Here is a 57,328-nt window from a genome sequence, read left to right as displayed (position 1 = left end):
CCGCCGGGTTGAACAACGCGCCCGCGAAGCCGGTCGCGGCCGAGGCCACCAGCAGCGCGGGCAGCGTGTCCGCGACCGCGAGCAGCGCGAAACCGCCAGTGCGCAGCAGGCATCCGGTCACGATGAGCGGCTTGTAGCCGAGTCGATCGGCCAGCGTGCCGCCGACGAGGAACATGCCCTGCTGGGAGAAGTTGCGGATACCGAGGACGAGCCCGACCGCCCACGCGGCCAGCCCGAGCGGACCGGCCAGGTAACCGGCCAGGTAGGGCATCAGCATGTAGAAGCCGGTGTTGATGGCGAACTGATTGACCATCAGCATCCGGCTGGGACGGTTGAAGCCGCGGTAGGTGGCGATCAGATCGGTCATCGCGTCCGCTCCTTCCCGGCGGCGTCGCGGGGATCGACGACCGTCGTGCACCGGGTCCACGAGAGCGCGACGGCGTCGGACGGATGCGCGATGTGCAGCGGTGCGGTGGGTGGTGCGACGTCGAGCAAGCCGTGCTCGCGGCAGTAGTCGTCGTTGTACACCGTGTCGAAGTAGCGCAGCGGTCCGTCGGGAAAGACCGCGGCGATCCGCGTGGCCGGATCGCCGGTGCGGGCGAGCCAGCCCGCGACCAGGGCGACCGCGCCGACGCTCCAGCCGCCGCTGGCGTGGTGTGTCGCGGCGAGTCTGCGGCAGGCCCAGACCGCCTCCGCGGGCGCGACCCAGTGCACCTCGTCGAACGCCGAATAGTCGACGTTGTCCGGGTGGATACTCGAACCCAGCCCGCGCATCAGCCGTGGCCCCGCGGGCTGTCCGAAGATCGTGGACGCCACCGTGTCGACGCCGACCAAGCGCAGGTGCGGAAAGTATCGGCGCAGCGTGCGGGTGATCCCCGCGGAATGGCCGCCGGTGCCGACCGAGCAGACCAGGACGTCGATCCTGCCCAGCTGGGCGACCAACTCGAGCGCCAGGGTCTCGTAGGCGTCCTGGTTGTCGGGGTTGCGGTACTGGTCCGGGCACCAAGCCCGCGGATCGCGCGCCAGCAGTTCGGCGACGCGGTCGCGCCGCGCCTGCTGCCAGCCGCCGGTGGGGTGCGGCTCGGTGACCAGTTCCACCCCCGCGCCGTAGGCCGCGAGCATCCGGTGCATGAGCGGTTCCAAGCCGGGGTCGGTGACCAGCGTGACCGGGTGGCGATACACCATTCCCGCCAGCGCCAGGCCCAGACCGAGCGTGCCGCTGGTGGATTCGATGATCGGAGCGCCAGGTGCGAGCGCACCGCGCGCGATGGCGCGCTCGACCATGTGCAGCGCGGGCCGGTCCTTCATGCCGCCGGGGTTGGCGCCCTCCAGCTTGGCCCAGAAGCCGAGGCCGTCCGGTCGCGTTGTGCCGCCGAGCGGTTCGGTGATCCAGAGCACGGGCGTGTTGCCCACCATGGTCGCCGGACGCGGACAGCGCTGGGCCGCCGTCAGGAGACTCGCCGGGCTCGCGAGCGGGGTCGTCTCCGGTTCGCGCGGAGCGGGATCGGGCACAGCCGGGTTCTGCAGCGCAGAAGTCATAGGGAATCGTCGATTCTGTGCGGTCGCTGTCGCAGCGACGGTGTGAGTGCGGACTTCGCACGAACACCGGCCGGGCCCCGGCAGGCTCCGGCCTGACGCTGACCGATCAGTTCCGATCGATGCCGAATCGAGTGAGTCTGTCTCTGCCCGGATATACCGGGAGGGTCGCGACCGGGGGTGCGCGCACGCCGCCCCCGAGCGCGGACCCAGGGGCCGCGAGCAGCACCGACACGGACGCGATCAACAGCAACAGCAGCAGCGAGACAGCGCGCGGCAGGGCGGCGAGCACACCATCGGCGGGCACATGCCGGTCCGGTTCGGCGGCGTGCTGATGCCGGTCGACGAGGATCGCCGGGGAGACGATAGAGGCCACGACGGGCCCGGACGCTTCGATGTGGGCGTGTGACGCGACAGCGTGGCCGAAGACGTGGCATTGGGGCACCGCCATGGCGACCACCCAGACGGTGTACGTGAGAGCCACGATCATCCGGATCACCGGTAGCCGCAGCGCGCCGAACGTCACGCTGTCCGATGGTACAAGTTCGCCCGCGCGACGATCCGCGGGCGGGAACGACGATGCGGTCGCGGTGCGGGTGATATCGGCTGCGGCACAACGCCGGTCGTTTGCCGAAGACCGAATGCACCCCGATTCGTTGGCATGTCGGTATCAGATGGTGCCGTTCGCCGGCGGCCGAATACGCGACAATCAGGACACCTACTGGTTGTGGCATGGATCACAGCAACCGTAAGGAGCGTTGCTCATGGAACTCGAGAAGCCCGTCACGCCGCCCAGCCCGATTCGTGTTCGAGGCGATCTGGACTCCGCGCTGTCGCGGTGGCTGTGGCTGGTCAAGTGGCTACTGGCGATTCCGCACTACGTCGTGCTGTTCTTCCTACACATCGCGTACGCCGTGCTCACGGTGGTGGCCTTCTTCGCCATCCTGATCACCGGCAAGTATCCGCGGGGACTGTTCGACTTCAACGTGGGCGTCATGCGCTGGGGATGGCGGGTGACTTTCTACGCGCTCTCGGTACTGGGCACCGACAAGTACCCGCCGTTCAGCCTGCAACCGAACGCGGACTACCCGGCCGACCTGGAGATCGACTATCCGGAGACCTTGCACCGCGGCCTGGTGCTGGTGAAGTGGTGGCTGCTCGCCATTCCGCACTACCTCATCGTCGGCGCGGTGCTCAGCGGCGGCATCGCGATCGCGGGGAGCGACGGTGACGACTGGGGCGGCGGCTCGATCTCGTTGCTGAGCATCCTGCTGATCGTCGCGTTGATCGGGTTGCTGTTCACGGCGCGCTACCCGCAGGGCATCTACGACTTCGTGATGGGCGTCAATCGCTGGATCATCCGCGTGCAGGCCTATGCCGGTTTGATGCGGGACGAGTACCCGCCCTTCCGGCTCGACCAGGGCGCTCGCGAGCCCGACTGAACCGGTACCGAATCCGCCCGCCTGTTCAGCGGGCGGATTCGTATATCCGCCGGACGACGTCCTCGATCTCGGGCTCCTCGATCGACAGGTCCCGCACTTCGGCGCGCTCCGACACCGCGGCCAGCAATTGCGCGGCCGTGATCTGCTCGGGATCGAAGGCCAGCCGCTGCCGCATACCGTCGCCTTCGGTGCCGAGCAGCTGGGCGCAGCGTAGATCGTCGAGGTCGGGCGCCGGTTCGGCCAGGTCGACCACCAGTACCCGGCGCGCGCCGACGGTGGCCGCCAGGCCGGTCAGCGACCCGTCGTACACCAAGTGTCCGTGATCCACGACGAGCACACGCTCGCAAAGCCTTTCGATATCGCCCATATCGTGGGTGGTGAGCAGCAGGGTCGTACCGCGCTCGGCCCGCTCCGTGCGCAGGAACTCGCGCAGCCGTTGTTTGGACAGCACATCGAGGCCGATCGTGGGCTCGTCCAGGATGACCAACTCGGGCGAATGCAGCAGTGCCGCGGCGACTTCCGCGCGCATGCGCTGGCCCAGCGAGAGCTGGCGCACCGGTGTGTCGAGTGTGTCGGCCATTTCCAGCTGCTCGATCAGTTCGTGCGCGCGCTTGCGCGCGGCGCCCGGCTCCAACCGGTGGATCGCGGCGAGGATCGAGAACGACTCGCGCAGGGGCAGATCCCACCACAGTTGCGAGCGCTGGCCGAACACCACGCCGATCCGCCCGGCCAGTTCACGTCGCTGCCGCACGGGATCCAGCCCGCAGGTGCGCACGGTGCCCGCGGTGGGGACCAGGATGCCGGTGAGCATTTTGATCGTGGTGGACTTGCCCGCGCCGTTGGCGCCGATGTAGCCGACGGCGGCGCCCCGCTCGATCCGGACGGTCATCCCGTCGACGGCGGTGAGCGTCTCGCGGCGCCTGCGCCAGCGGCGGCCGTTTTTGCGATACAGGATGAACTGCCTGGTGAGGCTCTCCATGTCGATGATCGCCTCCGGGCTGCCCGTGCTCATCCGCCGCCTCCCTGGTAGTGCCGAGTGCCCGATCGCCACAAACCCAGCGCCAGCAGCCAGACCCACAGCGCCGCCGCCGGGGTGAGCCAGGCCAGCCAGGCGGGCAGCAGCGGAGGGCCGGGCAAGCCGAGCAGCGCGAGGGTGGGCAGATAGGCCGTGAACGAGACCGGAATCGCGAACCCGAACAGCAGCCGCATGGGGGTGGGGAACACCGACGCCGGTTGCGTCGCCGCGAACGAGCCGCCGTAAGTGAAACTGTTGGTGAGCTCGGAGCCGTCGATCAGATAGAACTGCAATCCGGCGGCGCAGACGAACACCCCGCCGAACAGTGCGATACCGCCGACCAGCGTGAGTGCGAGCAGCGCGGCCGTGGTCGAACTCCAGGCGATGTCGTTGCGTGCCGCACCGGTCACCAGCGCGACGACCGAGACCGAGGCGCGAGCGAACCGGCGCAGGGAGATGTCGCTGGTGATCAATTGCAGCAGCAGTGGTTGCGGCCGCAGGTGGTAGGCGTCGAGCTGGCCCATCCGGATCAGCACCGGCAGCGTGTCGAGGTGGCCGAAAAGCACCTGGGACAGCGCGAAACTCGTGTTGCTCAACCCGAACAGAAGCAGTGCGCCGTCCAGGTCGAGGCCGCCGAGGACGCGTGCGGTGCGGAAGATGAGCCACACCTCGGCCAATTCGACCAGGCCCACCAGAAATGCGCTCAGAAGCTCACTGGCGAACGACAACCGGTAGCTGCGCTGCGCCCGGATCCTGGAGCGCAAGACGGCCACGTAGGGCGTCGACCACGACTCGGTGCGCGGGGCAACGATGTCACCCACCCTGCACCTCCAGCCTGCGCCGGCCCGCGACGAGCAGCACGCGTCCGGCGATCGCGGTGACCACCACCCAGAACACTTGGATCCCGACGACCGAGAGTGCTTCCGCGCCGGTGATCCGTCCCGAGAGCACGTCGATCGGAGATTGCAGAATCGACGGGAAAGGCGTGGCCGCCGCGATGGCGCCCAGCCACGATGGGAACATGTGCACCGGCACGAACAGTCCGGCCAGAAACGTGCCCGCGGCGTAGTACAGCACCCGGATGCCGCGGGTTTCCACGACCCAGAATCCGATCAGCACCACGAGGAACCGGCACAGGAACGAGATGACCACCGCCAGCAGGACACTCACCGCTCCGAGCAGGTAGGGACCGGGCGTGACCGGCATCGCCAGCCCGAAGGTGAGCGTGCCTACCAGCACGCTCGGCACTCCGCGCGGCAGGAAGGTGCACGCCGCGCGCCCGAGATCATCGGCGAGATAGCCGCATTGGATGTCGACCGGGCGCAGGAAATCGATGGCGATGTCGCCGTTCTTGACCCGATCGTCCAGCGGTCCCAGCGGTCCCATGAACTGCACCGCGCCGAGCAGCCCCTGGGAGAGCCACACGTAGGCGCCGACGCTGCCCCGGTCGTACCCGCCGAAGTCGCCCGCGGCATCCACCGCCGCGGCGAGGACGGCCGCGCGGACGAACCCGAACACGCAGTTGGTGAACAGCCCCGCGAACATGGCCATTTTGTATTGCCACTGTCTGCGGAATCCGGCGCCCACGAGGGATGTGTAGAGGGCGACGGCGCTGCGAAATCGTTCCCTGACGGCACGCTGTCCGCCCCCCTCCGGTCTGCCGCGCACAAGGAGTTGACTCTACTGGCCGCGGCGCGGAGCGGGAAAGGCTTCGGCGCGTTTTGAAGAAAAGGCCACATCCGGGCTGCGTCGATGTTAGAAACACTCTCACTTCAGATTGTGGAGCGCTCGCGCACGACGAGTAAGGAACGCCGATGACCGTCGCCGAGATGACTGTTTTCGAGGCACTCGAATCGAACGTGCGCGGGTACTGTCGCTGCTGGCCCGCCGTCTTCGACACCGCCAGCGGAGCGTGGTTGCGCGACGAGAACGGCAAGGAGTACTTGGATTTCTTCGCGGGCGCGGGCTCGCTCAACTACGGCCACAACAACCCCGTACTCAAGCGGGCGCTGCTCGACTACATCGCCGGGGACGGCATCACCCACGGGCTGGACATGTCCACCGTCGCCAAGCGGCGGTTGCTGGAAGTGTTGCGCGACAACGTCCTCGCCCCGCGCGGGCTGGATTGGAAAGTCCAGTTCCCCGGGCCGACCGGAGCCAACGCGGTCGAGGCCGCGTTGAAGCTCGCGCGCAAGGTGACCGGGCGGCAGACCGTGCTGAGCTTCACCAACGCTTTCCACGGGATGTCGCTGGGCGCGCTGGCGGTGACCGGGAACGCCGCGAAGCGGTCGGGTGCAGGGGTGTCGCTCGGGCACGCGATGCCGATGCCATACGACGGGTATCTCGGTGTCGCCGACGATCTGCTGTGGATGCGTAAGGCGCTGGATGATCCGTCATCGGGGTTGGACAAGCCTGCGGCGGTGATCGTGGAGACGGTGCAGGGCGAAGGCGGCATCAATGTGGCCCGGACGGAGTGGTTGCGCGGACTGGCCGAATTGTGTTCGGCCCGCGGCATTCTGTTGATCGTCGACGACGTGCAGATGGGTTGCGGCCGTACCGGGCCGTTCTTCTCTTTCGAGGTCGCCGGGATCACGCCCGATATCGTGACGTTGTCGAAGTCGATCGGCGGCTACGGTCTGCCGATGGCGTTGGTGTTGTTTCGGCCGGAGCTCGATCAGTGGGCGCCCGGTGAGCACAATGGCACCTTCCGGGGCAACAACGCGGCGTTCGTGACGGGGCGTGTCGCGCTCGAGCACTATTGGTCGGATTCCGCACTGGAACTCGCGACCGTCGCCAAGGGGGAGCGGATCGCGCGAGCCCTGGGCGAATTCGTCTCGACCTTCCCCGGAGTCTCGACGCGGGGGCGGGGCCTGGTGCACGGCGTCGCGTTCGAGGACACGTCTCTCGCGGAAAAGGTCGGCCGGGCCGCTTTCGATCGTGGCTTGCTCGTGGAGACGTCCGGTTCGATGGACGAGGTGATCAAATTGATGCCGCCCCTGACGATCGCCGACGACGAGATCGACCACGGCATCCGGCTATTGGCGGCAGCGATGGAAGCGATGTGCGGATGAAGGCTTTCCGTACGTGTTGCGAAACTATCTCAGCGATGCCCGCGTGGCGGTGAGGAGCGAGTAATCGCGTTGCGACGAAGGCAAAAGAGTCGCGACACTGTACTAATCCGGACGCAACAGTCCGGTGGTGTCCTGGTAGCCATGCGAATGCCCTCCTGGCTCGGGAAGAGCAAGACAACCAGCAGCATCTACGACCAGATCGGCGGTCACGCGGCACTCGAGGTCGTCGTGGAAGATTTCTATACCCGCGTGCTCGCCGACGGTGAACTGGCCGGATTCTTCACCGGCACGAACATGTCGCGCTTGAAGGGAAAACAGGTCGAGTTCTTCGCCGCGGCCCTCGGCGGTCCCATCCCGTACACCGGTGCTCCGATGAAGCAGGTACACCAGGGCCGGGGTATCACCATGCAGCACTTCGGCTTGGTAGCGGGGCATCTGGAGGCGTCGCTCACCGCGGCGGGCGTGCCCGCCGATCTGGTCGCCCAGATCCTGGGCGCCATCGCCCCGCTGGCCGACGACATCGCCTCGTCGACCGCGACGATCTAGCCGCCGGGTCCGGTGGCGTGCCCGCTTCCGGTGGCGGGCAGGCGGGCTCGGCGACTGCGGTCCGCGCCCTACGCCGTAGTCGCCGCACTTTTCGGGTCCTGGCGGTTGCGCACCACGGTGTGATTCACGCGCGTTCGAAGGCGTCGACTATGTGGCCGACGAGGCCGGGGAATCGGGCCTCGATATCGTTGCGGCGCAGTGATGTCCAGCGCTTGGTGCCTTCGTCTCGCTGGTGGATCAGGCCGGCTTCGCGTAGGACACGGAAGTGATGGCTGAGCGTCGAGGGCGCGACATCCACGGGAAAGGTGCCGCAAACCCGCTCCGGCCCGGTCCACAGCGTCCGCACGATCGTCATTCTGGTCCGGTCGGACAGCGCGTGCAGGATGTCGAGGAGGTCCAGCTCGGCGACGTCGGGGTGCCGCGGTGGGGCCGTGTTCCGTTGCGATCGGGCCATGTGCGCACTCCCTCCTCCTTGGTGAAACCAGGCTACCGTGCTTATTCTATGTTCGACGAACATCGAACATCGAATAAGGGGTCCTCATGCGGGCAGTGCAGCTGACCGGTCCGGCGCCGGATGCCACCACGACGCGGGTCGTCTCGACCGACGAGCCGCGCCCGGGTCCGGGCGAGCTGGCGATCGAGGTCGCCTACGCAGGTATCAACTTCATGGATGTCATGGCGCGACGCGGCGACGCGGGATATGCCTCCGGCTGGCCGTACACGCCCGGGCTGGAGGTGGCGGGCCGGGTGCGCGCGCTCGGCGCGGGGGTCGACCGTTTCGCCGTCGGAGACCGCGTCGCCGCGTTGACCCGCGCGGGCGGGCTGGCCGAGGTCGCACTCGCTTCCGCCGACGTGGTCACCGCGGTACCCGCCGCCGTACCGCTACCGGTCGCGGCCGCCGCGCCGCTCGTGCTGTCGACCGCCACGTTGTTGCTGCGCGATGCCGCCCGGCTGCGGCCCGGCGACTCGGTGCTCATGCACTCGGCCAGCGGGGGAGTCGGCCACGCGGTCGCGCGACTGGCGGCCGCCGAGGGCGCGGGCCCGCGGTTGGGCACGGTGGGCAGGCCGGACAAGATCGCGGACGGGCTCGCGGCGGGGTGGGATGTCGTCACCGCGCGCGGCGAGGATGTCGTCGCCGCGGTGCGGGCCGCGGCCCCGGGCGGGGTGGACGTCATCCTCGATCCGACCGGTACCGCGAATCTCGAGCTCGACCTGGAACTGGCCGCGCCCGGTGCGCGAATCGTGCTGTTCGGCAACGCGACCGGTGGCACGCCCACGCCGTTGCCGCCGTTGGCCCGGCTCATCGGCGGCAACGTCGCCCTGATCGGGTTCAGCATCAGCCGGCTGCGGGACACGGTGCCGCACAGAGTCGCCGCGGCCCTCGCCGACGGTCTGGCCAAGGTCGGTGACGGCGGACTGGAACTGCCGGTGACGGTGGTCGACTCGCTGGACCGGGTCGCTGAAATACACGATCTGCTTGCCACTGGACGAGGTTCCGGCAAGTACGTCGTCGCGATCGGCGGCGAGTGAGGCTTCGGTGATCTCGGCTCGAGACACGGACCTAGACGAAGTGCTCGATGTGCGGGAACCCGGCCCAGCCGGGATCACCGGTGTGCACGAACGCAGCGCAGGCCTGCTGCACCTTCATGGTCAGTCGCCGCAGGTCGGCCGGGTCCGCGCCGGCCAGCATCGGCGCCGTGCGCCAGGCCTCGAGACGGCCGAACACGAAGGGTAGGTCGATGCAGTGGCAGGCTCGGAACAGGCTGTCCGGCGGAGACCAGTCGAACCGGAAAGCGAAGGCCGATCGGGTCGGCAGGCCGTCGAGGCCGAAGAACCGTTCGGTCAGCTCCGCAGGCCCGTCGGGGAAGAACGCGCGGGCTTCGTCGCGGGTCGTGCCGACCAGCATCGGCAGGTCACGGGGCAGTCCGCCCACCAGGTCGGCGGACACCCCGCCCGCGGCGACCAGTTGGAACGGCGGTGTCACGTCCAGCGGTACGGCCCGCCGCCGGGCCAGCTCTCCCTGTGCGGACAGCAATCGGCCGATCGACACGGCCCGTAGCCGATCCGCCTTCTCGGGGTGCAGGCCGAGTACCTCGAGGAATTGCCGCCCGATCCCGGCGGCCGCGGCCGGGGCGTACGGCCGCGTCCCTGTCGGCGTGCTCTGCAGGATGACCTGCCGGAACAGCCCTACACCGGCCGGGTGGCGGAGCAGTGCGAGCGCCGACAGCGCCCCGGCCGACTGACCTGCCAGCGTGACGCGTCTCGGGTCGCCGCCGAACGCCGCGATGTTCTCCCGCACCCAGCGCAACGCCGCGACCTGGTCCAGCAAGCCCACATTGGGCGGGCCGTATTCCGGCGCCAAGTACAGGTACCCCAATACGCCGAGTCGGTAGTTGACCGTGACGACCACCATCCGCCCACGCTCGGCCAACAGGGAGCCGTCGTACCAGGCTTCGGCGCCCGAACCGCTGGAGAACCCGCCGCCGTGCAGCCAGACCAGCACCGGCAGCCCGGTGCCGCCCGGTGTCCATACGTTCAGCGACAGGCAGTCCTCGCTTCTGTCGAGTGCACTGCCCGGCCCCATCACCCGTTCCAGCCGCGAGCGTGGCTGTGGAGACGCCGGACCCGGCCGCCGAGCATCGCGTATCCCGGTCCAGGCGGCAGCGGGCCCCGGCGCGGCGAACCGCGCGGCCCGGCCGAACGGGATGCCGCGAAACGCGGTCACCGACCCGCTGCTGACACCGCGCAATGCCCCGGCGGGCGCGTGTACCAGTTCGTTCATCGCTCATGCCGCCAGGAAGGCGACCGCCCCGCCGCGGGCCTCGGCAGCCCCGACAAAGAATCCCCCGGGCAGCTCGCGCACGGTGAAACCGTTGCCAACCACCAGTTTCCGCGCGGCGTCGAGATCGGCGACGGCGACGGCCTGGCCCGCGAGGTAGGGCAGTGCGGGCACCGGCTCCCCGGGCAGGACCGCCTCGAAGTCGGAGACCGCGACGATCTCCATCCGGCCCACTGTCAGCGGCAGGACCGTCAGCGGCGGCTCGGTCAGCGGCCGGACGTCGAGGATGCGGGCGTAGCGGTCGACGGTCGCCGCCAGTTCCGTGTCGTCCACGACGAGCAGCACACTGTGCAAGTGGGTGGCGCCGTTGGCGTGGTCCAGGTAGCGGGACTGATGGATCAGTTCGGGCGTCAGATGCCGGGCGATGTGGATCAGCCCCTCGGGGGTCAGCGCGCGGTCGAGGTGCACCGCCTCGAACCGCGCGGTCGCCGGGCCGTCGGGGGTGTCCACGTCGCGTTGCAGCGGCAGCACCCCGGACGACGACAGATCGGCCGCGCGCAGCCGGCGCTCGACCGCTTCGGCGTCCGCGCAGCCGAACGAGCAGCCGTGCAGACCCTCGTATTGTGCGATCAGGGGCCGGATCTGCCACGGATCGACCGAACCGTCCCCGAACAGCCCGAGCAGTTCCAGGTAGGTCGAGCCGAACAGCGCGCACCGGTTGCCCGCACCCATCGGTTTGCGCTCACCACCGGGCCGATCCGAGCCCATGTGCATGGACAGCGGCGTGAGGGTGAAGCCGAGCGCCTCGTATGTTCCGGCGGTGGCATCCATGTCGGTGGTGTAGAGGACGGAGTGGTCGATGCGATCGATGTCGGTCATGCCCAAAAGGCTGGGCCGCCGTGGGGCACCTGTTCCAGTCACCGCCCGTTGATTGCGGGATTTCGACATATTGCCGTCTGTAATGGTGGAATCGCTCACCCGGCCACGCAACGGCTCCCGCCCGGTCTGTGCACCGAATAGGGCGGAAGTATGTGTCGCGCTCAGCGGCGTGTTCGGGTGAGGGCTGCGCCGACTCGCTTGCTGTTACGGATGACCGGAGCGCTCTCCACGCCGCGGATGCCCGGTAGGTTGCCGATGCCCTGTTCGAGAAAGTCGTAGAGGGCGTCCACATCGCGGCAGGCCGCGAACAGCAGCAGGTTGGTGGGGCCGGTGGTGGCGGCGGCGAAGGCGACGTCGGGATGCGCGGCGATCGCCTCGGCGGCCTGCCGCACCCGTGCCGGGTCGACGGTCAGCCACAGGATCGCCAGCGTCTCGAATCCCAGCAGTACCGGATCGATATCCACGTCGAAGAACAACGCACCGCACTCGCGTAACTGGGCCAGGCGGCGTTTGGCCGTCATCTCGGACCACCCGGTCGCCCGGGCGATGTCGGAGTAACCGACGCGACCGTCCTGCGCGAGGATGGCGAACAATTCCTCGTCGCCCTCCGCAGGCGCTGTCGACGCCTGTTGAGACGGGGCCAGCGCGGCGATCTGCTCGGCGGTGAGCGAGTCGGCCCGGCCGTGCCAGCCGGCCGGACCGCCCGCGAAGACGCGCAGCAGGCAGTGCGCGGTGACGCCGGTGACCCGCGGCGTCTTCGGCAACTGCCCGAGCAGCAGGGCATCGCTCTCTCGGGAACTGCGGGTGCGGGTGACGCAGACGATCTGCGTGCCGCCCGAGGTGAGGCAGACCCACGAGGTATCCGGCCGCCGGGCCAGCGCATCGGCGACAGCCACCGCCGCGTCGGGGGTCACCTGGACCCGGACGAACCACTCCACCCACCCCAGTCGCCGGGAGTTCGGCAGGCCGACCACCCGCAGTTGCCCGGTGGCGCGCAGCCTGCGATACCGCCGTGCGACCGTCTGATCGGACACGCCGAGCACCGCTGCGATGCGGCTGAACGGTGCGCGCCCGTCGATGTGCAGCGCGTGCACGATCGCGCGATCGATGTGGTCCAGGACCGGAGAACTCACCGGCGACAGCGTACTGCGGCCCTCCGCGACCGAATCCTCATCATGGGCGTGCTCACCCACGGCGATCTTCCGGGCCACCTTCGGCGTGCCGCCGTACTTCCTGGCCGGCTGCTCCGAAGCGGTGCCGCAACTCGGTCGCGAAGTCGTCGGCGAACTCGGCCGGATCGTCGAAATTACGCTCCGGATAGGGAAGCCGACCGGGCAATGTTCTTTGGTGTTTGAGCGTCGCGCTCGGTGGGTACTACCCCTGTGACCCGTTGTATGTACAGGTCACAGGGGTTGTTGCGCCCCCGGCAGGAATCGAACCTGCGACCTAGGGATTAGAAGGCCCTTGCTCTATCCAACTGAGCTACGGAGGCAGCGGGTTCTACGATGGCCGACATTGGCCGTGCTGTCCAGCGAGTCGATTATAGCGAGCGTCCAGGTGGCCGGATTCTTAGCGTTAGCAACGTTTCAGCCATCCCGAACAGTAGGTGACGCGCCGTGGTGATCGGGGCCAAGGATATCGGTACAAACCCGACCGGGCCACGGAATACTCGCCGAACTACGCTCAGTCGTATGTCCTCCGCCCCCACCTCGTCCGCCGCTCCCCGAGTCGAGGCCGCTCGGTCGGGGGCGACGTTCGGCACGATCACCGCGCTGGCCGGCGCCACCGCCGCCGTGGTCGCGGCGCTGGTGGTGGGGTTGTCGGCGGCGCAGGCACTGAGCCTGCTCGGCATCCCCGACCCGGGTGCGGCGACCACCTACGGACTGCCCGCGGTCCGGGCGCTCGCCGACCTGTCGGCCGCGCTGACAGTCGGCTCGCTGTTGTTCGCGGCCTTCCTGGTGCCGCCGCAGTCGAACGGGCTGCTGGACGTCGGCGGGTATCGCGCGGTGCGCAGGGCGTCGAATTTCGCGGTGGTCTGGGCGTGTTGCGCGGCGCTGCTGGTGCCGCTGACGGTTTCGGACACCACCGGACGGCCGGTGGGGGATGTTCTGCGCCCGCAGGAACTGTGGCAGGCGATCGATCGAATCGAGTTGGCCGGAGCTTGGCGGACGACCGTCGTTTTCGCCCTGATCGTCGCCGTGGGCTGCCGCCTCGCATTGCGCTGGGGCTGGACTCCGGTCCTGCTCGGGGCCGCGATCGCCACCATGATGCCGCTGGCGTTGACCGGCCATTCCTCCTCGGGCGGGTCGCACGACGTGGCGACCAACAGCCTGATCCTGCATCTGATCTCGTCCGCCGTCTGGGTCGGCGGCCTGTTCGCGGTGCTCGCGCACGCCCTGCGCGGCGGTGCGTACACCGACGTCGCGGCCCGGCGTTTCTCGTCGACCGCCACGGTCGCCTTCGCCGTGATCGCGGTCAGCGGCGTGATCAACTCCTGGGTCCGCGTGCCGCTGGACGAACTGCTCTCCAGCACCTACGGCAGGCTGGTGCTGGCCAAGGCCGCCGCGCTGGCGGTGCTCGGTGTGTTCGGTTACGTGCAGCGCCGCGCCTCGTTGCCCGCCTTGGCGGCCGATCCCGGCGACCGGTTGGCCCTGGTGCGGTACGCGGGCGTCGAAGTATTGATCTTCGCCGCGACCATCGGCCTCGCGGTCGGGCTCGGCCGTACGCCGCCGCCACCGCCGGATTCCGTTCCGACGCCGGTCGAAGTGGAGCTGGGCTACAACCTGGCCGGGCCGCCCAGCTTCGCCCGCCTGGCGTTCGACTGGCGGTTCGATCTGATCTTCGGAACGCTGTCCATCGTGCTCGCGGTGCTGTACCTGCTCGGCGTGCGGCGGCTGCGAGCGCGGGGTGACGCGTGGCCGGCCGGGCGGACGTTCGCCTGGCTGTCCGGTTGTGTGGTGCTGCTCGTCGCCACCTCTGCCGGCGTCGGCCGGTACTCACCCGCGATGTTCAGCGTGCATATGGGAGCCCATATGGCGCTGTCCATGCTCGCGCCGATCCTGTTGGCGCTCGGTGGCGCGGTGACGCTGGCGCTGCGCGCGCTGCCGCCGGCCGGCCGCGGTGGCGTGCCGGGTCCGCGGGAATGGCTACTGGCCGCGGTACACAACCCGGTCTCGCGTTTCCTGACCCACCCGATCGTGGCGTCGGCGATCTTCGTCGGCGGCTTCTACGCGCTGTACCTGGGCGGCATCTTCGACGCCTACGCCGACTCGCACGCGGCGCACCTGCTGATGAACGTGCACTTCCTGCTCAGCGGTTACCTGTTCTACTGGGTGGTGATCGGCATCGATCCCAAGCCGAGGCAGGTGGAGTCGTTGACCAAGCTCGCCATGGTGTTCGGCTCGCTGCCGTTCCACGCGTTCTTCGGCATCGCGCTGATGAGCATGACCACGGTGCTCGGCGGCTGGTTCTACCACGGCCTCGGTCTCGGCTGGAACGGCGATCTGCTCGGCGACCAGCGCACCGGCGGCAGCCTCGCGTGGGCGAGCGGTGAGGTCCCCCTGGTGGTGGTGATGCTGGCGTTGCTGATCCAATGGTCGCGCAGCGATCAGCGACTCGCGCAGCGCACCGATCGAGCCGCCGAACGCGACAACGACGCCGCACTCGCCGCACACAACGCGATGTTCGCCGAACTGGCCAAGCGAGATGGAGAAGTGCGTAAGTGAGTGAACGCGCCACCACGGTCTCCCCACACAGACCGGCCGGGCGGGTGGAACGGTCGGACGTGCGATCCGCACGCAAGCGGCTGGCGGGGCAGATCCGTAAGACGCCGGTCTTCCACACCTCCATCGCGAGCCCGTCCGGTCCCGTCCCGGTGACGATCAAGCTCGAGCACCTCCAGCACGGCGGGACGTTCAAAGTACGCGGCAGCCTCAACGCGCTGCTCGAGTCGGGCGCCGGGGTCGATCAGGTGGTGATCGCCTCCGGCGGCAACGCGGGTATCGCGGCTGCGCTGGCCGCGGCGCGGCTCGGAAAATCCTGCACCGTCGTCGTCCCGGAGACGGCGCCGCACACCAAGGTCGCCGCGATGTGGTCGCACGGCGCGGAGGTGCTCTGGCACGGCACCTGCTACGCCGAGGCCTTGCAGCACGCGACCGAGCTGGCCACCGAACGGGGCGCGCTGCTGCTGCACGGCTACGACCTGCCCGCGGTGGTCGCGGGCATCGGTGTGGTGGGGCTGGAACTCGAGGAGCAGGTACGTGGTCGGCCACCGGTGCTGGCCGCGGTGGGCGGTGGCGGACTGGTCGCGGGCATCGCGGCCGCGGTCGGGCGGCGTCAGCGGGTGATCGGGGTGGAACCCGACGGCGCCGCGATCCTGCGCGCGGCGTTGGCGGCCGAGCGTCCGGTGGACATTGTCGGGTCCGGGATCACCGTCGACTCGCTGGGGCCGACCCGGATCGGTGACATCGCACTCGACGTCGCCCGCCGCCACGGCGTGCGCTCGGTGCTGGTCAGCGACGACGCGATCAGCGCGGCGCGGGAATATCTGTGGCGTGAATTCCGCATCCTGGTGGAAGTGTCCGGCGCCACGGCGCTGGCCGCAGTGCACAGCGGCGTCTACGTTCCCGCGCCGGACGAGCGACCGGTCGTGGTCCTCTGCGGCGCCAATACCGACGTGGCGGTGTTCTGACCACGCGGGCGTGAAAGCTCGGTCTTCACATTTCGGGAAGTTGTGCACATTCCCGGATCGGATCGCTCGGGTCCGCGAAATCGGCGCACGCTGGAAGTGCCTCCTGGAGGGGGAGGACATTCCGGGCGGTTCCGGATCCGAATGTGAAGGGGCGTAGCTATGTACGAGGCGAATGCGACCGTGATCGGAACGATCGCCACCCATCCGGTCAAGCGTGATCTGACCAATGGCGAGCAGGTGGTCACCTTCCGGTTGGCCAGCAATTCCCGCCGATTGGACCAGACGTCGGGGCAATGGGTGGACAACGGCACCCTCTATCTCACCGTCAGCTGCTGGCGCAGGCTGGTGGCAGGTGTCGACGCGTCACTGCGGCGCGGCGATCCGATCATCGCCTACGGCCAGCTGCGCTCCCACGAGTACCGGAGCAAGGACGGTGTGGAGCGACGGGATCTGGAGATGCGCGCCACCGCGGTCGGACCGGACCTGTCCCGCTGTGTCGCGCACTTGACGCGGCTGTCCGACCTGCCGCCACGGAATACTTCCGCTCTCGCGAGCGCTGAAGGTCAGGTGCCGGTGGGCGACGCGCCGGGGGAGAATATCGTTGCCGCCGATTCGGCACCGCCGCGCGGCAACGCGCCCGAGCCGGTCGACGCTTGATCGCATGGCCGGTTTTCGTCCCGGCGGCAGGGTAGCTCTGCTTCGTCCCCCCATCTCTCGCACCGATAGGCTTCACACTTATGGCTGAGTTCATCTACCAAATGAAGAAGGTTCGCAAGGCGCACGGCGACAAAGTCGTGCTCGACGATGTCACCTTGAACTTCCTTCCTGGCGCCAAGATCGGCGTCGTCGGCCCGAACGGCGCGGGTAAATCCAGCGTGCTGAAGATCATGGCCGGACTGGACCAGCCGAACAACGGTGACGCGTTCCTCGCCGCCGGCGCCACCGTCGGGATCCTCCAGCAGGAGCCGCCGCTCAACGAGGAGAAGACCGTCCGCGGCAACGTCGAGGAGGGCATGGGCGAGATCAAGGTGAAGCTGGATCGCTTCAACGAGATCGCCGAGCTGATGGCCACCGACTACTCCGACGAGCTCATGGAGGAGATGGGCAAGCTGCAGGAGGACCTGGATCACGCCGACGCGTGGGACCTGGACTCCCAGCTCGAGCAGGCAATGGACGCGCTGCGCTGCCCGCCGCCGGACGAGCCGGTCACCAACCTCTCCGGTGGTGAGCGCCGCCGCGTGGCGCTGTGCAAGTTGCTGCTGAGCAAGCCCGACCTGCTGCTGCTCGACGAGCCGACCAACCACCTGGACGCCGAGAGCGTGAACTGGCTCGAACAGCACCTGGCGCAGTACCAGGGCGCCGTGCTCGCGGTCACCCACGACCGGTACTTCCTGGACAACGTCGCCCAGTGGATTCTGGAGCTGGACCGCGGCCGCGCCTACCCGTACGAGGGCAACTACTCCACCTACCTCGAGAAGAAGGCCGAGCGGCTCGAGGTCCAGGGCAAGAAGGACCAGAAGCTGCAGAAGCGGCTCAAGGAAGAGCTCGCCTGGGTCCGTTCCGGCGCCAAGGCCAGGCAGGCCAAGAACAAGGCTCGCCTCGGCCGGTACGAGGAGATGGCGGCCGAGGCCGAGAAGATGCGGAAGCTCGACTTCGAGGAGATCCAGATTCCCGCGGGCCCGCGCTTGGGCAACGTGGTGGTCGAGGTCGAGCACTTGGACAAGGGCTTCGGCGACCGTCAGCTGATCAAGGACCTGTCGTTCACCCTGCCGCGTAACGGCATCGTCGGCGTGATCGGGCCCAACGGCGTCGGTAAGACCACGCTCTTCAAGACCATCGTCGGGCTCGAGTCGCCGGACAGCGGCGAGGTGAAGGTCGGCGAGACGGTCAAGCTGAGCTACGTCGACCAGAATCGCGCGGGCATCGACCCCAAGAAGACGGTTTGGCAGGTGGTCTCCGACGGCCTCGACTACATCGAGGTCGGCCAGCAGGAGATGCCGTCGCGCGCCTACGTGAGCGCGTTCGGCTTCAAGGGCCCCGACCAGCAGAAGCCCGCGGGCGTTCTGTCCGGCGGTGAACGCAACCGGCTGAACCTGGCGATGACGCTCAAACAGGGCGGCAACCTGATCCTGCTGGACGAGCCGACCAACGACCTCGACGTCGAGACCCTCGGCTCGCTGGAGAACGCGCTGGAGAAGTTCCCCGGCTGCGCCGTGGTCATCTCGCACGACCGCTGGTTCCTGGACCGCACCTGCACCCACATCCTCGCGTGGGAGGGCGACTCCGACAACGAGGCCAAGTGGTTCTGGTTCGAGGGCAACTTCGAAGCGTACGAAGCCAACAAGGTCGAGCGGCTCGGCCCGGAAGCGGCCCGCCCGCACCGGGTTACGCACCGCAAACTCACCCGCGGCTGAGTTCGTCGGCGTAGGCGGGTGCACGGTGCGGCCGCACCCGCCCTACGTGTCGCACTGCCTGGATGCTGTGGCCGGGCGAGGTCGACAACGCCGCGAAAGCCCGGATTTCGGCGGATCCCACGGTTCGACTTCGGGCGGCGCAGGACCTCGCCTGTGGAGGGCCCCGGTCGGCGGTGGTTGCTGGGGGCCATAGGGGGCAAGACAGGGACGTCGGACGCATATGTTCCCGGGGTGGGTCACTCGGATACAGTTCGCCCCGCGCAGCGTAAACCTTGTTGGGCCTGGTCGGTGAGCGGGGAAGGGCTCCGACTGTTCGATATACGTCCGGGGCACCTTCACCGCCGCTGGATCTGGTGTCGGCGAGGTTTCTCCTTGCCAGGGTGCCCGCCTGCCTGCCATGAGCGAGTGCGCGCTGCCTGGCGTTTGCTGGTGTGCCATGCGGGGCCGGTTGAGCCGGAGTTCGGGTCGAGAGCGGGGGCGACGGCCGCGGTGGGGTGGCGCGAAAAGTCTTTCCGGGGAACGCGGAACAGGAGTGACACCTACCCACGCGTAGCTCGCTAGGGTGGGAGTCGTGAATGCGCAGGCGCAGTTCGAGCAATCGGTGGCTTCGACCGCCGACGCGGTGGTCGAGCTGACCCGAGGTACCGGTGCGGCGCCGCTGCCGCCACGGATACGACCTGTCGCGCTCACCTGACGTTCGCGGGTCCGACTTCTGTGCTGTGCCCGAGGTTGTCGCGTGTGATCTCGGCACACGAGCGGCGAACTCCGCCGTCGTGGTGAACCACCGGATGTGAAAAGGGAATTCACCCACGCGTCATCGGCGCACAGTTACTCTCGGACCGGCGTCACTTTGTTACGGAACCGATATCCGAGGGAGTTGGCGAAAAATGACCGTCTCGTCCGAATTGTCCAGCGCGGCGTGGGCCGCGGGTTTGCCGCAGTCACTGCGCGGCGAACTCGCGACGCTCGAGGAGGCGTACTTCCGCCACGTCGACGCGGGCGATGTGGACTGTGCGATCACCGGCATCACCCAGATCTTCCGAAGGCACTTGGAGTTGGCGGTGACGCGCCGCCCCGGTCGCGCACTGGTGCGGGTGTACCACCCGGACGACGGCTCCGGAATCGGTGCGGCGGTGCAGATCGTCACCGATGACATGGCGCTGCTGGTCGAGTCGATCAGCTCGTCGCTGAGCCGGATCGGCGCCAGCGTCAGCGAGATCATCCACCCGATCTTCGAGGTCGAGCGGGACGAGGAGGGGCGGCTGACGCACGCCGCCGCGCACGAGGTGGACGGCACCGGCGGGGCGGGACTGCGGGAGTCCTGGATGCACGTGCAATTGCACCCGTCGACCAGTGCGGCGCTGCTGGCCAAGATCGAATCCGCGGTGCCGGACGTGGTGGACGACGTGCGTCAGGTGATCGGCGACACCGAGGCCATCGAAGACGTGCAGAGCAGACTGGCCGACGATCTCGAATCGGCCGCGCAATCCGGGTCCGCGCCGTTCCAGCCGACCGAACTGACCGACACCGCTCACTTGCTGCGTTGGCTGGCCGGGGGGAACTTCACCCTGCTCGGCTACGCGCGCTACCGACTGAGCACCGACCAGGGCCGCGAGATGTCCACCGTCGTGCCCGACACCTGCCTCGGCGTGCTGCGGCCCGACGTGGGCACCGACTTCCACGTGCCGGTCAACGGCGGTGACCGTCCGCTGCTCACGCTGACCCAGGGGCTGGTCCCCGCCACCGTGCATCGTGCGGTGTATCCCTATTTCGTCGGTGTCGCCGATTTCGACGCCGACGGAACCATCGTCGGTGAACACCTGTTCATCGGCGTCTTCACCGTCACCGCCGTGCACGAGAACGTTCTGGACATCCCGGTGATCGAACGCCGGGTCCGTTCGGCGATCGAGGAGAGCGGATTCGACCTGGACTCGTTCTCCGGTCAGGCCATGCTCGAGGTCATCCAGTCCTTCCCGCGCACCGAGCTGTTCTCCGCCGACAGCGAGACGCTGCGCCGCACCGCCACCGCCGTGCTGAGCGTCAGCCTGCGGCGCCAGGTGCGCCTGTTCCTGCGCGCGGACACCTATGGTCGCTATGTCGCCTGCCTGGTCTACCTGCCGCGGGACCGGTACACCACCAGCGCTCGGCTCGAGATGCAGGAGATCCTGGTCCGCGAACTGGGTGGCGTGTCCATCGACTACTCCGCGCGGGTGGGCGAAAGCGAGTTGGCGCGAGTGTATTTCACCGTGCGCATGCCGGAGGCCGAACTCGGTGTCCCGCGCCGTACGCCGCCCGGCGCCGATACCTCCGAGCCCACCAGGCTGCGCTTGCAGAACCTGCTCGCCGAGGCCAGCCGCACCTGGGAGGACCGGCTGAACGACGAGGTGAGCACGTCGACGGTGCTGGATCCCGCGGTGGTGCAGCGATACGCGGAGGCCTTCCCCGAGGGTTACAAACAGGATTTCGCCGCGGCCCGCGCGCTGAGGGACATCGTGCGCCTGGAACATTTGCGAGACGGCGTCATCGATCAATATCTGTACCGGAAGCCGGATTCGGCGCCGGGCTCGTGGCGTTTCACGCTCTACGTCGGTGGTAGCGGCATCTCCTTGAGCCAGGTGCTTCCGCTGTTGCAGAGCCTCGGTGTGGAGGTGGTCGACGAGCGGCCGTACCAGATCGCGCTGGAGGCGGCGGCGGACGGCACCGGCGGTGAGCGGTGGATCTACGACTTCGGCCTGCTGGCCCGACCGGAGCTGCTGCGCAGTTCGCTCGACCGCGATCTGGACGCCGAACTGCTCGAGTCCTCCAAACGCGCCGACGTGCTGGAGGCGGAGGTGCGCGGGCTGCGGGAACGGTTCGTGGAAGCCTTCGCGGCCATGTGGTACGGCCGCGCGGAGGCGGACGGGATGAACGAGCTCGTGCTGCGTGCCCGGTTGCCGTGGCGGGCCGTGTCGATCCTGCGCACCTACGCGAAGTACTTGCAGCAGGCCAATTTTCCGTACAGCCAGGCCAACATCTGCCGTGTGCTGCTCACCTATCCGGATATCGCGCGCCTGTTCGTCGACCTGTTCGCGGCGCGCTTCGACCCCGACACCGTCTCCGCCGAGCACGCCGCGGAACTGGAGACCCAGGTGCGCGGGCGGATCGACGAGGTGGTCAGCCTGGACGCGGACCGCATCCTGCGCGCGATCCTCGGCCTGGTCAAAGCGACGCTGCGGACGAACTTCTACGTGACCGACGCGGAAGGCAAACCGCGCGACTTCGTGTCGGTGAAGGTCGAGCCACGGGAGATCGCCGAATTGCCCAAGCCGAAGCCGCAGTTCGAGATCTTCGTGTACTCGCCGCGGGTGGAAGGCGTGCACCTGCGCTTCGGGCCGGTGGCCCGTGGTGGATTGCGGTGGTCGGACCGTTTGGAGGATTTCCGTACGGAGATCTTGGGCCTGGTGAAGGCGCAGGCGGTGAAGAACGCGGTCATCGTGCCGGTCGGCGCCAAGGGCGGTTTCGTGGTGAAGCAACCACCCGCGGCCACCGGTGATCCGGTCGCGGACCGGCAGGCGCTGGGCGCCGAGGGTGTGGCTTGCTATCGCACGTTCATCTCGGGCCTGCTGGATGTCACCGACAACGTGGATCGCGCGAGCGGGGAGGTGCTTCCGCCCGCTCGGGTGGTGCGGCGTGACGGTGACGATACCTATCTGGTCGTTGCGGCCGATAAGGGCACTGCGACGTTCTCCGACATCGCCAACGACGTGGCCCAAAGTTATGGCTTTTGGTTGGGTGATGCGTTCGCTTCCGGTGGTTCGGCGGGTTATGACCACAAGGCGATGGGCATCACCGCCAAGGGTGCGTGGGAAAGCGTCAAGCGGCATTTCCGTGAGATGGAGATCGACACTCAGACCCAGGACTTCACGGTGGTCGGTGTGGGTGACATGAGTGGTGACGTGTTCGGCAACGGCATGTTGTTGTCCGAGCACATTCGTCTGGTGGCCGCTTTCGACCACCGCCACATCTTCCTCGACCCGATTCCCGACGCGGCGCGGTCGTACCGGGAGCGGCAGCGGTTGTTCGCGTTGCCGAGGTCGTCGTGGGCGGATTACGACACGTCGCTGATCAGCCCCGGTGGCGGTGTGTGGGATCGCACCGTGAAGGCCGTGCCGATCAGCCCGCAGGCCAGGGCGGCTCTCGGCCTGGGCGACGACGTCGTATCGCTGTCGCCGCCGGATCTGGTTCGCGCGATCCTGCTCGCTCCGGTGGATCTGTTGTGGAACGGCGGTATCGGCACCTACATCAAGGCGAGCACCGAGACCAACGCCGAGGTGGGCGACAAGTCCAACGACGCGGTCCGGGTCAACGGGGATCAGTTGCGAGTCAAGGTGATCGGCGAGGGCGGCAATCTCGGTGCCACGGCCCTCGGCCGCATCGAGTTCAACCGCAACGGCGGCAAGATCAACACCGACGCGCTGGACAACTCGGCGGGCGTGGATTGCTCCGACCACGAGGTCAACATCAAGATCCTGCTCGACGCCGTGGTCTCCGGCGGTCAGCTGCCGCCGGACGAGCGCAACCCGCTACTGGCCTCCATGACCGACGAGGTCGCCCAGATGGTCCTGCAGGACAATGTGGCGCAGAACTTCCTCATGGGCATCTCGCGCACCGAGGCGCCGCAGATGCTCAGCGTGCAGACGCGGCTCATCGAGGAACTCGAACAGCGTCGCGGCCTGGACCGCGAACTCGAGGCGCTGCCCTCGGACCAGGAGATGAAGCACAGGCTGGAGGAGAACGCCGGACTGGCCTCGCCCGAGCTGGCCAATCTCATGGCGCACGTGAAGCTCTCGCTCAAGGCCGATCTGCTCGATTCCGACCTGCCCGACAGTCAATACTTCGCCGCGCGGCTGCCGGAGTACTTCCCCACGCCGCTGCGCGACCGGTTCGGAGCGGCGATCAAACGTCACCGGCTGCGCCGGGAGATCGTCACCACCATGATCGTCAACGAGATGGTGGACTACGGCGGCATCACCTACGCGCACCGGTTGAACGAAGAGGTCGGCGCCACCACCACCGACGCGGTGCGCGCCTTCGCCGCGGCGAGCGGAATCTTCGACCTGGACGAACGATGGGCGCGAATCCGCGCCTGTGACGCGCCGACCCCGGTGCGCGACCTGCTCGAACTGGAGACGAAGCGGACCCTCGACCGGGCATCCCGGTGGCTGCTGAGCAATCGCCCGCAGCCGATCGCGGTGGGCTCCGAGATCAGCCGGTACCGGGCCGACGTGCGGGAACTCGCCCCCAAGGTGCCGGGATGGCTGCGCGGGCACCACGTGTTCTCGCTCACCGACCGGTCCGCCGAGTTGATCGCTCGCGGTGCGCCGACCGACCTCGCCACCGAGGTGTTCGGTCTGCTCCACCTCTTCCCGCTGCTGGACATCGTGGACATCGCCGACATCACCGACCGGGACGGAGACGAGGTCGGGTCGCTGTACTACGCGCTCAACGACCACCTCAAGATCGACTGGCTGCTGCAGGCGGTCAGCCACCTCGAACGCGGCGACCGCTGGCACGCGCTGGCGCGGCTCGCGCTGCGCGACGACATGTACGGGTCGCTGCGCTCGCTCACGCTCGACGTGCTCTCCGGCGGCGACCCCGAGGAGACGGCGGACGAGAAGATTGCATACTGGGAGTCGAAGAATCAGTCCCGCCTCGGCAGAGCCAGGGCGGCGCTGTCGGAATTGTTCGAGTCCGGAACCCACGATCTCGCCACGTTGTCGGTTGCAGCGCGGCAAGTGCGGAGCATGGTGAGCGGGGTGGGCGCTCAATCGGAGGTACCACGTTGACGAGTTCGGTGAGCGGCAGCGGGAAGGCCGCGGGCAGCCTGGTGCTGCCCAAGCGGTTCCACGCCAAGGTGGATGTCAGGTGGTCGGACATGGACGTGTTCCAGCACGTCAACCATGCCCGGATGGTGACGCTGCTGGAAGAGGCGCGCATTCCGTGGCTGTTCGAGGACGGCCGCCCGACCGCACCGCTGCGTGAGGGGTGCGTCCTCGCCGATCTGCGTGTCCGCTATCGCGGTCAATTGCGGCATGAGGATACGCCGCTGGACATCGCCATGTGGATCGAGCAGCTGCGCGCGGTCGACTTCACCATCGGCTACGAGGTGCGGGCGGCGGGCGCGCTGCCCGACTCGCCCGCAGCCGTGGTGGCGTCCACGCAGATCGCGGCGTTCGACATGCGGGCGCAGCGGTTGCGCAGGCTCACCGACGCCGAGCGTGATTACCTGTCCGAATGGATGGACTGAGCGACCGCGTCGGTGGCGGCGGAGTGCTGACGGCGGAGCGGCCGTGATGGCGGAACAACGAGTGCTGCATGTGCCCGATCCGGCGGAGCGGGAGAATCTCGCGACGTTTCTGACCAGGGCCGTGCGGCTGGACCCCGGGGCGGTGGTGCGCCTGCGCCGCCGCGGGGAGAAATACGTCTCGGCCTGGGTGGCGACGGGTTTCGAAGCGCTGGCGATGCGCACCGTGGTCGCCGAACTCGGCGTCGACGACGTGACGGTCGGCGCCGACCTCGTGCTGGCCGGTTCGGCCGGTGGCAGTCCGATCGACCTCGGATATTCGATGGACTCCGCATGGCGCGGCGCGCTGCCACCCGTCGACGGTTTCGCACACGTCGACGACGTGCCCGCACGCACCCTGGTCGAGCTCGCCGAGCAGGGTGCGCAGCTGGCGAAGGAACACGGCAGCGGCCACGGCCCGCCCGCCTCGTTGCTGGATCAGGCGGTGCTGACCGTGTCCGGCGCGGGCACCCGGGTGCAGGTGCCGATGCGTGTCGTCTTCGCGCTCACGGCGATGGATTTCATCCCGCACTCGGGGGAGAAGGCCGACCCTCGCCGTATCCCAGCCGCCGAGATCGTCCGTGTCCGCGCGACCAGAACCTGGCTGCGACTCGACGCTCGCTACGGCTCGGTCGCGCGTCGGCTCGGCGGTGGAATTCCTCTGCTACCGCGTTGATCGCGTCGTTCGATGGTCGTCGCCGGGTGCGGCGCACCATCCGCGCCGGAGGGCGGTCAGCCGGGGATCGTCGCTACCGATCATCATTCGGGATGGGGTCGCGGGGCTCGGCCGCTCCGCTGCCTCCCCACGAAGCGCTGGTGCGTTCATTCCTGCTCGCCCGCGATCCGCGGTGGGCGGCCGACCTCTCGACGGAGGACAAGGCCCTACAGCCGCGTCGGACCGATTCCCGCAGTGAAAACTGCCTTTCGGTCGGTTTGAAGGAACTGGTGCCGAGCGCATGTCGCTCCGGCCGCGGCGGTGCGAGGCCGTCCGAACGCGCGCTGTATCGCTCCGTCGCGTGAGTCGCCGGGTGACCATCACGGCCTAGCGGGGGTCGGCATCGAAAATACGCACATCTCTAGTTCTTTCGCTGCCGCTGGATCGGTGCCAATGCGGGCCGCGGACTGTAAACCCGAGTAGCACAGGAGCGCTCGGATGCGATCGATGGGACAGGCGGCGCCGTCGGCAGGAGGGGACGGCGCCGCCTCCTGCTGCGGGCACGGTGCCGCTCAAGAGACGCCGATGTAGCGGAGGACTGCCGTCGTCGCGGCTGCGGCGAGAATGACCAGCAGAATGGGGCGTCGGAACCATGCGACCAGTCCACCCGCGAAAACGCCTGCGGGCACCGCGAATCCGAGGTCTGCGGTGCCCAGCGGCAAGGTGGTGACGGCCACGAGCGCGGTGAGCAATACGACGGCGCCGATCTCCAGCAGCCACACCACACGTTCGGGAAGGCGCACTCGGTCGCGGAGTGCGGGGCCGGCCCAGCGGAACGCGTAGGTGCCCGCGGCGAGAGCGACGACTCCGGCGGCCAGCATCACGCCGCTCCCCGCGCGGTCGCTGGTAGAGGCTTTTGCCGCGCCGCGACCAGCACCCCGGACAGGGCGAGCAGCACCGGCAGCCCCGTGGGTAGGAACGGAGCGCTGACCAGGGCGAGCGCGGTGCCGACACCCACCGCGGCGAGGGTGGTCCGGTCACGCAGCGCGGGCAACACCAGCGCTAGCAGGACCGCGGGGAACACCGCATCGAGTCCGAGCGCCGAGGTGTCGGTGACCACCGATCCGATCAGCGCTCCGACGGCGGCGCCGCCGGGCCAGGCGAGCAGCACCCCAGCGCCGGTGATCCAGTAGGCCGCCCGTCTGCGTGGCGCGTCGGGCTGCGCGATGGTCATCGCGACGGACTCGTCGTTCATCAGATGAACGCCGAGCGAGCGGCGCCAGCCCGTGCCGACCGCGTCGGGAACCGACAGCCCGTACGGAACATGCCGCGCGTTCACCAGCAGTCCTGCCAGCACGGCCGCGATCGGGTTGCCGCCGGCGGCAACGATCCCGAGAAACAGGAACTCCGAGCTTCCGGCCAGCACCACGCACCCGAGCAGCACCGGCAGCCAGACCGGAAAGCCCGCCGCGACCGCGGTCGCCCCGTAGGAAATCCCGATCACACCGACGGCGAGGCACACCGCCCCGATCCCGAGCAGCGCATTCCGATCGAGTGTTCGCCATATCGAACGCATGTAGTTTATAGTGAACATAACGCCGCACTTCGTCAATATGGTTTCCCGGCGAGAGCTCCGAAGGACACGCGCTGTGAACATGTCCGCACCGCAACCATCCAGCACTCCAGCGCAACCGCAACACCACGACCCCACGGCATAATCGCGGCACACGCGGTGCCGAAGGCGCTGCAAAACAAGCAGAGGTGGGAATGACGCAGCAGGACGCGACGACAACACCACAGGCGGTGATCGCCGCCGCGCTGCGCCGCGAGCGCGCCAGGGCCGGACTCTCGCTGAGCGAGGTCGCCGGCCGGGCGGGTATCGCGAAATCCACTCTGTCGCAATTGGAATCGGGAACCGGGAATCCGAGCCTGGAGACCTTGTGGGCGTTGTGCGTCGCCCTGGACATGCCGTTCTCCCGATTGCTCGACCCGCCGCGCCCGAACGTGCACGTCATTCGCGCCGGTGAGGGGCCGGTGGTGGCGGCCGAGCAGTCGGAGTACCGGGCGACGCTGCTGGCGGCCGGGCCGGCCTATTCCCGCCGCGACCTGTTCCGCATCACCGCGGAACCGGGGCATGCGCGGCGATCGGATCCGCATAGCGTCGGTGTGGTCGAGCACGTCCTGCTCGCCGAAGGGCGCGCGCTGGTCGGCCCCGTCGACGCGCCCGTCGAACTACACCCGGGCGACTACATCGCGTACCCGGGTGACCAACCGCACGTGTTCGAGGCACTGGCGTCGCCGACCTGGGCGACGCTGGTGGTGGAGTACACCTGATCGGTCAGGCGGCGCCTTCGTCGAGATACTGCAACCACACGGGGTCGAGTTCGGCGGTAGTGGACAGCAGGCGCCAGTGCGGGCCCTTCGGGGAGACCAGTGGGGCACGCAGCGTCCAGCCCAGCTCGCTGAGCAGTTTGTCGGCTTTGCGATGGTTGCACGGCGCGCAGCTGGCGACGCAGTTCTCCCAGGAATGTTCCCCACCGCGGCTGCGCGGGATGACGTGGTCGATGGTCTCGGCCTTGCCGCCGCAGTAGCCGCAGCGATAGCGATCCCGGTGCATGAGCGCGGCGCGGGTCATCGGCACCCTGGCGCGATACGGAACGTGCACGTAGGTGCGCAGGCGGATCACCGAGGGAATGGCCACCGACGTATCGGCGGAGTGCACTACCGGCCCTTCGTCGTTGTGGTGAACGGCGTCGGCCTTGTCGCAGATGAGGAGGACGATCGCGCGGCGCGCGGACAATGCGGTGAGCGGCTCGTAGGTGGCGTTCAACAGCAACACCCTGGTCTTGAGCCAGTTCGTGCCCTCGGCGGGCGGGGCGGTCGGGCGGGGTCCGTGGTCGTGATGGCCACGATGTCCACCCGGATATCGTTCGGACAAGATGTGCAGCGGAGTAGCCCCCGACCCACAATTGTGGACGTCGGCGGGCTGGAGTTGTCGGTGCGCTCGCGCCTCATGTGATCGGGCGCCGTGCCGCTGCTTCATCTCGACCTCGATTTCATGATTGGCAGGATCATGTGGTATCTGCAAAGCAGAGACTGTCCCCCAGTTGACCATGGAATGTCGGGCATTGCACGGTGATTTTCAACAATGTCCGGTTAACTGTGGCTGAAGTGCCATTCCGGCGCGATGTTCCGGTTGCCGATCGGCGGCGCAAGGGCGGTACGGCGGCGGTGCCCGGGCGCGGGCACAATGGACAGCGGCGCATCCGGTGAAGCGAGAGGGTCTATGACTTCGGGCGAGCAAACGGCGACGTCGTTCTACGAGGCGGTCGGTGGGGCGGAGACGTTCCGGCGGCTCGTCGCGACGTTCTATCGCGAGGTGGCCGCCGACGAGGTGCTGCGCCCGCTGTATCCGGAGGAGGATCTCGGTCCGGCGGAGCGTCGTTTGCGGATGTTCCTGGAGCAGTATTGGGGCGGTCCGCGCACTTACTCCGACGAGCGCGGCCATCCTCGCTTGCGCATGCGGCACATGCCGTTCACCATCGGACCGATCGAGCGGGACGCGTGGCTGCGGTGCATGCGTATCGCGGTCGCCGAGATCGAGCCGGAAACGCTCGACGACGAGCACCGTAAGGCGCTGCTCGACTACCTGGAAATGGCTGCCAACTCGTTGGTGAACGCCCCGTTCTGACCACGGCGCAGCACCGCGGCGTTGGTGTGTTTTCTACCGCCTTGTGGTGGCGAAACATTCGCTGGTGAACAGCGGCTGACGTGCCGGTTGCGCGCGAGAGGCGGAGCGGAGCAGCCTTTTTCGCCTGTGCGGGTGGCAGTGCTGGGTATTTGCCCGCCATTCGAAACTGTGTGCCGGGAGAAGGCTTTCGCCTCGAAACTTTGGCACTATTGCGGATGTGAGTGATGCACCAGCCTTAACGGCGCCGGTGGATCGCACCACGCAGTCGTGGTGGCGGTCGGCCGTGTTCTACCAGGTTTATCCGAGATCTTTCGCGGACTCGAGCGGAGACGGGGTCGGCGATCTCGGGGGAGTCCGGGACAAACTGGGCTACCTCGAACTGCTCGGCGTCGACGCGCTGTGGATCTGCCCCGTGATGCGTTCGCCGATGGCCGATGGTGGCTACGACGTTGCCGATCCCCGCGACATCGATCAGCTCTTCGGCGGTCTCGCCGCGATGGACGCGCTGATCGCCGAGGCGCATGCCCGCCGGATCAAGGTCACCATGGATTTGGTGCCCAATCACACCAGCGACCAGCATCCGTGGTTCCGCGCGGCGCTGGCGGCGGCTCCCGGCAGCCCGGAGCGCGATCGATACATCTTCCGCGACGGCCGCGGCCCCGGCGGCGCCGAGCCGCCGAACAACTGGCCGAGCATCTTCGGCGGCCCCGCTTGGACCAGGATCACCGAACCCGACGGCACCCCCGGCCAGTGGTACCTGCACATCTTCGCCCGTGAGCAGCCCGACCTGAATTGGGCCGACCCCGAGGTCGCCGCCGATTTCGAGCAGACGCTGCGGTTCTGGCTCGACCGCGGGGTGGACGGATTCCGGATCGACGTCGCACACGGCATGGCCAAACCCGACGGTCTGCCCGACATGCCCGAGCTGTCCGTCTCGGCCCTGCTCGCGCACGACGACAGCGACCCGCGGTTCAACAATCCCGCCGTGCACGACATCCACCGCCGGATCCGCAAGGTGGTCGACGAGTACCCGGACGCGGTCACCATCGGTGAAGTGTGGGTGAACGACAACACCCGCTTCGGCGAGTACGTGCGTGCCGACGAACTGCACCTGGCGTTCAACTTCCGCCTCGCGGAATCGGCGTTCGACGCCGACGCGGTGCGTGACGCGATCGACAACTCGCTGTCCGCCGTCGCACCGGTCTTCGCCGTGCCCACCTGGACGTTGTCGAACCACGACATCGAGCGCGAGGTCACCCGCTACGGCGGCGGTGCGCTCGGCGTCGCGCGGGCGCGGGCGATGATCCTGCTGGAACTGGCGCTGCCGGGCGCGGTGTTCATCTACAACGGCGCCGAGCTGGGGCTGCCCAACGTCGACGACCTGCCGGACGACGTCTTGCAGGATCCGGTGTGGGAGCGCTCCGGCCACACCCAGCGCGGCCGCGACGGCTGCCGAGTGCCGCTGCCCTGGGAGGGTGCCGCGCCGCCGTACGGGTTCACCACCGGGACACCGTGGCTGCCGATTCCGGGCGACTGGGCGTCGCTGACCGTCGAAGCGCAACTCGAGGAGTTGGGGTCGACTTTGTCGCTGTATCGCCTGGCACTCGAACTGCGCGCGCTGCGGCCGGAGTTCGCCGGGGATCGGATCGAGTGGTACGGCAGCCCGGCGGGTTGTCTCGCCTTCCGCAGGCCGGGGGGACTGGTCTGCGTGCTCAACGCCTCGGACGCGCCCATTCAGCTACCGCCGGGAGACGTGCTGCTGGCCAGCGCACCGACCGACGGAGGTCAGCTGGCGCCGAACGCGACCGCCTGGTTGGTCTGAGGCGCGTCGGAAAGTCCCAGCTCGGAGCCGATGCAATCGACACGGAGGGCGATCCGGCTCGACCGGACGGAGAACTACTACAGAGGATCGTCTACCTTTGATCCGTGAGCATTCTCGAGACAGTGCTGATCTTCGCCGGCATACCGCTGGTGATCTACGGCATCATCGCCGGATTGTCGTTCCTCGGTAAGCCGCTGCCTGGCGAGAAGCCGGTCCACTTCGCCCTCGGCCAGAAGTGGACCGCGTCGCCGGTGCTGTGGAGTGCCACCGAAGAGGTGATCGGCTCGGGTCACCATTTCGCGGAAACGCCGCATGAGCAGCATGCGGCCATCGAGTCCACCGCGGTGGAGCTGATCGGAGGACGGGCAAGTGGCAGGTTCTAAGTGGCCCGCGGTGGTCGAAGCCGATTTGCCGCACGGATACGCGATCACCAGCAGCGGACGCGTCTCCGGCGTGCACGAGGCAGGCGATGTGTTCAAGGAGGCGCCGTTCAACGACGTAGAGCGGCTCACCATGGACAACGTGCTCACCGAGGCGACCCGCGCGACGAAGGTGCGCTTCAACGTCTACATCGGCGATCTGGGCGAGGACCCGGCCGCGTCCGCGGACGCGATCTTCCCTGGCACGCCCGAGGCGGCGCACTCGGTGCTCATCGCCGTCTCGCCCAACGAGAAGGCGATCGAGGTGCGCTCGGGCCGGGCGGTCGCCGACCGTGCGAACGATCGCGTCTGCCAGCTCGGCGTCACCGCCGCGCTGAGCTCGTTCCGGCAGGGCCAGTTGATCGACGGCGTGGTCTCGGCCGTCCGCGTGATGGCCGCCGCCATCGGCAGGTAGCTGTTTCACCTGCAGCGACTGCGGCGCTGGTGTTCGCGGCCCTCTTGTGGCTCCGAACGGTAAATGCGCGGTCTCGCTTCGCTCGTAAGACGTGGTGTGGCCGCTGCGGTTGCGCACCGCGATAGCTGCCGTAAGTCCGGCGCGTCCACCCGACCAGGGTGGACGCGCCGGTTTCGTCTACGGCTGTGCGTCGAAGGCGCGGGCCCGCAGCGAGCGTTCGATCCCCGCCTTGCCCTCGCTGACCAGCCGGCGCAGCGCCGGGGGATGATCGCCGGCCAGGAACTTGTCGGCGACGGCCACCGCGTCCTCGCTGATCGCCCAGTGCGGGTAGAGGCCGACCACCACGGTCTGGGCGACCTCGCTGGAACGACGCTCCCAGACGCCGGGCACCTCGGCGAAATACCGCTCCACGTAGGAGGCGAGCAGCTCACCCTGCCCGGCGGGTGCGAAGCCACCGACGATCGAGCGGGCGGTGATGTTGGGTACCGAATCGTCGCCCATCACCGTCGCCCACGCCTGCTCCTTCACCTCGGCGATCGGACGCGCCGTGGCTGCGGCGGCCGCCTGCCGCTTGCCCGCGGCCGTGGGGTCGTTGGCCAGCTCCTCATCGATGACCGGAGTGTGCAGCCCCTCGGCATCGATCTCGCCCGCCGCCGCGAGCGCCGACACGATCCGCCAGCGCAGGTCGGTATCGACCACCAAGCCGGGCAATCCGACCTTCGCCGGGTCGCCGTCGCGCAGCTCGCTCAGCACCTCGGTGTGCCAGGCCGACAACTTCGCGCCGGTCAGCGCGTTGACGAAGGCCAGCTGGTGGTCGGAGCCGGGTTCGGCTTCGCGCGCCAGCTCCAGCAGCCTGTTCGCGTATTCCGGCCAGCCGGTGGTCGCGGCCCATTCCGGCTCCGCGTAGCTGCCCAGCGCGGTGTTGGCCTGCATCAACAGCCGTTGCACCACACCGATCTCGCTCTCGGCGCCGACTCCACGCTCGACCAGCGCGACGAAATCACGGGCGCGGAACTCGGCCTGGCGCGTCATCTCCCAGGCCGCCGACCAGGCGAGCGTGCGCGGCAGCGGCTCCGCGATGTCGGCGATGCGGTTGACCAGCACGTCGAGCGAACCGGCGTCGAGGCGGATCGAGCAGTAGGTGAGGTCGTCGTCGTTGACCAGCACGAACTGGCCGCGCGGCACGCCGGCCAGCTCGGGTACCTCGGTGCGTTCGGCGGCGTCGAGGTCGAGCTCGACGCGCTTGGTGCGCACCAGTTTTCCGTCCTGGTCGTCGTAGACGCCGACCGCGAGACGGTGCACGCGCCGCTCGCCCGCGCCCGGCTGTGCCCCCTCCTGCACGACCGCGAACGAGGTGAACCTGCCCTCGGCGTCCACCTCGAAGTCGGGGCGCAGGATGTTCAATCCGGTGGTCTTGAGCCACTGCGCACCCCAGGTGGACAGGTCGCGGCCGGACGACTTCTCCAGCGCCGACAGCAGATCGTCGAAGGTGGCGTTGCCGTAGGCGTGGTCGGCGAAGTACGCGCGCAGGCCCGCCAGAAACGGCTCCAGCCCGACATACGCGACGAGCTGCTTGAGGACGCTGGCGCCCTTGGCGTAGGTGATGCCGTCGAAGTTGACCTCGACCGCGGCGAGATCGGGGATGTCGGCGGCGATCGGGTGGGTGGAGGGCAGCTGGTCCTGCCGGTAGGCCCAGGACTTCTCCACGTTCGCGAAGGTGGTCCAGGCGTTGGTGTACTCGGTGGCCTCGGACTGGCACAGCACCGACGCGAACGTGGCGAACGACTCGTTCAACCACAGGTCGTCCCACCATTTCATGGTGACCAGGTCGCCGAACCACATGTGCGCCATCTCGTGCAGCACGGTCTCGGCGCGGCGCTCGTAGGACGCCCGGGTGACCTTGGACCGGAAGACGTAGTCCTCCAGAAAGGTCACCGCGCCCGCGTTCTCCATCGCGCCCGCGTTGAATTCGGGGACGAACAGCTGGTCGTACTTGCCGAACGCGTACGGCACGCCGAAGTTGCGGTGGTAGAAGCCGAAACCCTGCTTGGTCTCGGTGAACAGTCGCTCGGCGTCCATGTGCTCGGCGAGCGAGGCGCGGCAGTAGATGCCGAGGGGGATATCGCCGTGGTCGTCGGTGTAGACGTCGGTCCACTGCGCGTACGGGCCCGCGATGAGCGCGACCAGGTAGGTGCTCATCTTCGGGGTGGTGCGGAAGACGTGCTTGCCCGGCTCCGCCACGAGCGTCTGCACCACGGCCGCGTTGGAGACGACCTGCCAGTCCTCCGGTGCGGTGACGGCGAGGTCGAAGGTGGCTTTCAGATCCGGCTGATCGAAGCAGGCGAACATCCGCTTGGCGTCGGCGGTTTCGAACTGCGAGTACAGGTACACGGCGTCGTCGGCGGGGTCGACGAACCGGTGCAGACCCTCGCCGGTGTGCGAGTACTCGCAGTCGGCCTCGACCACCAGCTCGTTGTGCTCGGCCAGGTCGGTCAGCGTGATCCCGGTCGACTCGTCGTAACCGGAGACGTCCAGCGCGGTCCCGTTGAGCACTGCCGAGCGCACGCCGCGCGCCACGATGTCGACGAATGTGCTCGCGCCGGGTGTCGCGCCGAAGGTCACGGTGCTGCGGGAGAAGAAGGTCTGCTCGCCCGGTTTGCCCGCGCCGTCGGTCAGATCCAGCTCGACGCGGTAGTTCTCGACCGACACCGTCGCGGCGCGTTCGATCGCCTGGTCGCGAGTGAGGTTGGGTGCGGACATAAGGCTCCTTCGTGGTCGAAGAACTGGCACGGGCAAAACCCACAATGCCACCTCGGGGTGGCAGGCCGCGCGGGACTTTCCCGATCGACCCTAATGTTCGCGGCACTTACGCACCGGTCCGCTGTGTGCGGCGGACGGCGCGGCGGCGGTGCTCGGGGGCGGCGGTATTGTGCCTGGTACAGCGCAGGTTCACCCCAGGGATTCGGAGGCTCGACGTTGAAGCATGTGCACGCCGGGAAGGTGCGTGACCTGTACGAGGACGGCGACACGCTGGTGCTGGTCGCGTCCGACCGGGTTTCGGTGTACGACGTGGTGCTGCCGACGCCGATCCCGGACAAGGGCGCCCTGCTCACGCAGTTGTCCAACTGGTGGTTCGAGTACTTCACCGATGTGCCCAACCATGTGGTCTCGGCCACCGACGTGCCCGCCGAGTTCGCCGGTCGCGGCATTCGGGTGAAGCCGCTGAAGATGGTGCAGGTGGAATGCATCGCGCGCGGTTACCTGACCGGGTCCGGGCTGGTGGAATACCGGCAGACGGGCTCGGTGTGCGGGATCGCGCTGCCGCCCGGTCTGCGCGAGGGCGACAAGCTGCCGGAGCCGATCTTCACACCGACCACCAAGGCGTCCGAGGGGCACGACGAGGCGATCACCTTCGCGGACGTGGTGAACCAGGAGGGACGCGAGGTCGCCGAGCGGCTGCGCGAACTCACTTTGCACATCTACGCCAGGGGCGCCGCGCACGCCGCCGAACGCGGTGTCATCGTCGCGGACACCAAGGTCGAATTCGGCTGGGACGGCGATGTGCTCACCCTCGGCGACGAAGTGCTCACCTCCGATTCGTCGCGTTTCTGGCCCGCCGGCGAGTGGGAGCCGGGCCGCGCGCAGCGCTCGTTCGACAAGCAGTTCGTCCGCGACTGGTCCACCTCCACGGGCTGGAACAAGGAGGCGCCCGGCCCGGAGATCCCGGCCGATGTCGTCGTGGCGACCCGCCAGAAGTACGTGGAGGCCTACGAACTCATCACCGGCCGGACCTGGGCGGGCGTGCCGCGATAGCGGTCAGTCCGCGAGCAGCTCGGTCAGCCGGTCCAGGCAGGGCCGCTGCCCCGCGACGAGCTTGTCTCGCGCGGTGGGTGCGTCGAACCAGTCCGCGCGGTCGATCTCGGGGAACTCCGCGAGGCGGCCGGAGCGCGGCGGCCATTCGAGCTGGAAGGTTCCCGGTACCACGGCGGCGGGATCGAGGTCGCCTTCGACGGCCCAGACGGTGAGCACCTTCTTGCCGCTGCTGTAACGCACCTCGCCCAACGGCAGCCACGTGCCGTCCGGGACCGGCAGCCCGAGTTCCTCGGCGAACTCCCGGTTCGCCGCGACCTCGGCGGCCTCCGTCTCCGGCTCGTACTCGCCCTTCGGAATAGACCACGCGCCCAGGTCTTTTCGCTCCCAGAACGGCCCGCCCATGTGTCCGAGCAGTACTTCGACGGCGCCGTCGGAGTTCCGGCGGAAGAGAAGGACTCCCGCACTGTGTTTGCCTGCCACACCGGGTAGTCTGCCCCGTCGCGATCGGCCGAGTGCCCTCGCATGCCGGTGCCCGGCGCGTCGCCGGAGCGACCGCTTTCGGCCGCCACGCCCGCCGCTCGAAGTCCCACGCAGTGCGAAGGGCTCCACTTGCCGGGTCCGGTGTGGTGCGGCGGCGCCACCCGGCATCCCGAGCGGCCGTGCCGGGTCGAACCACGATCACGTCCGGCGATCCCGGCTGTCGGCGGACGTGCTCGCATTCGCCGATCCGGCGCTGCCACCGCGACCATTCGTGCACCCGCTCAGTCGGGGAGGTTCACTCGTGCCCCGTGGCGCAGCTGTGCCGCACGGATGGTCAGATAGTCGCGCTCGGGGACGCTCGTCGTGCGGGCGGCGGCCTTGGTGTAGCAGGCGATGGCCGCGTCGATCGCACCGGCCATCTCGTGCAGATGGCCGCGCACGGCGTCGAGCCGGTGGGTACCCGACAGGTGTTCGTCGAGGGTCTCGGCCAGCGCGAGACCGGCTTCGGGCCCCGCCACCATCGCCGTCGCCACCGCCCGGTTCAGCGTCACCATCGGATTGTCCGAGAGCCGTTCGAGCCGGTCGTACAGCGCGAGGATCTTGGTCCACTCGGTGTCCTCGGCACGCGGAGCCTGCGCGTGCAGGACCGCGATGGCCGCCTGGATCTGATAGGGCCCGCGCAAGCCGCCGGAGAGCGTGCCGGTGACCAAGGTCGTCCCTTCGGTGATCAGCGCCCGATCCCACAGCGCGCGATCCTGTTCGGCCAGCTGGACGAGTTCGCCGTGCGCGCCGGTGCGTGCGGCCCGGCGGGCGTCGGTGAGCAGCATCAACGCGAGCAACCCGGTGACCTCGTTGTCGCCGGGCACCAGCCGGTGCACCGCCCTGGTGAGCCGGATCGCCTCATCGGACAGGTCCGTTCGCTGCAACGTGTGCCCTGAACTGCTGGTATGACCTTCGTTGAAGATGAGGTACAACACGTGCAGTACCGCGCCCAGCCGCTCGCGCCACCGCTGATCCCCCGGCTGCGCGAAGGGCCGCTCGACGGTGGCCAGCTTCTTCTTCGCTCGTGTGATCCGTTGCGCCATGGTCGCTTCCGGTAACAGGAAGGCGCGGGCGATCTGTTCGGTGCCGAGTCCGCCCACCGCGCGCAGCGTCAGCGCGATGGCGGCGGCGGGCGTCAGCGCCGGGTGGCAGCACAGGAACAGCATGGTCAGCGTGTCGTCGTGGTCCACGGGGACGGCGTCGGGCACCTCACGGTCGAAAGCCGTGGTCTCCCTGCGCCGCCGGGCCACCTCCGCGCGCACGGCGTCGGCCATGCGGCGCTGCGCGACCTGGATCAGCCAAGCCCGCGGATTGTCCGGCAGGCCCTCCATCGGCCACTGGGTCGCGGCCGCGAGCAGCGCTTCCTGCAGCGCGTCCTCTGCGGTGTCGAAATCACCGAAGCGGCGGACGAGCGTTCCGAGGACCTGCGGCGCCAGTGCGCGCAGCAGGTCCTCGGTGCTCGCCGGGAGCGGTGTGTCGTCGGGCACCGCACTCCGGTCGCTCATTGCTCGGTGGCGGGGGCGCCCATCACCGCGCGAACTTCGATGTACTCGCCGATCGGTTTGCCGCCGGGGCCGGGGGCGGCGGAGGCCTGCGCCGCGATCTCGTAGGCCCGCTCGGGGCTGTCCACGTCGACGATCCAGTACCCCGCCAAGAACTCTTTGGTCTCCGGGAAAGGCCCGTCCGTGACCACCGGCGCCGACCGACCGTCCGAACTGACGATCCGCGCCTCCTCCGGCCCGGCCAATCCCTGCGCGTCCACCAACTCGCCCGCCTCGGCCAGTTGCGCACCCAGCGCGCGCTGGAAGTCTATGTGCGCCTGGATCTCTTCCGGGGACCATTCGTTGATCGGTGTGTCGCAGTACTTGGTGGGTGCGTAGGTCTTCAGCAGCATGTATTTCATGGTCGATTTCCTCTCCGGCGTTCGGTCGCTGGGAGCGCTCCGGTGGCGCCCGCGAGGAGGTCGGAGCACGTCGCGTGCGTTCGACACATCTCTGCAGTGATCCACATCACAGCTCGGCCGAGGTGTCGGCCAGCCGATCCGGATCGACCGGTTCGCCCGCCAGGATCAGTTCCTTGATCCGGTCGGTCACGTCCCAGACGTTCACGTTCATCCCGGCGAGCACGCGGTTGTTCCCGTCCAGCCAGAACGCCACGAACTCGCGTGCCGCCGTGTCGCCGCGCACGACGACCCTGGCGTGTTCGCCCGGCGCGGCGTACCCGGTGTACTCCATGCCCAGGTCGTACTGGTCGGTGAAGAAATAGGGCAGCCGGTCGTAGGAAGCCTGCTTGCCGAGCATGGTCGCGGCGGCGACCGCGGGTTGGTTGAGCGCGTTGGCCCAGTGCTCCACCCGGACCCGCCTGCCGAGCACAGGGTGCTGCTGGGCGGCGATGTCACCGACCGCGACGATGTCCGGATCGCTGGTGGCCAGGCGTTCGTCGACCAGCACGCCGTCGTCCACGGCGAGACCGGCGTCGGCGGCCAGCTCCACGTTCGGGCGCGCGCCGACGGCGACCAGCACCGCGTCGGCTTCGATCGTGCTGCCGTCGGCGAGCCGGACGCCGTTGGCGACCGCGGTCGCGATCGCGTCCTCGGTGGTGATCGCCTCGACCTGCGCGCCGAACCGGAAGTCGACGCCGTTGGCCCGGTGCAGATCGGCGAACACCTCGCCCATCTCCGGTCCGAGCACCGCGAGCAGCGGCAGGTCGGCGCGTTCGACGATGGTCACCTCGACGCCCGCCGCCCTGGCCGCGGCGGCGACCTCCAGGCCGATCCAGCCGGCGCCGATGATGACGAGCCGCCGCGTCGCGCTGCCGAACAGCTCGATCAACGTGTCGGAGTCCTCGATGGTGCGCAGCGTGTACACGTTGGGCGCGTCGGCGCCGGGAACGGGCAGTGTCCGCGGCGTGGAGCCGGTGGCGAGCGCGAGCTTGTCGTAGGACAGTGTGGAACCGTCGGGCAGGGTGACCGTCTTGGCCCCGGGGTCCAGCCCGGTGACGGTGGTGCCGAGGCGGATGTCGATGTGGTGGTCGCGATACCACTGCGCGGGATCGACGATGAATTCCGGCAGCGCCTTCTTCCTGAGCAGATGCTCCTTCGACAGCGGCGGCCGGTCGTAGGGCAGGTGCTCCTCGGCGCCGATCAGTGTCACGCTTCCCTCGAAGTCCTTCTCGCGCAGAGCTTCTGCTGTCTTGGCCGCGCCCAGTCCGCCGCCGACTATGACGAAATGCTGGTCAGAACTCATCGCGGACTCCTTCTCCGAAGGGAACCAAGCACCTGCCGGTCAACCCTACTGGCAGCCGTGCGCGCCGCTCGGGAAAACGGATGCCGCGAGTGGGAACGAATCGCGCGCCGACGTGGTTGCTCGGTAGGGCGGCGCAGTGTGCGGCCGCCCGTCCGCTTGCGATCGAGAGGAAGCCGCCCGTGACCGACGAAGCCACCAAGGACGTCGCCGATTTCTGGTTCGACCCGCTGTGCCCGTGGTGTTGGATCACGTCCCGCTGGATCCTCGAGGTCGAGCAGGTGCGCGACATCGAAGCCCGGTTCCACGTGATGAGCCTGTCGGTGCTGAACGAGGGCAGAGATGTGCCGCCGCAGTACAAGGAACTGCTCGACACGGGATGGGGCCCGGTCCGCGTCGCGATCGCCGCGGCGCAGGAGCACGGCGACAAGGTGCTGTCGCCGCTGTACACCGCGATGGGCACGCGCATCCACAACCGGCGGGCCGAGTACGAACGCGAGAGCCGCAAGGAGACCCTCGCCGCGGTGATCGCCGACGCGCTGGCGGAGGTCGGTCTGCCCGCCGAGCTGGCCGCGGCCGCCGAGAGCACCGACTACGACGAGGCGCTGCGTGAGAGCCACCACGCGGGCATGGACAAGGTGGGACCGGACGTCGGCACCCCGACCATCCACATCAACGGGACCGCGTTCTTCGGTCCGGTGCTGTCCCGTATTCCCCGCGGCGAGGAAGCGGGCAAGGTCTGGGACGGCGCGGTGGCACTGGCGTCCTACCCGCACTTCTTCGAGCTGAAGCGCACGCGGACCGAAGATCCGTCGTTCGACTGAGCACCCGCGCCCAGGTGCCGTCGCGCGGCACCCGGCCCGGTCAGAACGCGGACTTCGGCGGGCTCGCGGGCACCTGGCCGTAGGAACTCGCGTACCCGCCCGCGGGCACACCGGCGCCCGCGGGCGGGGCAGGGCGCAGGAACAGCTTCCCGTGCCTGCTGCGATCGCGCAGCGCCCACATCCGCCAGGTGAGCACGGGGTGGCTGGACAGAGCGTTCACCATCCAGACGAAGAAGCCCTTCTCGACGGCCGCCCGGTCGGCCATCTCGTCGAAGCCGACCAGCCGGTTCATGTACTTGCCCGCGGCCAGGGTGCCCATGGCGGCGGACGCGCCGGTGTGCCGATTGCAGAAGCCGTGGTTGTCGGCGGTGTACTCCTGCGCGCGGATCAAGCTGCTGCCGACGACCGGCAGGAACGGCACCAGGAACATGCCCAGCTGCCGCCAGTACGACGTGTGCCCCGCCGCGATGTGACCGACCTCGTGGCCGATGATGAACGCCAGCGCGTCGGGTTCGCGTGCGGCGCCGCCGATCTCGAACAGATCGCTGTAGACCACTACGTAGCGCCGGAACCCGTGCCCGCTGGCGAACGCGTTGATCTGGCCGTTGCCGAGCACCACGTAGGCGTCCGGCACCTTCGACATGCCGAAGCGAGCGGCGGCGTCCACCACCATCTGATAGCCCTCGGGGAACTGGGTCGGCGACATCTTCACGCCGTTCACCCGCTGGCCCGCGTAGTTGATGCCGCGACCGAACCACAGCAGCAGCGGGGCGGCCGCGAACGCGAGGACGTACTGGTCGAAGTTCCCGGTGGCGAGCAGCACCAGCGCGATCAGATACGCGAACACGGTGAACACCACCACGACGACGAGCATCGGTATCTCCCAGCTGTGCCGTGCGGGCATGCCGAACGGCGACAGACCGCGGGGCTGCCGCTGCGGCGGAGCTCCGGGGGGCACCGGGGCGCCGGGGTAGGAGCCATAGGGCGCCGGATACGCAGCCGGGGGCGCGGACGGATAGGAGCCCGAGGTGTACTGCTGGCCGTACGACGCGGCAGGCGTGCTCCGATCCGAGACCCACCCGCCCTGCTGGGCGTACGGGTCGGCCTGTCGGCCCGCCTGGTCGGACGGCTGGGGTTCGAACGGCTGCATGGAATGAACTCTATTCAGTTGCCGGGAACGGGGTCGGCGCGTCGGCCGTGTCATCGGGCACTGTGGCCGCGAACACAACTGGCGCATCAGTCGATTCGCGCGGGCCCGCCGCGGTGTTAATCGCGGGGCAAGCCCTCTCGCCGCCGCGCGGCGGCCACCTGACACAATGCCTGCCATGCGCGTTTACCTGGGTGCCGACCATGCCGGTTTCGAACTGAAGAATCACGTCAAGGCCCATCTGGAGCAGGCGGGCCACGAGGTCGTCGACTGCGGCGCGCTCGAGTACGACGCGCTGGACGACTACCCCGCCTTCTGCATCGAGGCGGCCCGCCGGACCGTCGCCGACCCCGGCAGCCTCGGCCTGGTGTTCGGCGGCAGTGGCAACGGCGAACAGATCGCCGCGAACAAGGTGCCCGGCGCCCGGTGCGCGCTGGCCTGGAGCGTGGAGACCGCGAAGCTGGCACGCGAGCACAACAACGCGCAGCTGATCGGCATCGGCGGCCGCATGCACTCGACCGAGGAGGCGCTGGCCATCGTGGACGCGTTCGTCTCCACCCCCTGGTCGGGCGAGGAGCGCCACCAGCGGCGCATCGACATCCTGGCCGAGTACGAGAAGACCGGAATCGCCCCGGCGGTTCCCGCGTACTGAGCGCACGGCGGTCGTAACCGGCTGTGCCGGAAGGACATACGCTGCACCGCCTCGCGCGGCTGCATCAGCGTCGCCTCGCGGGCGGTGTGGTGCGCGTATCGAGCCCGCAAGGCAAGTTCGCCGCGGGCGCTGCCCGCGTGGACGGGCAGGTGCTGACGAAATCCGAGGCGTGGGGCAAACACCTCCTGCACCACTACGACTCGGGCCTGGTGGTGCACGTGCATCTCGGACTGTACGGCACGTTCACCGAATCCGCGTTGCCGATGGGGGAGCCGGTCGGGCAGGTCCGGATGCGCTTGTCCGGGGAACCGGACGGGCAGCCGGGCTTCGGCACCGACCTGCGCGGGCCTGCCGCGTGCGAGATCCTGCTGCCGCCGGAGGTGACGGCGCTCACCGATCGGCTCGGTCCTGATCCGCTGCGGCGCGGCGCCGATCCGGACCGGGCGTGGCAGCGCATCCATCGTTCCCGCAGGCCGATCGGCGCGCTGCTGATGGACCAGCAGGTGGTCGCAGGGGTCGGCAACGTCTATCGCGCGGAATTGCTGTTCCGCCATGGGATCTCCCCGAATCGTCCGGGTACGGAGCTGTCCGCGGGCGAATGGGCGGACATATGGTCCGATCTGGTCGCGCTCATGCGGGTAGGGGTGCGCGTCGGGAAGATGGTCGTGGTGCGGCCCGAACACGATCACGGCGAGCCCTCGTATGCCCCGGATCGCCCGCGCACCTATGTCTACCGCCGCCAAGGCGCCCCGTGCCGTCTGTGCGAGACGCCGATCGCCCATCAGGTGATGCAGGCGCGGAATCTCTTCTGGTGCCCCACCTGTCAACCCGGCTGACCCGGATCGGCCGGGTCAGCCGGCGACGGCGGTGTCGATGTCCGGCTCGTCCGCGAGGGCGAAGCGGCGCCCACCGGCCGTCTTCGCGGAGTACATCGCGCGATCGGCGCGGCGCAGCAGATCGGTGAAATCGAGCGGGCTGCCCGGCGGGTTGTAGGCGGTGCCCACGCTGGCCGACACCGGAACGGGCCCGGCCGACGACCAGACCGGGTCACGCAGCGCGGCCACGATCCGATGCGCGAGGTCACCGAGGTTGTTGTGGTGGGGGTTGGTCGCGAGCACGAACTCGTCACCGCCGTACCGGCAGATCACCGTGTCCGGCGGGCACACTTCGCGCAGTCTGCCGGCCAGTTCGACCAGCACTTCGTCACCGATCGCATGCCCGTACCCGTCGTTGATCTGCTTGAACCGGTCCAGGTCGATCAGCAGCAACCCGACGCCGCGCGTCGGGTCGGTGGCCATCAGGCGCACCTTGTCCTGCAGCAGCGTCCGGTTGGCCAGATCGGTCAGCGCGTCGTGGGTGGCCTCGTGGCGCAACCGGTGCTGCAGCGCGGCGATCTCCTGCACGCGCAGCGACACCTTGGCCGACAGGTTCTGTTCCTGTTGCGCGAGAGCGCGCTCCTGAAGCGCCTGGGCGTAACTGTCGATGGCCTGACTGGCGATGAACGGCCAGCGTGTGGCCACCAGGGAGCCGGGCGTGCCGGATGGGAAGCCGAGCAGCCAGCGCGTGGCCTGCGCCAGCATCCGGATCCGGTCGAACGGCGCATCGGCGAGCCGGGCCCCGAGCATGCGTGCTTCCGGAACCGGGAACGGCTCGCATCGCGCGAGTGTGAGCAGGCGCTCGACGATCTCGATCAGCACCGGTTCCAACTGCTGGGGCGCCGCGCCCGAACCGGGCTCGGCGCAGACCGCACGGGCCCATGCTCGGGCCATAGCGGCTACCGGGGGCTCGATGTCGGTCGACATCGGACTCACCCGGTGTGGGCGACGTCGGTACCCAGGTGCCCTGTAGTCACACAGGCGCCGGCGTCACCCTGATCGTTCCCACTGCTACGCGGTTGCGTCCACCTGGTTCGGCGCACGTTCACCGCCCCCTTTCCAGATACCCCCGTCCGGCAAAAAGGATCCTAGCAAGCCACTCGGCATCGAAAAGCGGAGATTTGCAACGTGTTCTCGACGCCTGGCGAATGGCGATCGGGTATGTGATCGTTCCCGTCGCGTTGGTGTTACACCGGATTCCCGTTCGCTGCAAAATCGCGGCGCGACGCGCTGGCGACACGCTGTACGAGGTGTGCGGAGAGTGGTGCGTGAGCCACGGGGGCGGTCCGGACCGTCCACGCGCCGCTTGCTTCACGAGAATCTGTTCTCGCACGCGACGTCCTCGTCTTCCCTGTCGAGTTGCGAATGGTTGTTCCTGGCGTGCTCGAGGTGGGCGCCTGCTCGCGGTCCTCGGGCCGAACCGGCTCGGGTACCGCTCGCCGCCCAGTGGCGCGATGTCGGTGTCATCCCGCTCTCCCGGCCACTGGGTTGCCGTGCGATCGGCCGAGGGTTCGCCGGAAAGACTTCTCGGCGCAGAGCGCCCGGAACCCTGCTCGGTGTCGTGGCCGTGGCTGCGCGACACGCCGCGCGCGGCGGTTGTGACAGCGAGTCGTGCGGTCCTCATCGGAATTCCCTCGAGCGAAGTTCCTGGCGTGACATCTGTGTCATCTGAGTTTCGCCCACCGGAATCCGACACGCCAGAGTTTCAATGAAAAATCACCTTTAAAAATTTCCGGCGCGCGCTACCGCGTGCCCGCGCGCCCGCCGTGCGACACTGGACGCGGCAACCCTGGAGCGCTCCGGCGGGCAACCTGCGAGATCGCGCTGCGCGGGGGGCTGATTGGCGTTTCGGAAGCCTGGTTCGGTACAGTCGGATCGCACACGACATCGTGGCGATCCCATCGGTGTCGTATGCCTGCGGGTGTAGTTCAATGGTAGAACCTCAGCCTTCCAAGCTGATGGTGCGGGTTCGATTCCCGTCACCCGCTCCACGGAGCATTCATCCTCGTCGGCGGCCGCCGCGTCGCCGCGAGGGCCACGGGGTGTAGCGCAGCTTGGTAGCGCATCCGCTTTGGGAGCGGAGGGTCGCAGGTTCAAATCCTGTCACCCCGACCATCGTTCGGGGGTGAGGTTCGTGCTCGGATCTCGATCGGCAGGCGGTGCCGCCGCCGCGCCGTCCTCGATCATCGGATCGGTATACCTACGTATCCCAGCGGGTTTCGCCCATGTGCGACGGCGGCCATGGGGAAGGCGCGGAGACTTCCGTCTGCGGCTGCGGTCGCCGGACACCCCGTGGCAACCCTTCGGCACCGGCCCTGAGTAGCCGAGTTCGACGATTCGCCGGCCGTCGCGTTCGACGCGCGAGATCGGATATGAGACATTCGGGCCGCCGTCACCGGCGCAGCGCTCGAAAAGCTCGAACGATTTTGTCTACTTAAGTATTCGACAGCGCCGGATCGAAATAAGAGAACGGTCGGTTCGCGGCTCGCGCCGTCACTGTTCGGCTTGCCCCTGCGGGCTGGTGGCCACCGGCGGCAACTCGGAGTGCCGGGCGAACGCCTGATCGATCAGTTCCGACGTGGCGCGGGTGACGATCAACCGGGCGATCGCCAGATCGGTCTCCAGTTTCGTGCGATCCCGCGGCGTTCGTGCGGATTCCTCGTAGGTCTGCCCGGCCAGCCGGTAGAACAACTCGGTGGCGAAGCGGTCGGCGATGCGATCGCAGTCCGCGCGCAGACGTTCGACCAATTGGAACGTGTCCTGCATAGGCAGCCCGGTGTCGTGCAGCCGGGTGGCCAGATCACAGCACCGTGGATTCGTGACCCGATACGCCTCGAGCGGGTCCTCGCTGGAGGCCAGCGCCTGCTTCGCGTAGTCCGGCAACTCCGCGTAGCTGTCCTGTGGCTCGGTGGTGGCTTCCGGGTCTGCTTCGGCTGCGTTCTGACTCTTCACTCCGAGTACATCGGCGAGTCCGTCGCCACGGTCCCAGGCTTCGAGCAGTTCCCTGATCCCGTTCAGCTTCATGCCCCGCCCCAGCAAGCGGCTGATCGTTTGCAGCCGGTTGAGGTGGTCCGACCCGTAGTACCCGATCCGCCCGCGCACCTCCGGCGAGGGCAGCAGACCTCGCTCGTGGTACACGCGGACGCTGCGCACGGTGGTGTCGGCTGCCCGTGCCAGTTCGTCGATCGTGAATTCAGAGTCTGCAGCCATGTTTAAAAGGAAACCATAGTCGGGCCCCCGTGGAAAACGGTCCGTTTCATAACGTGCCGTTAAAGACGGTAGCTGGGTGTTGCTTGAAGGTCAACGAGCCGTTACATAGCGGTACAAAAGGTTGTGTGCTGGGCAACAGTGGGCTACCGTGCGTAGACCAGCTTATCGCGGCTGGGTTCCGGGGACTGTTGAGCAGCCCTGATGATGTCCGATCCATGGGCCACGCACCTGCCAGAGGTGTGTGCTCGGCATCCCCGGAGATGGCTATGAGCATTACGCGAACCCTTCCGATGGACACGGGATCCATTGCGTCAGCAAAGATCTCGTCGATTCCGGCAAAGTCGAACCAGCGGCCCCCGTGCGCCGACGTCCCCGACAACTGGGACATGGACAGCGGGAATCCGGATGCCTGGCGAGCGGCGGTACGCACCTGCCAGAGTTGCCCGCTGCTCACGCAGTGCCGCCAATTGGCGCAGACGCTGACCACCCGGGGTGACGGTCCCCGCGCGATGATCTGGGCCGGCGTCGCCTATGACAACTCCGGCAGCGTCATCGAGAACCTGGACCGGCACCGCGCCGCGCCGATCGACCACAAGCGCCCTATGCGCATCATTCGCACCGGGCCGCGTCCGCTGCGTACCGTATCCACTCTTCCCGCGCCCCGCAGGCACATCGTGCTCGGGCAACCCCTCAAGTCGACCGGGACCGACGGTCTGTGACTATGCTGCGTCCACCTTTTCGCGTCGAGTCCTTCGGTGGTGCGTACTCATGACAGTGCTGGCATTGGAGATCGGGTCGTCGGGCTTCGCGGCGACCAGGGTCGCCGACGATGTCGACACGGACGACATCCGGAGGATCCCGATCCCAGCGACGGGCGCCTGGGCTCGATGCCAGGAGCTGCTGCTCGAGGTCGCGGGCGGTGGCGAGGTCACCGCCCTCGGTGTCGCTTCGGCCGGGCCGATCGATATGGCGGCCGGTGTGATCGCTCCTGCCGAGGTTCCGGAGTGGCGGGGAGGGTTCGGCATCGTCGAAGCGGCGCGGAAGTTGTTCCCGAAAGCGCAGGTTCCACTCGCGCTGGACGGCGTCTGCTTGGCGCTGGCGGAGCGAGGCTTCGGCGCGACGAGTGGAGTGATGGACAGCCTTGCGGTCAGTGTCTCCGATCGCATCACCGGCGGGGTCGTGGTGGGCGGCTTCATCCTGGTGGGGCGCACCGGCAACGCGGGGCATGTAGGTCACGTCCTGGTTCCCGGCTTCGATGATCGATGCTCCTGTGGGGGCCGTGGGTGCCTGGAGGCGGTAGCGGGTGGCCTGGCCATGGTGCGCTGGGCGCGGGAGCAGGGCTGGGCGGGCACGTCGGTGAGGGAACTGCTCGATGCCGCCGGCGTGGGTGAGGACATTCCCGTCGCGGCGCTCGGCCGGGCCGGTACGGCGCTCGGCCGGGCGATCGCCTCGGTGGCCGCACTGCTCGATCTCGACCTCGTCGTGCTCGGCGGCCCGCTCGCCGGAGCGGGGCCCGCGCTGTGGAAACCGCTCGGCGAGGCGGTCGCAACACATGCCAGGCTGAGCTTCCTGCCCGGATTGCGGGTGGTTCCCTCGCAGCTCGGAGAAGGCGCGACGATCATGGGCGCGGGTGTGCTGGCCCTGGTCGGAAGGAATACCTGATCGCTTCCCGCGGTGGCGTAATGCCCTGGGCGGGAGTGGGTTCAGCCGCGGGTGAGATTGCCAGGGGGATGCCGTCGGCTTCGGCCGGTGGCTTCCGATGATCTTGTTCGCTGGTTTGCGGCAGATGTGCCGTTGCGCTGTGCGCCGGTCGAAGGGAGGTTCCTCTCGAACTCGACGTGAACAAAATGAACTCGGCTGCGCATGTCGTATGAACATGATGGAGACTTCGTAATAACAGGCGGCGTGGTCACAAGTTGATTGAGCCGCTAAATAACGGTACATTGCCTATTGTCACAAGATGTCTCATCCGGGGAGGCGGACCCGGAGGAACGGCTGGTCGGGCAAGTGCGAAGCGAAGTGGCGCAGTGATTCCATGGGTGACGATCGAGACGTTGGCGCCGGACGGCATGTCCGTGGCCTCGGTGGGGGATGCACCTCGTGAGTTCGCGAGCTGGCAGCGAGTGCTGCAGCGGACGCTGTCCAAGACGCCCGCGCTGTACGACAAACTGACGACCGCTGGACTCACAGAGGCGATCCAAACCGCACATGATCAGGCGCAAGACGTCGACCTGGCCATTCAGACCCGATCGGGACGGCATCAACTGTTCATCCGTCCGATCTTCGGCCCCGCTGGAGACGTGCACGCGGTGCGGCTGTGGTTGGGTCCGGCGTCCGAGCGGGTGCCGGCGTTGCGCCCGGCGGTGGGAGCGATCTGGGACCTGAGTAGTCAGACCATTCAGCAACCGAGCGGCATCACGCGGCTGTCCGGCAGCAGCGCCGAAGAGTACGTCCCGAGGATGTCGATCGCGGAACTGTTCCACCGGGTGTCCAGTTTCGACCGGCACGCCGAGGTGCTCGATCTGCTCTACGATCCCAAGCCTGGCGAGCGAATGCAATTCGACACCAACGTGATTCATGGATTCGGACGTGCGGCTCAGTGGCGGATCACCATTCGCGCGCGCGACGACGAGCGCACCCGTGGCGCTTGGTGGCTGATCGAGGACGTGACGTCGGAGAACGCACAGGCGACGTGGCCGACCTTGGAGCGGATCGGTTTGCGCGAGGCGCATCGGCGGGCGGGAACGCATCTGGCCGTGGTGCAGCTCGAGCACACCAGCATCTCGCACTGGCTCACCGATCCCGCGCCCTGGGTGCGGTGGGACTATCTCTTCCGGCCCGTCGATGTCTTCCATCCCGAGGACCGTCCGCGGCTGGCCGAACTCGGCGACCGGCTGCGGTCGGGCGACAGCGCGGGTGTCACGTTGCGGGTACTCAACTACGGCGGCGGTTACACGCCCACATCGCTACTTTTGTACCCCTATCCCGGGTACTCGAGCAGACAGCTGGCGATCGCCCAGTTGGTCCGGGTCGCCGACGACGTACCGTTGCTGGAAACCCATCGCCAGGTGCTGGAGCCGCGGCAGCGCAGCGCGCCGATCGGATACGACGAACAATTGCGGCATTGGCTGGCGGGCAGGATGAAAAGCAACCCCGCCTGCTGACAGTTTTCATTCCCATGAGTGGGAACTACCGGCCGGTTGGGAACGCCTGTGCTCTCTACCATTTCGGGAGTGAGGACAGGTATTCGTGAGTCGGCAGATTCGGGTGAGGCCCTGCTTCGCCGGATGGCCGCTCGCCGTCGTCGCGACAACATCGTGGTCGCGGTGCTCGCCGTTCTCGCGGTGCTCGGCGGTGGACACGCAATTCTGAGTGTCTTCGACTCCGGGCCGCCAGCGCCGTCGGATGACTCGACGACGGCAATCATCGGGCATGCGCACTTGGCAGGCTCTTATGCCGAGCAGTTCGTCGTCGCATACCTCACTGCCGTTGCGGGGCAGCAGGATCGGATCGGCGAATATGTCGGCTCCAATCAGCAGATCACCTTGCCTTCGTCCGCGCGCCAAGTGTCCGACCCGTCGGTGGTCTACGTCTCTCGGGCGCTCTCGGCCGGGGGGCTCGAAGTATGGTCGGTCACGGTAGCGGTCCGGGTCGGCAAAGTCGGCGCCGCGACGGCACAGGATCAGCGGCAGTTCTACCGTGTCGCGGTCTCCGTGTCCGATGGGCGGCTGCGTGCGCTGTCGACGCCCGCCTTGGTCCAAGCCCCCTCCAAGGGCGTCGATCTCAAACTTGCCTACGGCGCACCCTGCGCACCGGACACCGTACTGGGACAAGTCGCGGCGGGCTTCCTGAGCGCCATGCTGGCCGGAAACGGTGACGTGGCCCGCTACACCACACCGGATGCCGGGCTGGCCGCACTGAAACCGCCCCCCTTCACCGCCGTCGAGCTGACCTCGCTCACCACGGACGATTCGAGTTGCGGCTCCGGCGGTGCGAAGGCCCAAGTGCTGGCCACCGTCAATCCCAAAGCCGATACGGGAGCGACCGCGACGCTGGCCTACCCGCTCACCATGATTCGCAACGCGGGCCAGTGGCAGGTGGTGTCCATAGATCCGATTCCCGCCTTGTCGAGTCCGCTGGCGGTGGTCGTCGGTCAGGATTCCCGTGGCGGAGCGCCGCCCACCTCGTCCTCGTCCCCCTCGACGTCGGTGACGATTCCGCCGGCGACACAGAACTGATCCGAGAGGCAGCCCGATGGGTAATTTGAGCAACATCCTCTATGGCATCCTGATCTTTGTCCGATGGGGCGGAATGATCATCATCGCCATCGTCACGATCGGTGTGGTGATCTCCGAGGCGGCGAAATCGAGGCTGTCACCGGCGCGGATCATCGTCGTCTTCGGCTCGGGGTTGATGGCCGGGGTGGTGATCTGGATCCTGCCTACGACCATCAACTACGCGCGCACGGACGCGAACCTCATCGTCCCCGATCACCCCATCGGTGGCTATCGATGACCCAAGTCATCAAGGTGTTCACGCCGATCAAACGTGTGCCAACGATGATCGGCAAGGCGCAGAACGGGCAGAAGCTTCCGTTCGGTCCCTACACCCTGCCGCAGGTTGCCGCCGGTGTGGCGATGATGTCGGTGACCTCGGTGGGCGCCATGACGTTGCCGCTGAACCCGGCCGTCACTTTCATCACGGGTCTGGCGTTCACCATCCTGTCGGTCTTCGTGCTCGGGCTGGTGCCGTACACGGGCGTCCGGATGCTTTCACGCGCTTTCTGGCTCGGCAGGCTCATCGTCTATCGCAAGCCGGTGTCGGCCTCGGGCATGCCGATCACCAGTGACTCGGTGCGCCACACCATGTTCATCGAGGAGACCGTGGTCCTCCTGCTGCCCGACCGCCCTGGCACGGCGGTGGCCGCCCAGCCGAAATCCGGTATCCGCCTGCTCGAGGTGGTGAGTGGAGGCGGTAAGGCCACCGACCTGTGGCGGCGATTGAACGGCAACGACAACGGCGACAGCAACGGCACAGCCTCCGGAGGAAGCCCCTGATGGCACTCGGACGAGATCTACAGCCCACCGCGGCGATTCGCGGCAATCTTCAGTTCACCCATACGGGTCTGGTCACCGCGACCTACTTCATCAATCCGCTCGGTTACGGCTTGCGCAAGGCCGGTGACAAGTACGACGTGAAGATGGCGCATCACGCGCTGGTCACCAATCTGCCGAGCGGGTCGCTGCTGCTGGGCATCCAGGCGCGGCTGAACACGATCGACGTGCTCACCAAGATGGTGGAGGGCGTCGACCTGGACGAGTGCGAGGACTACGCCGACGAGGTGGTGGCCTCCTACGAACGCGTGCACGCGATCATGCCGCAGACCCGGATCTTCCTGTTGTCGATCCCGGTCGGGGCCAGCAACTCGAGCATGTCCGCGCTGTCGCGCCTGTGGCGTGGCAGCACCCCCACGATCGATGCGACCGCGATCGCCCGCGCCGACCTGGACGAATACGACGATAAGGCGAACGAGATCCTGTCCAGGATCGGCGGCGACTTCGATCCGGTTCCGGTGCCCGCGGCCCTGTTCCAATGGCTGTGGGAGCACTATCTCTCGCGCGGCGCGGCAGGAGACCCGGTGGCGCCCACCCGTGCGGGCGCGCTGGACGACGCGACGGCGGCGGTGTTCCGCTCCGCCGCGCTCGACGAGGGGGCACAGGCCGACAGCAATCGGCGTATCCGTCCCTCGTTCATTCCCGTGATCAAGGTGGTACAGCCGGATTTCGAGTACCGCCCGTCCTACCAGGCGATGCTGACGCCGCATTCCTTCCCGTACGCGGGCATGACCTTTCCCGGCGGCAGCGAGTTCCTCAACGTGCTGGAGGGTCTCGGCGACGTCACCGTCGACTGGGGCATGCGGATCTCGACCAAGCCGGCCGAACAGGTGCTGAAGAACAACGAACTCAGTTTGCGCAGGCTCGGCGAGCAGATGGACCAGCGGGACCAAGAGGTCTCGTTCGCCCAGAACACGTTGGCCTCGAAAGCGCGCATGCTCGGCGAGTACAACCAGCACTTCGAGGTCAACGGCGGGGAATCGGAGGTCTCGTTCACGACGGTTATCGCCATCGGCGGACCGACGCGGGACGCCACAATGGACGCGGTCAACACGCTCAAGCGGCGCTACAAGCGGTTCCAGGTCGATATGACCGCTCCGGTCGGCGCGCAGGTCGACCTGTGGTCGATGCTGATTCCCGGTAGCCCGCCCCGCCGTGCCTTCGACGACTTCGCCCATATCGTCCCCTCGGACATGTGGGCCGGTTTCGTGCCGTTCACCACCAGTCAGATCGGTGACGACAGCGGGCCGGTGATCGGGGTCAACCTGCTGTCGGGACATTTCGAGCCGATCCACTTCGGCATCATGGAGGCCGCGCTGCACGACCTGTCCGCCTCGTTCGCGGTCACCGGCGAACTCGGCTCGGGCAAGTCGTATTTCCTGAAACTGATGGCGGTGCTCGTACACGACATGGGCGGGCAGTTCCTCGCCATCGACCGCAGTCAGGTCGGCGAATGGGAGCACTTCGCGCGGTCGATCGACGACGCGGTCATCATCGACCTGGCCAATCCCACGGTGTCGCTGGATCCGCTGCGGTTGTTCAACCCGCGGATCGCGGGTGAACGGGCGCTGGACTCGATTCTTCCGCTGCTGGATCTGTCGCCGACTTCCGGCGCGGGCGCGGCGGCCAGCAATCTGCTGTCACCCAGAGGCATGGCCGAGCACAAGATCAAGAGCCTGCTCGATCTGTTCCATGTCGTGCGCCGGCTGCGGGAGCACCCCGAGCGGGGAGAGGAGTACGCCGATCTCGCGGCGCGGCTGGGCACCGTGGTGGAGCGGGTTCCGGTGCTGTTCGACCCCAAGCTGCGACCGCTGCGTCTCGACGCCGCCGCGACCGTCGTCCGCAGTCACAATCTGCAACTGCCGAGCGCCGAGGAACTCACCACGCCACACTTGTACAACCGGTTGCCGCTGACGAAACGGCTCGGCACGGCGCTGTACGAACTGGTCGGCGTGGCGGCGCGGGAGGCCTTCCTCTCCGACAACGGCAGGTTCGGCCTGCTGGTCGGCGACGAGGCGCACCACTTCACGCAGACGCAGGTCGGCTCGGCGGTCACCTCGGACTTCAGCCGCGACGGCCGCAAGCACCTGGCCGCGATCGGGCTCGCCTCGCACGACCCGGCCACCGACTTCCAGGGCGCGGCGCACAACCTGATCCCGAACCGATTCGTCTTCCGGCAGCGCGACGAGACTTTGGCGCGCAACAGCTTGGAGTGGCTGGGCGTCGATCTGGAGGAAGCGCCGTTTCTCTTGCAGATTCTCCGCGAGGAGACCTCGCCCCCCGTCGGTCCCGGTCGGCAGATTCCCGAGGAGCGTCGGGGCGAGATGTTCATGCGTGACGCGCTGAACCGCATCGGCCGCGGCAAGGTGCTCGGTCCGGCGCGTCCGGATCGGGCCGCGGCGATCACCAGCACTCCGACCAGCGTCAGCGGTGCGCGTTCGGCCCTGCCCGAGCGATTGGGACGTTGATGAGATCGATATCCGACTCCAGAATTCGCCCCGATCGGTCTTCCTTCGGGATGCCTTGGGAGCCGCAGTTCTGGGACGCGGACCGTTGGCGACCGCAGATGGTGTTCCGGCGCTTCCGGGCTTGGATCGCCGCGTCGCGCCGTCGCAGGCGAATCGTATGGATCGTCCTGGCGCTCTTCGTGCTGTTCGTCTTCCCGGGCCTGATCCACGCCGTGTCCATCGCGCAGCCGGGCACAGCGACCCAAGGGTCCGCTCCCAACAGCGCGACGAGCTGGATGAATGTCAGGGACTCCTATGGAGTCAACGTGTCGAGCTACATGTTGGTGGTCGATCGCGGCGGAGTGTTCAACCTGGGCAATTTCGCGCTGTGGATCATCCTCATGCCGTTGTTCGCGGTATGGCAGCTGTTATCGATCACCGGGGTGTGGCTGCCTGCCAAGGCGATGGACTTCCAGTGGCTCAACCTGATCAGCGCGCCGTTGCAGGCGATGTCCCGCAACCTGACGGCGCAGATCGCGACCCCCCTGCTGGCCTCGACGGCGCTGGCGATCGGTGCGTTCTTCGTGGGCTATTTCATCGTGCGCGCGCTGTACGCCAAGGCTGCCGTGCAGGTCGTGACGATGATCGCTTTCGCCATCGGGGGCGTGTTCTTTCTGGCGAACCCGCTGGCCGAGGCGCTGTCCGACCACGGTGTGCTGATCCAAGGGCGTGACTTGGGTCTTTCGGTCGCGGCGGGTCTGAACGGGAACAACAATCCGAATCCGAGCCAGTTGGTCGGCACGCTGCAAGCGACCATGGCGGACAATTTCGTGCGACTTCCGTTGCAGGTCTGGAACTTCGGGCACGTTGTGGACAGCAACCCGTCCTGCCGGGCGGCGTGGTCCGCCGGAATGACTGCCGGCAGCGAAGATCGGGTGAAGGGCGGGATGAAGTCGTGCGGCGACAGCGCCGCGTATGCCGCGGTGGACAATCCGGGCGTCGGTCAGATCGGGGCCGGACTTCTGCTGTTGCTGTGCGCGGTCATTCTCTTGGCCTTCGCCGCATATCTGTCCATCAAGATCATGTGGGCCGCGCTCGACCTCATCTACTACGGATTCGCATCGATCTTCGGGTTCGCCGCGGGCGGATACATCTACGGCCCGACGCAGACGTTCACCGTGCGCTGCGTGGTGCACGGCTTCATAGCCGCCGGGAAGATGGCCTTCTTCGTCATCGCTCTCGGCATCTACGAGCTGTTGCTGGGCAGCCTGTTCCGTGCGGCGAACGGTCAGATCATGGTGGTGTTCGTCATCGGGGCCGGTGTCGAGATCATCGCCATCATTCAGGTGCGGCGTCTCAGCAGGAATATCGATGAGGCCAACGACTGGGTGGTCAACCGTATCGGTGTGGCGATACAGACCGCGGGATCGTCACAGGGCGGCGGCGGTGGCAGCGCCCTGGGCATGAAGTTGGGCATGGGCAACTCGGGTGCAGCGAACTCGATGACCCCGCTCGCGATGCTCGGCGCGATCAGCACCATTAACAGTTCGCCGGTCACGGCGTGGATGGCCGGTGGTCGCCTCAACCCGCTCAATCCTTTCGCGCGGGTGGACCAAATCGACAAGAGGAACAAGGCGAAAGGCCTGAAGACGCGCGACCTGAGGGCGGCCGCGCACGCCTCCGCGTTCGACCGTGTGGCTGCTGCCGATTACGCCCGGCAAGGGATAACCAGGTCCGGGTCGCGCCGGAATAGTGAAAGGTCTGCCGCTTACGCCGCGGAAAATGTCGCCCATATGACAGGCATGATGGGCAGCGTGCAGTACGCCCTCCGTATGGCCGGTATCGGTTGGACTCGAGGACAACGGGCGACTATCGCGCGCGCGGATATCATCCGGCATGCGGATGACGAGCCGCTGGCGTCGAAGCACCTCGGCCGGGTCGTCGCGGCGCACAAGCACTTCGAGCGGGACTTCCATACGAATCCGGGAATGATGATGGCCAGGTTCCACGGGCTGGAGGCCAGCGTCGATCGGTATCGAGGTGATTACCAGGGCGGTGTGCGGATTTCGGATGAACTGGCGCAGCTCGGCAGTGATTACATCGACAATCCACACCGGGAATGGATTGATGCGTTGCAGGCCCATGCATCGGGGCCGATCAGGGACCCGGCCGCCGCGCGGCTGCGGATCAATGGCCAGGACCTCAGTCAGAACGATGCGGACAGGTTGAGGCAGTGGATCGCCAACGAGCATGCGCTGCGGATCCAGGCTGCCACCAACTGGGTAGCCGAGAATCCCCAGGACTTCGATCGCATTCGAAGATTGCGCGCCGAAATCGACAAAGCTGCCCAGACCGACCAATGGCAAGCGGGCCGGAATATCACGGGTGCTGTCTCGCTCGCCCAGCCGGACCCCGCAGCGAATCCGCTGCCCGACATTCCGGACCGGGTCCTGAATCCCCTCAGAAACCCACGCGGCCGCTGATCCCCTCGATAGCAGCGAAACAGTGGGGCAGATATCACAGAAAGGTATTCGATGATCGGTCGTCTCTTGACCCTCGTACTGATGCCGATCTGGGTGTGGGTAGTGCTGGGCGGCGTGGGCGTCGTGCTCATGTTGCTGATGGGTTTGGTGCTGGTCATCGGCGGTGCGTCGTCGGCGATCGCCTCCGACCTGCACTATCAGTGCGACAGTGCGGTGGGGCCCGACCCCTCCCAGACGGTGACTCCCAGTCGCGCACCGACGGCAGCCCGGCCGACCGTGCGAAGCGCACCGGTGGGTGGGGTGACCACCGCTCCGACCACGAATCCGTACGCGGAGTTGACCATCGCACCGGATGACACCAGCGCTTCGGACTGGCAGCGCGCCTGTACCACAGCGATGCGATACGCTCCGCGCCAGGACCCTCCCTTGCTCACCAGCAATTCGGGTATCGGCGCGGACTGTGCACGCGAGCTCGCCCTGGCACAGCTGACGGCGAGTGCGGCCCGGAACGGATCCGGTAGCCGCGGAGGCGCCGAAGAGTTCACCAGATCGGTGATCTACCAGGCCTCGGCCGCGCAAACGACCGGTCGATGCGCGGCCACCGAGGCAGCGGTGGCGCAGTCGTCGGTCGCGGCCGGTGCGGGGCGGCGCGCATGCGGACAGTTGGACGGATCGTTGGCAGTCGTGGTGCTGCCGAACACCATTGCGGCCCAGGGCGCGTGCGGCCACCGCGTCGATCCTGCCGCGGTATCGCCAGGCGATCTGGTGTTCTGGAATTATCGAAACAACGCGCCGACCCAGGTCGGCATCGCGGTCAGCGACACGCGGCTCGTCACCACCGATGCGGCGACCGGTGAATTGGTCGAACTGACCATCCCGAGCACGTACGACGTGCGGGTGAAACGAGTACTCGGCAGCGGGATGTGATGAGTAAGCGATGCCGCCAACAGAGGTAGAGCCCCAGATAGAAGCCGGCGAGGATGCCGAGGCGCCGCCGGCGCCGATGACGCCGTGGTCCAACCGGCCGGATCAGCAGCGGCCGCGGCCGGGTGGTGTGCCGGGGTCGCCCGGCAGTCCTTCTCCCGGGCCGGGGCAGTCTCCCGGAGCGGGGCAGCCAGGGTCCGGACAGCCGAATGGTGGCGGTGACGCCGGGGTTCCGGGTTCGTCTGGGGCGCCTGGTGGTCCGTCTGCGCCGGGTTCGCCGTCTGTGCCTGGTCAGGCGGGTGTGCCTGGTCAGGCGGGTGTGCCTGGGCAGCCGGGTGGGGTGGTGGCTCCGCGGGTGGAGTCGGCGCCGGGGCGTGGT

General features: G+C 67.9%; 51 protein-coding genes and 3 tRNA genes (1 of these 54 cut by a window edge). 32 read left to right on the top strand and 22 right to left on the bottom strand.

From position 1 onward, the window contains the following. The 3 genes from ACWESM_RS21890 to lpqS form a co-directional block, all read right to left on the bottom strand. Positions 1–367 carry the start of an MFS transporter gene (locus tag ACWESM_RS21890; RefSeq protein WP_356968292.1) on the bottom strand. 872 nt of this gene lie to the left of the window's left edge, so only the first 367 of its 1,239 coding nucleotides appear in the window; its start codon is at positions 365–367; the stop codon falls past the left edge of the window. Then, positions 364–1,416 carry a PLP-dependent cysteine synthase family protein gene (locus tag ACWESM_RS21885; RefSeq protein ID WP_452493565.1) on the bottom strand — a complete coding sequence of 351 codons (1,053 nt, stop codon included), beginning with the start codon at positions 1,414–1,416 and terminating at the stop codon, positions 364–366. The genes ACWESM_RS21890 and ACWESM_RS21885 overlap by 4 nt, the downstream gene beginning before the upstream one ends. A 229-nt stretch (positions 1,417–1,645) precedes the next feature. Beyond that, entirely contained in the window at positions 1,646–2,062 is a 417-nt protein-coding gene (gene lpqS / locus ACWESM_RS21880) for a putative copper homeostasis (lipo)protein LpqS (protein ID WP_355075889.1), read from the bottom strand. Positions 2,063–2,300: 238 nt separating this feature from the next. Here lpqS and ACWESM_RS21875 point away from each other — a divergent pair, with 238 nt between their 5' ends. After that, positions 2,301–2,978: a DUF4389 domain-containing protein gene (locus tag ACWESM_RS21875; protein WP_355075891.1), complete on the top strand. Its 678-nt coding sequence runs from the start codon at positions 2,301–2,303 to the stop codon at positions 2,976–2,978. A gap of 25 nt (positions 2,979–3,003) precedes the next feature. Here ACWESM_RS21875 and ACWESM_RS21870 read toward each other — a convergent pair whose 3' ends face one another. Genes ACWESM_RS21870 through ACWESM_RS21860 form a run of 3 tightly spaced genes read right to left on the bottom strand, consistent with a single transcriptional unit; the run spans position 3,004 to position 5,580 of the window. After that, entirely contained in the window at positions 3,004–3,990 is a 987-nt protein-coding gene (locus ACWESM_RS21870) for an ABC transporter ATP-binding protein (RefSeq protein ID WP_355075893.1), read from the bottom strand. After that, positions 3,987–4,814 (bottom strand): ABC transporter permease, encoded by an 828-nt coding sequence (locus ACWESM_RS21865; protein ID WP_364429736.1) that lies wholly within the window; start codon positions 4,812–4,814, stop codon positions 3,987–3,989. Before ACWESM_RS21865 ends, ACWESM_RS21870 begins: the two co-directional genes overlap by 4 nt. Continuing rightward, positions 4,807–5,580, bottom strand: coding sequence for an ABC transporter permease (locus ACWESM_RS21860; protein ID WP_355075897.1), 774 nt, complete (start codon positions 5,578–5,580; stop codon positions 4,807–4,809). Before ACWESM_RS21860 ends, ACWESM_RS21865 begins: the two co-directional genes overlap by 8 nt. A 227-nt stretch (positions 5,581–5,807) precedes the next feature. Between ACWESM_RS21860 and ectB the strand changes: the two genes are divergently transcribed. Both ectB and ACWESM_RS21850 read left to right on the top strand, forming a co-directional pair. Continuing rightward, positions 5,808–7,064: a diaminobutyrate--2-oxoglutarate transaminase gene (gene ectB, locus ACWESM_RS21855; protein WP_452493440.1), complete on the top strand. Its 1,257-nt coding sequence runs from the start codon at positions 5,808–5,810 to the stop codon at positions 7,062–7,064. Between the two features lie 147 nt (positions 7,065–7,211). Continuing rightward, on the top strand, positions 7,212–7,610 hold the full coding sequence (locus ACWESM_RS21850; RefSeq protein WP_355075990.1) for a group I truncated hemoglobin: 399 nt from the start codon (positions 7,212–7,214) through the stop codon (positions 7,608–7,610). Positions 7,611–7,734: 124 nt separating this feature from the next. Here the strand turns inward: ACWESM_RS21850 and ACWESM_RS21845 are convergent, their stop codons facing one another. Beyond that, entirely contained in the window at positions 7,735–8,064 is a 330-nt protein-coding gene (locus ACWESM_RS21845; protein ID WP_356968276.1) for an ArsR/SmtB family transcription factor, read from the bottom strand. Positions 8,065–8,150: 86 nt separating this feature from the next. Here ACWESM_RS21845 and ACWESM_RS21840 point away from each other — a divergent pair, with 86 nt between their 5' ends. Then, positions 8,151–9,140 (top strand): quinone oxidoreductase family protein, encoded by a 990-nt coding sequence (locus ACWESM_RS21840; RefSeq protein WP_364429728.1) that lies wholly within the window; start codon positions 8,151–8,153, stop codon positions 9,138–9,140. Between the two features lie 31 nt (positions 9,141–9,171). On the opposite strand, the gene ACWESM_RS21835 is transcribed toward ACWESM_RS21840, so the two are convergent. The 4 genes from ACWESM_RS21835 to ACWESM_RS21820 all read right to left on the bottom strand — a co-directional run bounded on the left by ACWESM_RS21835 (position 9,172) and on the right by ACWESM_RS21820 (position 12,760). Then, on the bottom strand, positions 9,172–10,392 hold the full coding sequence (locus tag ACWESM_RS21835; RefSeq protein WP_452493438.1) for a carboxylesterase family protein: 1,221 nt from the start codon (positions 10,390–10,392) through the stop codon (positions 9,172–9,174). A 3-nt stretch (positions 10,393–10,395) separates the two neighbouring features. Beyond that, positions 10,396–11,268: a VOC family protein gene (locus ACWESM_RS21830; protein WP_355075905.1), complete on the bottom strand. Its 873-nt coding sequence runs from the start codon at positions 11,266–11,268 to the stop codon at positions 10,396–10,398. Positions 11,269–11,429: 161 nt separating this feature from the next. Then, positions 11,430–12,401, bottom strand: coding sequence for an Lrp/AsnC family transcriptional regulator (locus ACWESM_RS21825; protein WP_452493435.1), 972 nt, complete (start codon positions 12,399–12,401; stop codon positions 11,430–11,432). 285 nt (positions 12,402–12,686) lie between these two features. Further along, positions 12,687–12,760 (bottom strand) — tRNA-Arg (locus ACWESM_RS21820). 199 nt (positions 12,761–12,959) lie between these two features. Here ACWESM_RS21820 and ACWESM_RS21815 point away from each other — a divergent pair. From ACWESM_RS21815 to ACWESM_RS21780, 8 genes are all read left to right on the top strand, one after another. After that, positions 12,960–14,993: a cytochrome c oxidase assembly protein gene (locus ACWESM_RS21815; RefSeq protein WP_452493434.1), complete on the top strand. Its 2,034-nt coding sequence runs from the start codon at positions 12,960–12,962 to the stop codon at positions 14,991–14,993. Beyond that, positions 14,990–15,958: a serine/threonine dehydratase gene (locus tag ACWESM_RS21810; protein WP_355075911.1), complete on the top strand. Its 969-nt coding sequence runs from the start codon at positions 14,990–14,992 to the stop codon at positions 15,956–15,958. The genes ACWESM_RS21815 and ACWESM_RS21810 overlap by 4 nt, the downstream gene beginning before the upstream one ends. 159 nt (positions 15,959–16,117) lie before the next feature. Continuing rightward, the gene (locus tag ACWESM_RS21805; RefSeq protein ID WP_452493432.1) at positions 16,118–16,615 is read left to right on the top strand and encodes a single-stranded DNA-binding protein; all 498 of its coding nucleotides are present in this window, start codon (positions 16,118–16,120) and stop codon (positions 16,613–16,615) included. A gap of 80 nt (positions 16,616–16,695) precedes the next feature. Continuing rightward, the gene (ettA, locus tag ACWESM_RS21800) at positions 16,696–18,372 is read left to right on the top strand and encodes an energy-dependent translational throttle protein EttA (RefSeq protein ID WP_039796561.1); all 1,677 of its coding nucleotides are present in this window, start codon (positions 16,696–16,698) and stop codon (positions 18,370–18,372) included. A 571-nt stretch (positions 18,373–18,943) separates the two neighbouring features. Continuing rightward, positions 18,944–19,066, top strand: a complete 123-nt coding sequence (locus ACWESM_RS21795) for a hypothetical protein (protein ID WP_355075915.1) — start codon at positions 18,944–18,946, stop codon at positions 19,064–19,066. 193 nt (positions 19,067–19,259) lie between these two features. Next, positions 19,260–24,197 carry an NAD-glutamate dehydrogenase gene (locus tag ACWESM_RS21790; protein WP_397279282.1) on the top strand — a complete coding sequence of 1,646 codons (4,938 nt, stop codon included), beginning with the start codon at positions 19,260–19,262 and terminating at the stop codon, positions 24,195–24,197. Next, the gene (locus ACWESM_RS21785) at positions 24,194–24,658 is read left to right on the top strand and encodes an acyl-CoA thioesterase (RefSeq protein WP_452493430.1); all 465 of its coding nucleotides are present in this window, start codon (positions 24,194–24,196) and stop codon (positions 24,656–24,658) included. Before ACWESM_RS21790 ends, ACWESM_RS21785 begins: the two co-directional genes overlap by 4 nt. A gap of 46 nt (positions 24,659–24,704) precedes the next feature. After that, positions 24,705–25,370, top strand: coding sequence for a hypothetical protein (locus ACWESM_RS21780; protein WP_355075919.1), 666 nt, complete (start codon positions 24,705–24,707; stop codon positions 25,368–25,370). 551 nt (positions 25,371–25,921) lie between these two features. Here ACWESM_RS21780 and ACWESM_RS21775 read toward each other — a convergent pair. Continuing rightward, complete coding sequence (locus tag ACWESM_RS21775; protein WP_355075921.1) at positions 25,922–26,230, bottom strand: AzlD domain-containing protein; 309 nt, start codon at positions 26,228–26,230, stop codon at positions 25,922–25,924. After that, on the bottom strand, positions 26,230–26,925 hold the full coding sequence (locus ACWESM_RS21770; RefSeq protein WP_364429702.1) for an AzlC family ABC transporter permease: 696 nt from the start codon (positions 26,923–26,925) through the stop codon (positions 26,230–26,232). The genes ACWESM_RS21775 and ACWESM_RS21770 overlap by 1 nt, the downstream gene beginning before the upstream one ends. A 191-nt stretch (positions 26,926–27,116) precedes the next feature. Here ACWESM_RS21770 and ACWESM_RS21765 point away from each other — a divergent pair, with 191 nt between their 5' ends. Next, the gene (locus tag ACWESM_RS21765; RefSeq protein ID WP_397279285.1) at positions 27,117–27,683 is read left to right on the top strand and encodes a helix-turn-helix domain-containing protein; all 567 of its coding nucleotides are present in this window, start codon (positions 27,117–27,119) and stop codon (positions 27,681–27,683) included. A 4-nt stretch (positions 27,684–27,687) separates the two neighbouring features. Here the strand turns inward: ACWESM_RS21765 and ACWESM_RS21760 are convergent, their stop codons facing one another. After that, the gene (locus ACWESM_RS21760; protein ID WP_355075927.1) at positions 27,688–28,392 is read right to left on the bottom strand and encodes an HNH endonuclease; all 705 of its coding nucleotides are present in this window, start codon (positions 28,390–28,392) and stop codon (positions 27,688–27,690) included. A 243-nt stretch (positions 28,393–28,635) separates the two neighbouring features. Between ACWESM_RS21760 and ACWESM_RS21755 the strand changes: the two genes are divergently transcribed. The 4 genes from ACWESM_RS21755 (at position 28,636) to ACWESM_RS21740 (ending at position 31,696) form a co-directional block, all read left to right on the top strand. After that, on the top strand, positions 28,636–29,040 hold the full coding sequence (locus ACWESM_RS21755) for a globin (protein ID WP_195043276.1): 405 nt from the start codon (positions 28,636–28,638) through the stop codon (positions 29,038–29,040). A 247-nt stretch (positions 29,041–29,287) separates the two neighbouring features. Next, positions 29,288–30,862 (top strand): glycoside hydrolase family 13 protein, encoded by a 1,575-nt coding sequence (locus ACWESM_RS21750; RefSeq protein ID WP_356968362.1) that lies wholly within the window; start codon positions 29,288–29,290, stop codon positions 30,860–30,862. A gap of 104 nt (positions 30,863–30,966) precedes the next feature. After that, the gene (gene ctaJ, locus ACWESM_RS21745; RefSeq protein WP_355075930.1) at positions 30,967–31,245 is read left to right on the top strand and encodes an aa3-type cytochrome oxidase subunit CtaJ; all 279 of its coding nucleotides are present in this window, start codon (positions 30,967–30,969) and stop codon (positions 31,243–31,245) included. Further along, complete coding sequence (locus ACWESM_RS21740; protein ID WP_355075932.1) at positions 31,232–31,696, top strand: DUF5130 domain-containing protein; 465 nt, start codon at positions 31,232–31,234, stop codon at positions 31,694–31,696. The genes ctaJ and ACWESM_RS21740 overlap by 14 nt, the downstream gene beginning before the upstream one ends. A 177-nt stretch (positions 31,697–31,873) precedes the next feature. On the opposite strand, the gene pepN is transcribed toward ACWESM_RS21740, so the two are convergent. Then, positions 31,874–34,456: an aminopeptidase N gene (gene pepN / locus ACWESM_RS21735; RefSeq protein ID WP_364429690.1), complete on the bottom strand. Its 2,583-nt coding sequence runs from the start codon at positions 34,454–34,456 to the stop codon at positions 31,874–31,876. Positions 34,457–34,672: 216 nt separating this feature from the next. Between pepN and ACWESM_RS21730 the strand changes: the two genes are divergently transcribed. Further along, on the top strand, positions 34,673–35,509 hold the full coding sequence (locus ACWESM_RS21730) for a phosphoribosylaminoimidazolesuccinocarboxamide synthase (RefSeq protein WP_452493426.1): 837 nt from the start codon (positions 34,673–34,675) through the stop codon (positions 35,507–35,509). 3 nt (positions 35,510–35,512) lie between these two features. Here the strand turns inward: ACWESM_RS21730 and ACWESM_RS21725 are convergent, their stop codons facing one another. The 4 genes from ACWESM_RS21725 to ACWESM_RS21710 form a co-directional block, all read right to left on the bottom strand. Beyond that, positions 35,513–35,989 carry an NUDIX domain-containing protein gene (locus ACWESM_RS21725; RefSeq protein WP_452493424.1) on the bottom strand — a complete coding sequence of 159 codons (477 nt, stop codon included), beginning with the start codon at positions 35,987–35,989 and terminating at the stop codon, positions 35,513–35,515. A 281-nt stretch (positions 35,990–36,270) separates the two neighbouring features. Further along, positions 36,271–37,536: an RNA polymerase sigma factor gene (locus ACWESM_RS21720; protein WP_452493422.1), complete on the bottom strand. Its 1,266-nt coding sequence runs from the start codon at positions 37,534–37,536 to the stop codon at positions 36,271–36,273. Further along, entirely contained in the window at positions 37,533–37,934 is a 402-nt protein-coding gene (locus ACWESM_RS21715) for a YciI family protein (RefSeq protein ID WP_355075942.1), read from the bottom strand. The genes ACWESM_RS21720 and ACWESM_RS21715 overlap by 4 nt, the downstream gene beginning before the upstream one ends. A 106-nt stretch (positions 37,935–38,040) precedes the next feature. After that, a complete protein-coding gene (locus ACWESM_RS21710) occupies positions 38,041–39,276 on the bottom strand; it encodes an NAD(P)/FAD-dependent oxidoreductase (protein WP_452493420.1) in 1,236 nt (411 codons plus the stop codon). Between the two features lie 179 nt (positions 39,277–39,455). Here ACWESM_RS21710 and ACWESM_RS21705 point away from each other — a divergent pair, with 179 nt between their 5' ends. Further along, positions 39,456–40,097, top strand: a complete 642-nt coding sequence (locus tag ACWESM_RS21705) for a mycothiol-dependent nitroreductase Rv2466c family protein (protein WP_355075946.1) — start codon at positions 39,456–39,458, stop codon at positions 40,095–40,097. 40 nt (positions 40,098–40,137) lie between these two features. Here the strand turns inward: ACWESM_RS21705 and ACWESM_RS21700 are convergent, their stop codons facing one another. Further along, entirely contained in the window at positions 40,138–41,247 is a 1,110-nt protein-coding gene (locus tag ACWESM_RS21700) for a M48 family metallopeptidase (RefSeq protein ID WP_397279292.1), read from the bottom strand. A 175-nt stretch (positions 41,248–41,422) separates the two neighbouring features. On the opposite strand from ACWESM_RS21700, the gene ACWESM_RS21695 reads away from it, so the two are divergent. Together ACWESM_RS21695 and ACWESM_RS21690 are read left to right on the top strand one after the other, a co-directional pair. Next, positions 41,423–41,896, top strand: a complete 474-nt coding sequence (locus tag ACWESM_RS21695) for a ribose-5-phosphate isomerase (protein WP_355075948.1) — start codon at positions 41,423–41,425, stop codon at positions 41,894–41,896. 23 nt (positions 41,897–41,919) lie between these two features. Further along, on the top strand, positions 41,920–42,732 hold the full coding sequence (locus ACWESM_RS21690; RefSeq protein WP_397279294.1) for an Fpg/Nei family DNA glycosylase: 813 nt from the start codon (positions 41,920–41,922) through the stop codon (positions 42,730–42,732). Positions 42,733–42,747: 15 nt separating this feature from the next. Here ACWESM_RS21690 and ACWESM_RS21685 read toward each other — a convergent pair whose 3' ends face one another. After that, positions 42,748–43,698, bottom strand: a complete 951-nt coding sequence (locus tag ACWESM_RS21685) for a GGDEF domain-containing protein (RefSeq protein WP_355075952.1) — start codon at positions 43,696–43,698, stop codon at positions 42,748–42,750. Positions 43,699–44,688: 990 nt separating this feature from the next. Here ACWESM_RS21685 and ACWESM_RS21680 point away from each other — a divergent pair. Both ACWESM_RS21680 and ACWESM_RS21675 read left to right on the top strand, forming a co-directional pair. Next, positions 44,689–44,762: transfer RNA gene (locus ACWESM_RS21680), tRNA-Gly, on the top strand. A gap of 47 nt (positions 44,763–44,809) precedes the next feature. Continuing rightward, positions 44,810–44,886: transfer RNA gene (locus tag ACWESM_RS21675), tRNA-Pro, on the top strand. 378 nt (positions 44,887–45,264) lie between these two features. Here ACWESM_RS21675 and ACWESM_RS21670 read toward each other — a convergent pair. Further along, a complete protein-coding gene (locus ACWESM_RS21670) occupies positions 45,265–45,981 on the bottom strand; it encodes a MerR family transcriptional regulator (protein WP_364429667.1) in 717 nt (238 codons plus the stop codon). A 266-nt stretch (positions 45,982–46,247) separates the two neighbouring features. Between ACWESM_RS21670 and ACWESM_RS21665 the strand changes: the two genes are divergently transcribed. The 9 genes from ACWESM_RS21665 (at position 46,248) to ACWESM_RS21625 (ending at position 56,952) form a co-directional block, all read left to right on the top strand. After that, on the top strand, positions 46,248–46,700 hold the full coding sequence (locus ACWESM_RS21665; protein WP_412808452.1) for a hypothetical protein: 453 nt from the start codon (positions 46,248–46,250) through the stop codon (positions 46,698–46,700). Between the two features lie 49 nt (positions 46,701–46,749). Continuing rightward, a complete protein-coding gene (locus ACWESM_RS21660; RefSeq protein WP_412808453.1) occupies positions 46,750–47,643 on the top strand; it encodes an ROK family protein in 894 nt (297 codons plus the stop codon). 377 nt (positions 47,644–48,020) lie between these two features. After that, the gene (locus tag ACWESM_RS21655) at positions 48,021–49,145 is read left to right on the top strand and encodes a GAF domain-containing protein (protein ID WP_039796592.1); all 1,125 of its coding nucleotides are present in this window, start codon (positions 48,021–48,023) and stop codon (positions 49,143–49,145) included. A gap of 69 nt (positions 49,146–49,214) precedes the next feature. Next, a complete protein-coding gene (locus ACWESM_RS21650) occupies positions 49,215–50,219 on the top strand; it encodes a conjugal transfer protein (RefSeq protein WP_452493417.1) in 1,005 nt (334 codons plus the stop codon). A 16-nt stretch (positions 50,220–50,235) separates the two neighbouring features. Next, a complete protein-coding gene (locus ACWESM_RS21645) occupies positions 50,236–50,496 on the top strand; it encodes a hypothetical protein (protein ID WP_039796594.1) in 261 nt (86 codons plus the stop codon). Then, complete coding sequence (locus ACWESM_RS21640; RefSeq protein ID WP_355075961.1) at positions 50,493–51,038, top strand: hypothetical protein; 546 nt, start codon at positions 50,493–50,495, stop codon at positions 51,036–51,038. Before ACWESM_RS21645 ends, ACWESM_RS21640 begins: the two co-directional genes overlap by 4 nt. Then, complete coding sequence (locus ACWESM_RS21635) at positions 51,038–53,563, top strand: ATP-binding protein (protein ID WP_355075963.1); 2,526 nt, start codon at positions 51,038–51,040, stop codon at positions 53,561–53,563. Before ACWESM_RS21640 ends, ACWESM_RS21635 begins: the two co-directional genes overlap by 1 nt. Positions 53,564–53,661: 98 nt before the next feature. Next, positions 53,662–56,025 carry a hypothetical protein gene (locus ACWESM_RS21630; protein ID WP_452493414.1) on the top strand — a complete coding sequence of 788 codons (2,364 nt, stop codon included), beginning with the start codon at positions 53,662–53,664 and terminating at the stop codon, positions 56,023–56,025. A gap of 51 nt (positions 56,026–56,076) precedes the next feature. Beyond that, entirely contained in the window at positions 56,077–56,952 is an 876-nt protein-coding gene (locus ACWESM_RS21625; RefSeq protein ID WP_452493413.1) for a hypothetical protein, read from the top strand. The last annotated feature ends 376 nt before the right edge of the window (positions 56,953–57,328 follow it).

The sequence above is a fragment of the Nocardia sp. NPDC003999 genome (assembly GCF_053604885.1).
Note: the sequence above shows the minus strand (reverse complement) of the source record. Positions and strands in the feature narration are given on the sequence as shown.

Bases quoted from the DNA above. Each gene is read 5' to 3' on its own strand.
- ACWESM_RS21885 (WP_452493565.1), bottom strand. From the start codon at position 1,416: ATGGTGGGCAACACGCCCGTGCTCTGGATCACCGAACCGCTCGGCGGC.
- ACWESM_RS21875 (WP_355075891.1), top strand. From the start codon at position 2,301: ATGGAACTCGAGAAGCCCGTCACGCCGCCCAGCCCGATTCGTGTTCGA.
- ACWESM_RS21870 (WP_355075893.1), bottom strand. From the start codon at position 3,990: ATGAGCACGGGCAGCCCGGAGGCGATCATCGACATGGAGAGCCTCACC.
- ectB (WP_452493440.1), top strand. From the start codon at position 5,808: ATGACCGTCGCCGAGATGACTGTTTTCGAGGCACTCGAATCGAACGTG.
- ACWESM_RS21850 (WP_355075990.1), top strand. From the start codon at position 7,212: ATGCCCTCCTGGCTCGGGAAGAGCAAGACAACCAGCAGCATCTACGAC.
- ACWESM_RS21845 (WP_356968276.1), bottom strand. From the start codon at position 8,064: ATGGCCCGATCGCAACGGAACACGGCCCCACCGCGGCACCCCGACGTC.
- ACWESM_RS21840 (WP_364429728.1), top strand. From the start codon at position 8,151: ATGCGGGCAGTGCAGCTGACCGGTCCGGCGCCGGATGCCACCACGACG.
- ACWESM_RS21835 (WP_452493438.1), bottom strand. From the start codon at position 10,392: ATGAACGAACTGGTACACGCGCCCGCCGGGGCATTGCGCGGTGTCAGC.
- ACWESM_RS21830 (WP_355075905.1), bottom strand. From the start codon at position 11,268: ATGACCGACATCGATCGCATCGACCACTCCGTCCTCTACACCACCGAC.
- ACWESM_RS21815 (WP_452493434.1), top strand. From the start codon at position 12,960: ATGTCCTCCGCCCCCACCTCGTCCGCCGCTCCCCGAGTCGAGGCCGCT.
- ACWESM_RS21805 (WP_452493432.1), top strand. From the start codon at position 16,118: ATGTACGAGGCGAATGCGACCGTGATCGGAACGATCGCCACCCATCCG.
- ettA (WP_039796561.1), top strand. From the start codon at position 16,696: ATGGCTGAGTTCATCTACCAAATGAAGAAGGTTCGCAAGGCGCACGGC.
- ACWESM_RS21790 (WP_397279282.1), top strand. From the start codon at position 19,260: ATGACCGTCTCGTCCGAATTGTCCAGCGCGGCGTGGGCCGCGGGTTTG.
- ACWESM_RS21780 (WP_355075919.1), top strand. From the start codon at position 24,705: ATGGCGGAACAACGAGTGCTGCATGTGCCCGATCCGGCGGAGCGGGAG.
- ACWESM_RS21775 (WP_355075921.1), bottom strand. From the start codon at position 26,230: ATGCTGGCCGCCGGAGTCGTCGCTCTCGCCGCGGGCACCTACGCGTTC.
- ACWESM_RS21770 (WP_364429702.1), bottom strand. From the start codon at position 26,925: ATGCGTTCGATATGGCGAACACTCGATCGGAATGCGCTGCTCGGGATC.
- ACWESM_RS21765 (WP_397279285.1), top strand. From the start codon at position 27,117: ATGACGCAGCAGGACGCGACGACAACACCACAGGCGGTGATCGCCGCC.
- ACWESM_RS21760 (WP_355075927.1), bottom strand. From the start codon at position 28,392: ATGAAGCAGCGGCACGGCGCCCGATCACATGAGGCGCGAGCGCACCGA.
- ACWESM_RS21755 (WP_195043276.1), top strand. From the start codon at position 28,636: ATGACTTCGGGCGAGCAAACGGCGACGTCGTTCTACGAGGCGGTCGGT.
- pepN (WP_364429690.1), bottom strand. From the start codon at position 34,456: ATGTCCGCACCCAACCTCACTCGCGACCAGGCGATCGAACGCGCCGCG.
- ACWESM_RS21720 (WP_452493422.1), bottom strand. From the start codon at position 37,536: ATGAGCGACCGGAGTGCGGTGCCCGACGACACACCGCTCCCGGCGAGC.
- ACWESM_RS21715 (WP_355075942.1), bottom strand. From the start codon at position 37,934: ATGAAATACATGCTGCTGAAGACCTACGCACCCACCAAGTACTGCGAC.
- ACWESM_RS21710 (WP_452493420.1), bottom strand. From the start codon at position 39,276: ATGAGTTCTGACCAGCATTTCGTCATAGTCGGCGGCGGACTGGGCGCG.
- ACWESM_RS21700 (WP_397279292.1), bottom strand. From the start codon at position 41,247: ATGCAGCCGTTCGAACCCCAGCCGTCCGACCAGGCGGGCCGACAGGCC.
- ACWESM_RS21695 (WP_355075948.1), top strand. From the start codon at position 41,423: ATGCGCGTTTACCTGGGTGCCGACCATGCCGGTTTCGAACTGAAGAAT.
- ACWESM_RS21685 (WP_355075952.1), bottom strand. From the start codon at position 43,698: ATGTCGACCGACATCGAGCCCCCGGTAGCCGCTATGGCCCGAGCATGG.
- ACWESM_RS21670 (WP_364429667.1), bottom strand. From the start codon at position 45,981: ATGGCTGCAGACTCTGAATTCACGATCGACGAACTGGCACGGGCAGCC.
- ACWESM_RS21665 (WP_412808452.1), top strand. From the start codon at position 46,248: ATGAGCATTACGCGAACCCTTCCGATGGACACGGGATCCATTGCGTCA.
- ACWESM_RS21660 (WP_412808453.1), top strand. From the start codon at position 46,750: ATGACAGTGCTGGCATTGGAGATCGGGTCGTCGGGCTTCGCGGCGACC.
- ACWESM_RS21645 (WP_039796594.1), top strand. From the start codon at position 50,236: ATGGGTAATTTGAGCAACATCCTCTATGGCATCCTGATCTTTGTCCGA.
- ACWESM_RS21640 (WP_355075961.1), top strand. From the start codon at position 50,493: ATGACCCAAGTCATCAAGGTGTTCACGCCGATCAAACGTGTGCCAACG.
- ACWESM_RS21635 (WP_355075963.1), top strand. From the start codon at position 51,038: ATGGCACTCGGACGAGATCTACAGCCCACCGCGGCGATTCGCGGCAAT.
- ACWESM_RS21630 (WP_452493414.1), top strand. From the start codon at position 53,662: ATGGTGTTCCGGCGCTTCCGGGCTTGGATCGCCGCGTCGCGCCGTCGC.
- ACWESM_RS21625 (WP_452493413.1), top strand. From the start codon at position 56,077: ATGATCGGTCGTCTCTTGACCCTCGTACTGATGCCGATCTGGGTGTGG.